Raw genomic sequence first — 57671 nt, 5'->3', positions numbered from 1 at the left:
ATGGGGTGCGCAAATTATCAGGTGATAGAGGGAATCCTTCCTTATTTAGACCAGTATCTATTGGATATAAAGCACATGAATCCCGCAAAGCATAAGGAGTTTACAGGACGTTCGAATGAATTGATGTTAGAAAATGCGATGCGGATCGCACAATCGGGAATGACAGAATTAAGTATCCGGGTTCCAGTGATTCCAGGCTTTAACGATACACCGCAGGAGATCCGGGATATCGCAGAGTATACAAGGAAGCTTGGAAATGTAAAGAGGCTGCATCTTCTGCCGTACCACAGGCTGGGACAGGATAAATATGAAGGGCTTAAAAGGCCGTATCTCATGGGAGATGTAGAGCCGCCAGCCAATGAAAAGATGGAGATGCTGCTGGAAATTGCTTCCCAGGCATCACAAGTAGAATGTCAGATAGGAGGTTAAGAGAGATGAATCATGAGCAGATGCCGGACAGAATCGTTCAGGAACTGGTTCCCGGCAAAGAGATTACCATTGCCCATTTGATTGCAAGCCCTGACATCATACTATATGAGAAGCTGGGATTGGATCCGAGAGTGGAACACAGCAAGTCTGCTATCGGTATTCTGACCATAAGCCCGGCAGAGACTGCAATCATAGCAGCCGACATTGCGACCAAGGCGGCAGGAATCGAGCTGGGATTTGTGGACCGTTTCAGCGGGACACTGATCGTGACAGGTACGATTTCTGAGGTGGAGGCGTCGATCCGAGCGGTTCTGGATTACGTGAAGGATAAGATGGGCTTCTCCGTATGTGAAATCACAAGGACTTAAAGGCAATGAAGAAAATTGTACTGATGGGCCGGAGCGAATGTGGAAAAACTACATTGACTCAGGCGTTAAAAGGTGAAAAAATCCAGTATCACAAAACCCAATATGTGAATAACTTCGATGTTATCATAGATACCCCGGGCGAATATGCCCAGACAAAGCATCTTGGATATGCGCTTGCGCTGTACTCCTATGAAGCTGATGTGGTAGGACTCTTATTATCCGCCACGGAACCCTACTCATTATATCCCCCGTGCTGTACGTCCATGTGCAACCGTGAGGTAATCGGAATTGTGACTAAGATCCATGATGAAAAGGCAGATGTAGAACGGGCAGAGCGGTGGTTAAGGCTTACCGGATGTAAGAAAATATTCTATGTGGATTCCAAAAATTATGAAGGAATTCCAGAAATTCTGGAGTATTTAAAAGAGGATGGAGACGTCCTTCCATGGGAATTAGAAGAAAAAGGATAAAAAGCACAGCTATTTATTTATGCAAGCTCAGTATGGTAATATTTGTAGAATCTGTGCTTAGTGAGCACGTTCCCACACATAGATACTGCAAATATTGTTGCATGGCTGAATAGTTGTCAAAAAACAACAAAACCAACACAGAAATAAGTTGACTGATGTGGGGTTATGTGGTAATATCGAGTTAGAAACAACATAAAACAAAAACAAGTTTTGTTTTAAGAATCCAAGGAGGAAAAAAGGATGCAAAACGAATACGAAATCAAAAAAGAAATGTGTGAAATCGGTAAGAGAGTATACAACCGTGGAATGGTTGCTGCCAATGATGGTAACTTCTCTGTAAAACTGAATGACAACGAATTCTTATGCACACCAACAGGCGTAAGCAAAGGATTTATGACACCAGAATATATCTGTAAAGTAGATGCAGAAGGTAATGTACTTCAGGCTAACAAAGGATTCAGACCATCTTCCGAGATCAAGATGCACATGCGTGTATATAAAGAAAGACCGGACGTTAATGCAGTAGTACATGCTCACCCACTGTACGCTACAACATTTGCAATCTGTGGTATTCCTCTGACACAGCCGATCATGCCGGAAGCTGTTATCGCACTTGGATGTGTTCCAATCGCTAAATATGGTACACCATCTACAATGGAGATTCCGGACGCTGTATCTGAGCACTTACAGTATTTTGATGCAGTACTTCTTGAGAACCACGGAGCACTTGCTTACTCAGACTCTCTGTTGAACGCTTACCATAAGATGGAATCCGTAGAATTCTACGCACGTCTTCTGTATCAGTCAAAGATGCTTGGCGAGCCACAGGAATTCAACAAAGAACAGATGGACAAGCTGTACGAGATTAGAAGAAAAATGGGACTTTCAGGAAAGCATCCTGCAAACGTATGCCCAAATGCAAAAGCTGGTAAGCCAAGCTGCCACAGCTGTGGTGGAGCATGCAGCCAGAGCGCACCGGAAGCTACAGCAGACGCTGACTTAGTTGCATCCATCACAAAGAAGGTCATGGATCAGTTAGGACTGTAATCTATAATAGGGGACTGCTATGAATGAACAGGATATTACCAATGCTGTGAAAGCAGTATTGGATCAGATGAAAGAAAGCGGCGGACATCACCATCATGCACCAGGACATGTCTGTACATGCAAGAAGCATAAGATGACTTTAAAGACTGCGAATGCTCTCATTGAAAAGGTGAAGGCAAAAGCGGCAGAGATGGGTGTCAATGCAGTCATTGCCGTATCCGACAAGGCTGGGCGTCCAGTCGCGGTTCAGTGCATGGATGATGCCTACATAGCAAGTTTTGATATTGCAATCAACAAGACATTTACTTCAGCGAGCCTCAAGATGTCCACAGATGAGCTCGGTCGTTTGAGCCAGCCGGGACAGCCTTTATACGGGATTCAATTCACGAATGAGGGCAAGATCGTAATATTTGGCGGTGGAGAACCGTTGGAAGCAGATGGAAAAATAGTCGGAGCCTTGGGAGTCAGCGGCGGCACAGCCGAACAGGATACTGCAATCGCGGCTTATGGCAAAGATGCTTTCAAAAAAATGATAGAAGCCCCGGAGTTTTAAATAAGAAGACTTTGGGTGCCGATAGAAACAAGGAGGTATTAGCGTGTCTGTAAATGAACAGATGGTCCAGGACATTGTTTCCGAAGTCATGGCAAAGATGCAGATCGCTTCCGAAGTAACAGGAAGCCACGGTGTATTTGCTGACATGAACGAAGCAATTGAAGCGTCAAAAAAAGCGCAGAAGATTGTAGGCAAGATGTCCATGGACGCAAGAGAAAAGATAATTTCAAATATCAGGAAGAAGACAATAGAGAATGCAGAGATCCTTGCACGCATGGGCGTGGAGGAGACAGGCATGGGAAATGTCGGACACAAGATCTTAAAGCACCAGTTAGTTGCTGAGAAGACACCGGGAACGGAAGATATCACAACAACAGCCTGGTCAGGAGACAGAGGACTGACTCTTATCGAGATGGGACCATTCGGAGTAATCGGAGCGATCACACCTTGTACGAACCCAAGCGAGACTGTTCTCTGCAACACGATCGGAATGCTGGCAGGCGGCAATACAGTTGTATTCAACCCACATCCGGCAGCAATCAAGACATCGATCTATGCAATCAATATGATCAATGAGGCTTCTATTGAAGTGGGCGGACCTGATAACATCGCCTGCACAGTTGAGAAGCCGACGCTGGAATCCAGTAACATTATGATGAAGCATAAAGATATCCATCTGATTGCAGCAACAGGCGGACCGGGAGTCGTTACCGCAGTCCTGTCATCAGGCAAGAGAGGAATCGGAGCTGGAGCAGGCAACCCGCCGGCACTGGTAGACGAGACAGCAGATATCCGCAAGGCAGCAGAAGACATTGTGAATGGCTGTACTTTCGACAACAACCTTCCATGTATTGCCGAGAAAGAAATCGTAGCTGTGGATTCTATCGTTGACGAGTTGATGCACTACATGGTTTCTGAGCAGGGATGCTACCTGGCTTCCAAGGAAGAGCAGGACGCATTGACAGCCGTTGTTTTAAAGGACGGAAGACTGAACAGGAAATGTGTCGGCAGAGATGCAAAGACACTTCTGGGAATGATCGGTGTTACAGTACCGGACAACATCAGATGTATCACATTTGAAGGCCCGAAGGAACACCCGCTGATTGCCACAGAGCTGATGATGCCGATTTTAGGTGTTGTAAGAGCAAAAGATTTTGACGATGCGATAGAGCAGGCTGTATGGCTGGAGCACGGCAACAGACATTCTGCACATATCCATTCTAAGAACGTTGACAACATCACAAAATATGCAAAAGCGATCGACACAGCAATTCTTGTAAAGAACGGTCCATCCTATGCAGCAATCGGATTCGGAGGCGAAGGCTTCTGTACATTTACGATTGCGAGCCGTACAGGAGAAGGACTTACAAGTGCAAGCTCATTTACAAAGAGAAGACGCTGCGTAATGACAGACAGTCTGTGCATTCGCTAAAACAGGAGGAAATAAAATGGAAATGAATTCTGCAAATGTAGAAGCAGTCGTTAAACAGGTACTGGAAAGTATGCTGGATAAGAAGATTGCTCCTGCTGCAAATACACAAGCACCGGCAGGTGAGATTCCGAAGACAGCTCACGTTGCTATGCTGACAGCTTTGGAACATTATGACATCAAGGAATATCCGATGCCGGAAGTCGGCGACGGAGACATCCTTGTTAAAGTAGAAGGATGTGGAGTCTGCGGAACAGACGCTCACGAATTCAAGAGAGATCCATTCGGACTTATCCCAGTTGTTCTTGGACACGAGGGAACTGGTGAGATCGTAAAGATGGGCAAGAATGTAAAGCTTGACAGTGCAGGAAAAGAATTAAAGGTCGGAGACAAGGTTGTTACATGTATGATCTTTAAGGATGACCCGGACATCACAATGTACGATCTGAACAAACAGAACGTAGGCGGAGCTGATGTATACGGACTGCTTCCTGATGATGACATCCACTTGAATGGATGGTTCTCAGATTACATCCTGATTCGTGAAGGTTCTACAGTATTTAATGTAAGTGACCTTGACCTGAAATCCAGAATCCTGATCGAGCCTTGCGCAGTTCTGATCCACGCTGTAGAGAGAGCTAAGACAACAGGAATCTTAAGATTCAATAGTAGAGTCGTTGTACAGGGATGTGGACCGATCGGACTGATTTGTATCGCTGTTCTGCGTACCATGGGAATTGAGAACATCGTCGCTGTAGATGGAGAGCAGAAGAGACTTGACTTTGCGAAGAGAATGGGAGCAGAGAAATCTGTGAACTTCAAGGATTTCAAGGGAATCGAAGCTCTGGCAGATGGAGTAAAGGCTGCATTCGATGGACATCCGGCAGACTTTGCATTCCAGTGTACAGGTTCTCCTGTTGCACATGCTAACATCTACAAGTTCATCCGTAACGGCGGTGGACTTTGTGAGTTAGGATTCTTCATCAATGGTGGAGATGCAACGATCAACCCACACTTTGATCTGTGCTCTAAGGAAATCACATTAGTTGGTTCCTGGGTATATACATTAAGAGATTATGCTACAACATTTGATTTCTTAAAGAGAGCAAAAGCAATCGGTCTTCCGATGGATGACCTCATTACACATGAGTTCCCACTGGAGCAGATCAACGAGGCGCATCAGACGAACCTGAAGATGGAAGGCTTAAAGATCGCGATTGTCAATAAATAACAAGACGGGGCTGTATAAGCCCGGAGGAACACTGATATGGGAGAAGCAGTAGGCATGTTAGAGGTTTTTGGACTTGCGACTGCATTCGCGGCGGCAGATGCCGGATGCAAGGCAGGCAATGTAAGGCTTGAGACCTTTGATAAAAATAAACCGGCAAATGCAGACGAATTACCTGTACCTCTGATCGTTATGGTGAAGTTCCGCGGAAGTGTATCTGATGTGAAAGCCGCATTGGAGGCCGCAAAAGCGAGAGCAGAGCAGCTTGCAGGTGTTGTGAACGAATACGAGATCGCAAGACCGACAGAGGATACAGAAAAGATGTTAAAATTATCTGGTTTAGATAAAGGAAAACCCAATAAAATTTATGTAGAAGAAGTTTAGGAGGAATATAAAATGGCACAGCAGGCATTAGGAATGGTAGAAACAAGAGGACTTACAGCAGCAATCGAGGCAGCAGACGCAATGACAAAGGCAGCTGAGGTAACATTAGTAGGAACAGAGAAAATTGGTTCTGGACTTGTAACAGTTATGGTTCGTGGAGATGTTGGAGCTGTTAAGGCAGCAGTTGAGACAGGAGCTGACGCAGCAGGAAGACTTGGCGAGTTAGTAGCTACACACGTAATCCCAAGACCACACAACGATGTAGAGAAGATTCTTCCTACAGTATAGGAACTGCACATATCGCGTTCACGATAAAAGAGAACGGATTGAAGAAGTAAAGGAGCAGTCTCATGGGACAGGCATATGGATTTTTTGAAGTTCCAAGTGTGACGGGAGCAGTTGTTGCGATTGATATCATGTGTAAGACGGCAGATGTGGAACTCGTTACCTGGGAGAAGAAGTTAGGTGGAAGACTCGTAACAATCATTATCCGCGGAGACGTATCTGCTGTAACCGGCGCCATCGAAACTGCTGCAGCGAACGGGATCAAGAAACCAGTAGCGCATGTTGTGATTGCGAATCCTCATGAGGAGATCATAAAACTGATCAATAACAGCGCGAACAGGGTAAGTTAGGAGGCAGTCAGATGGCAGAAGAGAAGAAACCAACAGACGGCGAACAAACTGCTGGTTCCAAGGAAACAGCAGGAGCAGCAAAAAAGAGCACTGCCAGGTCAACAAAGGCTGCGAAAAGTACAGCGAATAAGACAACCGGCACTGCAAAAGCTGCATCCACCAAGAAAACGACTACAGCTAAGGCGCCGGCCAAGACCCTTCAGAGGGTAAAACAGACGGCGCAGCAGGCGGAACAAGTAGAAGAAATTCAATTAAAGGAGGAAAAAAGAATGTCACAGGAAGCATTAGGAATGGTTGAAACAAGAGGTTTAGTAGCATCAATCGAAGCAGCAGATACAATGCTCAAAGCAGCTAATGTTGTATTAGTAGGAACAGAGAAGATCGGTTCCGGACTTGTAACAGTTATGGTTCGTGGAGACGTCGGAGCAGTGAAATCTGCAGTTGAGTCTGGTGCAGAAGCAGCAGGAAGACTTGGCGAATTAGTAGCTACACACGTAATTCCAAGACCACACAATGATGTAGAAAAGATTCTTCCTACAATTAAATAATTAGTTCTGGTTAGTGTGCCGCTTTAGTCAGAGGATATCTGCACTGGCGGCACACTATAAGCTAAATGAGGAGAATTGATATGGACAATAGTAATGTAGCATTAATTACCAAAATGGTATTAGAAGCTGTAGAGAAACAGAAAGCATCTGATGATACCGGATATATGGTTCCGATTGGGGTGTCTGCAAGGCATATCCATCTGACACAGGAGCATGTAGAGGCTTTATTTGGTCCGGGATATCAGTTAACTAAGAAAAAAGAGCTTATGGGCGGGCAGTTTGCTTCCAACGAGCTGGTCACCATCGTAGGTCTAAAGCTTAGGGCAATAGAGAATGTCAGAATCTTAGGACCTGTCAGAAGCAAATCACAGGTGGAGATTTCTGCAACAGATGCAATCCGTCTTGGTGTGAAGGCTCCAATCAGAGAGTCCGGCAATGTTGCCGGTTCTGCAGCAATCGCGGTTGTAGGGCCAAAGGGCGCGATTTATCTGGATGAAGGATGTATCATCGCAAAGAGACACATCCACATGTCACCGAAGGATGCGATGGCAGCCGGGGTACATGACGGAGATGTTGTTTCCGTAAAGGCAGATAACGAGAGAGGAACTGTTTTCAATCACGTGCAGATTCGTGTAGATGACAGCTTTACCCTTGAGATGCATATTGATACTGATGAGGCCAATGCGGCTAAGATCGCCACAGGTGATACCGTCAGGATCATTAAATAAGAATTACATAAAAAGAAGTGCACTGGCACATTAGTATTTCACCTGTTCACAGGAAAAGTGCTGATGTGTCAGTGTGCACATTACGAATCAAAGTCGCATTAGGAGGATGTTATGCTGATAGGGAAAGTAAAGGGTAGTGTTGTTTCAACACGCAAATGTGAAAATCTGGTCGGCAATAAGTTTATGATTGTAGATGTTTTGGAACATATGCAGACTGGTGCAAAACAACTCATTGCGATTGATAAGATTGGTGCAGGTATAGGTGATTATGTGTTAGTATCACAGGGAAGCGCCGCAAGGATCGGTTCTGGTATGCCGGACGCACCTGTTGATGCAGCAATAGTTGGAATTATTGACGATGGAACAGGACTGGAGTAGTGAAATGATGGAAATGAAAGAATTAAGCAGCATATTGCAGCAGAATGGTATAGTTGGTGCAGGTGGTGCAGGCTTTCCTACTTATGCAAAGTTAGATGAACGTGCAGAGACAATCATCCTGAACTGTGCAGAATGTGAACCACTCTTAAGATTACATAGACAATTACTCGAAAAGTATGCACAGGAAATCGTTGAGACCTTCCATATGATGGGGCAGGTTGTAGGTGCAAAAGAAGTAGTTATTGGTATTAAAAAAGCTTATAAAAAGACAATTGATGCGTTGAATGAGGTAATTGGGGAGTATCCAGAGGTAAGGCTCGGGCTGCTCGACGAGGTCTATCCGGCGGGAGATGAAGTCGTGCTGATCTACGAAGTGACCGGCAAGGTCGTAAGGCCGGGCGGACTCCCGATTGAAAGCGGAGTCGCTGTCTTCAATGTGGAGACTGTATATAATGTATATAGAGCGCTCAATCAGAAGACTCCGGTTGTTGACAAATTGGTGTCTGTAGTTGCAGAAGTGGAACATCCGGTCACAGTCCGTGTCCCGATCGGAACAACGATCGAGGAAGTAGTAAGGCTTGCTGGGGGGACTACAACAAAGGATGCGGTGTACTTCATCGGAGGACCGATGATGGGATTTATCGGAACAGGTTCTCAGCCTGTGACAAAGACGACTAACGCAGTATTGGTACTGCCGGAGGAACATCTTATTATTCAGAAGAAGAGACGTAAGTCATCGATCGACTTGAAACGTGCGGCAGCATGCTGCTGTCAGTGCACGATGTGTACAGATCTATGTCCGAGAAATCGTCTAGGACATCCGATTGAGCCGCATTTATTTATGCGTGCAGCTACCTGTAAAGATATGCAGGAGCCGAATATCTTTATCAATACCATGTTCTGTTCTTCCTGTGGATTGTGCGAGATGTATTCCTGTATGCAGGGATTATCACCGAGATCTTTAATGGCAGAATACAAAGCTGGTCTTCGTGCCAATGGAATCAAGCCGCCGCAGGGTGTAGTTCCTAAGCCGGTAGGAGAAGAGAGAGAATACCGTAAGGTCCCGATGGAACGTCTGATGGCAAGACTGGATCTGACGAAGTATGATAAAGAGGCACCTCTTGATGAGTCAAGAGTTCCAATCAAGAAAGTGAAGATCCTTTTAAGCCAGCATATTGGTGCACCTGCGTCTGCAATCGTGAAACAGGGCGACCAGGTGACAAGAGGACAGATGGTCGCTGAACCAGGAAAGGGCTTAAGTGTGGGCATCCATGCAAGTATAGATGGTACAGTCATCGAAGTAAGTGAGAAATATATTGTAATAGAAACTCAGGAAGGACGTGCAGGCAATGAGTAAGGCAATTGGAATGGTAGAATATAAGACTGTTTCATCAGGTGTAGTAGCAGCAGATGCTATGGTAAAGACTTCTGAAGTGAGTATAATAGAGGCTCAGACAGTATGTCCGGGAAAATATATTGTAATTATTTCAGGAGATTTAAGCGCCGTGAATGCAGCAATCGAGACATCTAAGGAACTGCACGGCAAACACCTGATCAACAGTTTCGTACTCGGCAACCCACATAAATCAATCTTCCCTGCAATCTATGGAGCTACTAAGATTGAAGAGGTATCTGCTCTCGGTATTATGGAGACATATGATGCGACTTCTATCATTGTAGCGGCGGATGAGGCAGCTAAGACTGCGATTGTTGATCTGATCGAGCTGCGTATCGCCAGAGGAATGTGCGGGAAGTCTTACCTGATGCTGACAGGTGATGTGGCGGCTGTGGAAGCAGCAATTGAGAAGGCAAAAGCTGCAGTGGCAGAAGAAGGTATGTATCTCGATTCTTCTGTAATTGCACATCCCGATGCAAAGATTCGGGAAGCGATTTTATAAATTACAGAACGATCTATCGTCGTGGGGCACTGCGGTATGTAGTGAGGGCCAGACGAATAGAGATAAAGGAATCTGTATGATGTAAGTGACCGGGAGGCAGTGTGATGCTGGCAATAGAACGACGGAATGAAATATTAGAAAAACTGCAGGCTGAACGGCGTGTAGTAGTAAGTGAATTAAGCCAGATCTATGAGGTTTCTGAGGAGACGATCCGAAGGGATTTAGAGAAGCTGGTCAATGACGGTTATGCCATTAAAAGCTATGGCGGAGCTGTCATCAATGAGAACGTAAATATTGATTTACCGTTTAACATCAGAAAAAATCACAATGTGATAGGCAAACAGCGTATAGCAGAGCTGATCAGCTCAAGGATAAAGGACGGAGAGAGCGTCATGCTGGACGCAAGCTCCACAGCGGTATATGTTGCCAAGGCATTGAAAGGGAAAAGAAATCTGACATTGATCACGAATTCAGTGGAGATCATCATTGAATTATTTGATGTGCCGGACTGGAGTGTACTTTCAACAGGCGGCGTGTCCAGAGAAGGGTCATTGGCCCTCGTGGGACCGCAGACGGATAAAATGCTCCGTTCATATCACGTGGATAAGACAATCATTTCCTGCAAAGGATTCGATTTAAAGTCCGGTCTTACAGATTCTGATGAACTTCTTGCAAACAATAAGAAGACGATGTTAGATGCAGCGAAGGAAAGAATTCTCGCTGTGGACAGCAGCAAATTCGATAAGACGGCCTTCACAGCAGTAGGAATGCTGGAAGATATTACGACCGTTGTTACTGACGAGAAGCCTCCGGCCAGATGGCTGCAGGCATTAAAAGAGTTAGGGATAGAGTGTATCTATCCGAAGTAGAGGAAGGCACTATGAAAAGCTTTGATATTAAGACAAAAATATATTTCGGTGATCAGGCGCTGGACCGTCTGATCGAGATACCATACCATAAAGTATTGGTCATTACAGACCCATTTATGGCACAGAGTAATATGATCAATCTGATTACAGATCCTCTCAAGAAAGGGAATATCGAGTTTGATATCTTTAAAGATGTCGTGCCGGACCCTCCGATTGAGAAAATCAGTGAAGGAGTCAAGAAGATGCTGGAATATCGGCCAGAGGCGATCATCGCTGTGGGAGGCGGTTCTGCCATTGATTCCTCCAAATCCATCCGCGAATTTGCCCTCCGTGTAGATAACTATGCAGAGGTCGGGCTGATTGCAATACCGACTACGAGCGGGACGGGTTCAGAGGTAACCTCTTTTGCGGTCGTATCTGATCCGAAGGAACAGATGAAGTATCCGCTGGTTTCCAGAAGCTTGACCCCTGATGAGGCAATTCTGGATGCAGAGCTTGTAAAGAGCGTGCCGCCGGCAATCACGGCTGATACCGGTATGGATGTATTTACACATGCTCTGGAAGCTTGTGTAAGTACAAACAGGAATGATTTTTCAACTGCCCTTGCAGAAAAGGCAATTGAGATCTGTGGTGTTTTCCTGCTCCGTGCATATCTGGACGGGAATGATACACATGCGAGACAGAAGATGCACTCTGCATCCTGCCTTGCTGGACTGGCATTTAATTCTGCATCATTGGGAATCAATCACAGTATGGCGCATCAGCTTGGTGCTACTTTCCATGTACCACATGGACGTGCCAATGCAATGCTGCTTCCGCATATCATTGAGTTCAATAGTGATATCAATAAGCACAGCAAGAGCCGTACCGAATATCTCCCTGCTGTAAAGAGATATTCTACAGTTGCACAGATCCTTGGATTGAGCAGCTACAATAAGATCATGACAGTACGTTCCCTTGTTAACTGGGTACAGTTCATGTTAAAAGAGATGGATATCCCACTGTCAATTTCACAGTTAGGTAAGATTGACAAGGAAGATTACTTCAATGCAATCGACCGTATGGCAGATGCAGCTCTGGCGGATGCTTGTACAGCAACGAACCCGCGTGTGCCGAGAAAAGCAGATATTGTTCAGATTTATAAAGATCTGTGGTAAAGTATAGAAAGAAAAGATGTAAAAAAATCAGTCAGAAATTTAGTTACGTATAACAGGGCTTCCTCCCTGTATAGAAAAAGTACGGATTCGGTATGTGGAATATCGAACCCGTACTTTTTTCACCCCTTTTTAATAATAATCCCGGTATTCACTGGGAGTCATATGTACAGAACGTTCAAAAGCCCTCAAGAAAGTGAGGGTAGTCTTAAATCCGACCTGGCTGGCAATAGAGTTGATTGAAAGCTTGGAGTAAGCAAGTAGTTCCTTCGCCTTATTGATTCTGAATTCATTTACATACTGGTGTATCGTTACTCCCATCTGTTTTTTGAATATCTTGCAGAAGTAGTACTTGGAGAAGCCGACCTGGTTCGATATCGTTTCGATGCTCAATTCATCTTTATAGTTCAAAGAGATATACTTTAGTGCAGCATTGATATTATTCTCCTGAGCAGGGGTCATCTCTTTGATGGTGCTGATATTAAATGCGAGATCATATAAGGAAGTAAAAATATTGTGGATCAGCATGGAGGAGTGGATATATTTCCATACATCATTATATGGCTCAGTAGATTCCGTTAATATATAGTAGAGATCCATAAAATGATCCAGTACATTGGCAAACGGATTACACAGAATAATGTTATCATGGGTGCGGACCAGATTGTAGAAACGTTTTGCATGACTTCCCCCGATGATGAAATAATAATATTTCCATTCTTTTGATACCCTGGTAAATGTAAGGGTCGTATTACAGGCTGTCGTGATGACAGAATTGGGCTGTACATAAAAAGTTCTTTTATCTTTTGTGTAGCGTACAGTACCATCCAGAGAGTATAAAAGAAGATATTCGTTATAGTTATTTTTTTCTCCAAGGACAAATTTTCTCTCGCTGCAGTATCCGCATTCTTTTACTGTGAATGGAAAAGAGTCCGACATGGAATTGGGAGAAAAATAATAGGTATTAAACTTTTTAGGAAAATCTCTTTTGGGTGATGGCATACATGTGTCCTCCTCTATTAGTACAATGTAATAAATGAAATGAAAAACAAAAAAAGTTACTGTTTAAATTCACAAATGTTGTTTATAGACAAAATTTGATTTTTTGATGAAAAACCACTAAAAAATTATAACATTAACTAGCAAAAATGACAAATGCTTTAAAATAGCAATTTTAGATAGCGAAAAAACAAATTATGATATTGAATTAAGGGGTAAAGGTATGGATACTAGGTACATAGACAGGAGGTAAGCAGGACAAAAAAAGGAAAGGGGAAAACAAGATGAGCGATTATATCTTGGAACTGAAAGATGTAGTAAAAACTTTCGGTGGTGTTACTGCATTGGATGGTGTACATTTTCAGTTAAAAAAAGGTGAGATACATGCTCTGATGGGTGAGAACGGTGCAGGTAAATCTACCTTCATCAAAGTTATCACAGGAGTGCACCAGCCAGACAGCGGATTAATGTTATTGGAGGGAGAGAAGATTACTCTTCGATCAACAGAAGATTCCGCAAAATTAGGAATTGCTGCTATATATCAGCATGTTACAGCATTTCCAGACCTGTCAGTAACAGAGAACATCTTTATGGGACAGGAGATAAAGAACAAGTTCGGGATATACAATTGGAAACTAATGACAAAACGGGCAAAAGAACTGATTGAGCCATTAAGTAAAAATATTGATGTATCCAAGCCGATGAGCACTCTTTCTGTTGCACAGCAGCAGTTAGTCGAGATTGCCAAGGCGTTATCAAGAGATGCAAGAATTTTGATCATGGATGAGCCTACAGCATCACTTTCCAGAAGAGAATGTGAAGAGCTGTACCAGATTACAGAGCATTTGAGAGATGAGGGCGTTTCCATCATCTTCATCACACATAAATTCGAGGACATGTATCGTCTGGCAACGAGAGTCACGGTATTCCGTGATTCCAAATACATAGGCTGCTGGGATGTTGACAAGATTTCGAATCAGAAGCTGATTGCAGCAATGGTTGGTCGTGAATTAACACAGATGTATCCGCCAAAGAATGCAAAAATTGGAGATGTTGTGCTGAAAGTCAACAATATTTCCAAGGAGGGATACTTCAAGGATGTATCTTTCGATGTACGTAAAGGTGAGATTCTTGCCCTTACGGGTCTGGTCGGAGCCGGACGTACTGAGGTATGTCAGAATATTTTCGGTATCATGACTCCAGATAAGGGAACGATTGAGCTGGAAGGGAAGACAGTCAAGATCAACAGCCCGATCGATGCTTTAAAGTACGGTATCGGACTGCTTCCAGAGGATAGACAGACACAGGGGCTAATCAACGAACTGCCGATTTACCAGAATGTATCATCAGCCGATATGAGCAAGTTCGTAAAAGGGGCGAAGATCGACGTTGCTGCAGAGGAAAAGAAGGCAATCGAGCTCTGCCAGAAGATTCAGCTAAAGGCAAAAGACATCAGTGCACCGCCGTCTTCTTTATCAGGTGGTAATCAGCAGAAGGTCGTTTTTGCAAAGCTTTTGAACTGTGACCTCAAGGTACTGATTCTCGATGAGCCTACCAAGGGTATCGACGTTGGAGCAAAGTATTCTATCTATGAGATCATGAACGAACTGACAGCCAGTGGATACGCAATTATCATGGTTTCTTCGGAAATGCCGGAGGTACTTGGAATGGCTGACAGAATCGTAGTTATGAGAAATGGACGAGTTGCCGGACAGTTTGAGTCAGAGGGAACGACCCAGGAAATGATTCTGGAAGCGTCATTAAAACAAGAAGAAGGGAAGGAGAGTTAAGAATGGGAACAACAGGAAAAAATAAATCACTACTTTCCCGGATGACAGAAAGCAGAAACTTTGGACTGATTCTCGGACTTGTTGTGCTTCTGATCATTGCAGCTATTATCACACCATCAATGTATTCTCTGAATTCTTTGATGAACATGCTTCAGAACAATGCAGTATACGGACTTCTTGCAATTGGTGAGATGATGGTCATCCTGACAGCAGGTATCGATATTTCTATCGGGGCGACTCTGTCACTGACCGGTGTTGTATGCTGCCGCCTGATGGCTGAAAATCCGGGCGTGCCGGCAGTTGCGTGGGTACTTCTTGCTCTGCTGATCGGTGCTCTCTGCGGTGCTTTTAATGGAATTCTGGTTGGATATTTCAAGATGGTGCCTATGATCGCCACACTTGGTACGATGTATGCATTCCGTGGATTTTCCTTCTTATTCAGCGGTGGACAGTGGTGGTTCCCGCATCAGTTCACAGAAGGATATTTAAAATTTGCAACACTCAGGATACTAGGGGTCCCCGCGATCCTATGGATCTTGCTGCTGGTATTTGCACTGGCGATTCTGTTCCTTGGACATACTTCAAGAGGACGTCGTATCTATGCTATTGGTACGAACCGTGAGTCTTCACAGGTCGCAGGTATCAGAGAGGAAAGAGTCGTATTCCTTGCAATGACACTCTGTGGTATGCTCGCAGGACTTGCTGGAATGCTCTACACAGCGAACTATGCAACATGCAGCTACAGTATCGGTGAATCCTACGAGATGACAGCTATCGCAATCTGTATTCTTGGAGGAGTCAGCATCAATGGTGGAAAAGGAAAAGTAGATGGAGTCATCATCGGTTTCCTCATGATGTCAGTCATCACATACTTTATCAGTCTTCTTCCAGGATTGAGTGTATGGTCTGATGCAATCCAGGGAGCAATCATCATTGCAGCGGTTGCACTGAATATTTATATGGAACGCTCTGCTGAAAAGAGAGCACTTAGAGAAAGGGGTGCTTTAATCTAATGAGTGGAGAGAACAATACAACAAAAACAGCACCTGTAAGAGATTTAACTGTAAAACAGGGCTTTAAGTTATCGAAGTTTTTAGTAAGCTGGGAAATGGTACTGGTATACATACTGCTTTTGATCAACATCGTATTGATGATGAAAAAGGCGAACCTTTATTTCTCACCAGGAACCATCCAGGCAATCATCCAGTCAGGTATGGATGTATGCCCGCTCGTACTCGGAATGATATTTATCCTAATGCTCGGTGATATCGATGTATCCGTAGCCTCTACGATGATTTTTGCATCCATGATCACAGGTCTGTGCTGTCAGGCAGGTATGCCGGGAATTGTCGGTGTCATTGCAGGTATCCTTGCCGGCGGACTGTGTGGTGCATTCAACGGATTCTTTGTTGCATATATAGGAATGCCTGCGGTTATTGTAACAATAGCAACGTCCATGCTGTTTAGAGGAATTGTTAAGATTATTCTGGACGTAAACGTATTGAAAGTATTCCCAAGCTTCTATACTGCAATTGCATGGACAAACATTGCGGGAATCCCGCTTTCACTGATTATCTTCCTTCTGATGGGCGCAGGTTTTGTCTTCATCCTTCAGAAGACAAGATTCGGAAGAAGGCTTTACATTATCGGTAATAATGCTACATGTGCACAGTATTCCGGTATTGATGTAAGAAAAACAAAATTATTTGTATTCGTATTAATGGGATTCATGTGCGGAATCGCATCTATCTTCTTCGTAGGACGTATGGGAGGCAGTGTTTCCTCTACCATGGGTACTGGTTATGAGATGACAGCAATCGCTATCTGCGTACTTGGTGGTGTGTCTACGAATGGTGGTAAAGGTAAGGTTTATGGCCCGATCATTGCAACATTGATTATGGCATTCCTTACATATACACTTGGACTTTTGGAAGTAGATGCAAATACAAGAAAGATTGTAACTGGCTTTATCCTGATCATTGCCGTTCTGATTCCAAATGTAAATAGACAACTGATGGCAAACATTAAACTGAAAGTCGTATTCAAGGGAAACAAGAACGTAGAAGCTTTGAATAATAAGACAGCAGAGGAAGTTAAAGTGCTCAAGAACACAATTGCAGAGACAAGAAAAGACAGTACTTTAAACGAAGCTGATAAATCTGCTAAGATCAAGAAATGCGAAGATAAGATCGCATCACTCCAGAAAAAATGTAAGGAGCAGACGGCGGTCTGGCTTGAGGAGCAGAAGGAAGACGAAAGAAAAGCAAAGGCACGTTTTAATACAAAGTAAGAAGTGCAGCGGATTATAGGCAGCCAAAGAGCTGTTTATATAATAAAAACAAGGAGGAAGTAATATGAAAAATTGGAAAAGGCTGTTAGCATTGGGGATGAGCACCATGATGCTTGCATCTTTAGTAGGATGCAGCACAACAAAGTCTGACTCTACAACTGGAGGGGACTCAGGCGACAAGAAAGCAGCAGCAAGCGACGCAGGCAGTGATGACGCATCACTGGAAGGAACACATGTATTTATGTTCAAATCAACAGGTAACTCTTTCGGAGATCTGATGTATCAGGGATTTTCAGAGTACTTGGAAGCAAAGGGCGAGAAGACCGCTTATAAGAGCCCTGCTGAGACAACAGTAGCAGCTCAGGTTCAGATGCTTGATGAGCTTATTACACAGAAGGTTGCTTCTATCACAATCTCCACAAATGGTGATGCTGGTTATGATGAAGTGTTCAAGAAAGCAAAAGAAGCAGGAATCCCGATCGTATCTGTAGACTCCGAAGCAAACCCAGAATATCGTATCTGCCATGTTAACCAGGCTGAGACCGCTGATATCGGATCTTACCTCGTAGAAGCAGCAGTTCTGATCACACTTGGTGTGGATTATCCTGGTGATGGAAAGATGGAAGAAACAGTGAAGACAGAACTTGGAAAATATTCAGGGGATGAAATCAAATTAGGTGTTCTTTCTGCATCTATCGATACACCAGTACAGAACTCATGGATTGCAGCTATGGAAGACGAGCTTTCAAAAGACTTCTATGCTGGAAAAGTAAGTCCGGATCTTGACAAGAAATATGGTAATGATGACTTAACAGAGTCCACAACACAGGCTCAGGCATTTATCGCAGAGAACAAAGTTGACTGTATCATTTCTCCTACAACAGTAGGTATCGCAGCAGCAGGACAGTCTCTGAAATCAGCGAACAGCGAAATTAAACTGACAGGTCTTGGACTTCCATCAGAGATGCAGTCCTTTATGCCGGCTAAAGCTGATGATGATGCATTCGAATCTGTATGCCCATACATGATGCTGTGGGATGTTATCCACTTAGGAGCAGTTTCAGGTGCAGCTACATATGCAGCAGTAAACGATGGATACGATGGAAGCGTTGGATCTAAATTCGATATGGATGCATTCCGTGACTACGAAGCAACTTCATACGAGACATATCAGAGTGGAGATGGCACAGCTGTTCTTGCTGGAACACCTTACATCTTCTACAAAGACAATATGCAGGATTGGATCGACGTTCTGTAAGAGAATGCCCGATTGCAAAATAATCTCATATAGATTATAATCTTATTGAGATCCTATGAATCATAAATAAGGAAGAAAATTCTGGTGGGGATTTTCTTCCTTATTTTGTAACCGGTACAGTGTTCATCGACAGTCATCGGTCATACGCGGTACCGGCAGAACGCAGCAAGAAACAGGAGGAGAAGCATGAGATATTTGATGGGAATTGACAATGGCGGGACCTTTTCCAAAGCCGCAATATTTGATGAGAATGGATGCCAGGTCTCTGTCGCCAGTGTGCCGACGGTAACGATTACTCCCAAGCCTGGATATACGGAGCGGGACATGGAAGAATTGTGGCAGGTAAATGCTCAGGCAGTCCGTCAGGCAATTGAAAAGAGCGGTGTGGACCCGAAAGATATAGCCGGAGTCTCTTATTCGGGACATGGGAAAGGACTGTATCTGGTCGGGAAGGATGGCAGGAGCGCATATAACGGCATTGTTTCCACAGATGCAAGAGCATGGTCCTATGTGAAGAAGTGGAAAGAGGATGGAACGGCAAAAAAGGTCTATCAGAAGACATTTCAGGAGATTCTGGCCTGCCAGCCTGTCAGTCTGCTTGCATGGTTAAAAGACCATTGCCCTGAGGTGATTGAGAATACAAAGTACATTTTTGCAGTCAAAGATTATGTGCGTTATAGAATGACAGGGGAAGCCTACGCAGAATACACGGATTTCTCTGGCGGCAATCTGGTCAATATGACGACCGGGGAATATGACAGAGAGCTTCTTTCCTATATGGGATTGGAAGAGGTCTATGAAAAGCTTCCTCCGCTCAAACATGCTGCGGATATCTGCGGATATATTACAAAAGAAGCAAGTGAGATGACCCTTCTTAAAGAGGGGACCCCAGTTGCGGCCGGTATGTTCGATGTAAATGCCTGCGGCATCGCGTCAGGCTTATCAGACGAAGAGAAGATGTGCATGATTGCGGGAACATGGAGCATCAATGAGTTCATTGCAAAGAAACCAGTCCTGAACGGGACAGTCGCGTTAAATTCCATGTTCTGCATTCCGGGATATTACCTGATTGAGGAGAGCAGCCCGACCTCCGCAGGGAATATGGAATGGTTCATTCGTAATCTGATGAACTATGAGAAGGCAGAGGCGAAGGAAGCTGGCGGTTCTGTCTATGATATAACGAATGAATGGGTGGAATCCATCGAGCCTCAGGATAATGGGATTATTTTCCTGCCATTTTTAAATGGATCGAATGAGGATGCACTAGCCAAAGGAACATTCATCGGGCTGACAGCCTATCATAATAAGAAGCATATGCTCAGAGCCGTTTATGAAGGAATTGTATTCTCACATATAACTCATGTGAAGAAGCTGCTGCGTAACCGTGAGGTTCCGGCGAGTATCCGGCTTTCCGGCGGAGCAGCCAATTCTGATGTCTGGGTACAGATTTTTGCAGATGCTCTGCAGATACCAATCGATGTGATAGAGGACAAGGAGTTGGGAGCACAGGGGGCAGCGATTGCAGCCGGAATCGCAGTTGGAATATACCGCGATTATGAGGATGGCAGCCAGAAGACTGTAAAGATTACGAAGACAGTATTTCCGCGTCCTGAGTATCAGGAGATCTATGAGAAAAAGTATCAGACATACCGCCGTGTGATCGAGGGCTTGAGTGGTGTCTGGGAGTGCTTTGAAAACTAAGGAAACTTAAGGCAGGGAGAGAGAAGATGATGTCAGAAAAATATACACTTGGTCTTTACGAGAAATCAATGCCAGCCGTATTGACTTGGGAGGAGAAGCTCCTGGCAGCAAAGGAAGCGGGCTTTGATTTCGTAGAGATCAGTATTGATGAGACGGATGAGAAGCTGGCAAGACTGGACATGTCAAAGGAGGAACGGTTGGAGCTGGTACGTCTGATGCAGTCAACACAAGTTCCGATCCGCACCATGTGTCTGAGCGGACACCGCAAATATCCACTGGGCAGCAGCGATCCGGCAGTCTGTACAAGGGGAATGGAGATTATGGAGAAGGCTCTGGTGCTCGCTGACGACCTGGGAATCCGTATCATCCAGCTTGCAGGTTACGATGTGTACTATGAGGATTCTACCTTTGAGACGAAGAAACGTTTCCTTAAGAACTTGAAAAAGGCAGCAGAGATGGCAGCACGTCTTGGTATTATGATGGGCTTTGAAACCATGGAAAATGAATTCATGAATACGGTCGAGAAGGCGATGAAATATGTGACACTGGTAGGCTCCCCTTACTTGAATGTGTACCCGGACCTGGGGAACATCACGAATGCGGCAAAGACCTATCAAAATGATGTGCTGGAAGATTTGGAACTTGGAAGAGGGCACCTTGCGGCAATGCATTTAAAAGAGACTGTCCCGGGTAAATTCAGGGAAATTCCATTTGGAACCGGACATGTTGATTTTGAGAGCGGGGCAGCAAAAGCCTGGGAATTGGGGGTTCGTAAATTCGTGACAGAATTTTGGTATACAGGGAATCCGCAATGGAAAGAGGACCTTTTATTTGCAGGCAAGATGTTTCGAGAAATCCTGGATGCATTTTAAAGGGCTGATTTAGAAGAAAGAAATCCTGAAAAAGATATCATTTATAGAAGCAAAGGAGAGTAAGACGATGGTAAGAAAAAGTTTTAAGATGAAATTATATGAGGGAATGGCAGAAGAATATGAGAAGAGACATAATGCGCTCTGGCCGGAGATGAGAGATATGATTCATGAGTACGGCGGATCTAATTATTCTATTTTCCTTGACACAGAGACAAATGTGCTTTACGGATATATTGAGCTGGAAGATGCAGAAAAATGGGACAAGAGTGCTGATACAGAAATCTGCCGTAAATGGTGGGACTTCATGGCTGATATCATGGAGACAAACCCAGATAACAGCCCGGTATCAATCGATTTGAAACCAGTATTTCACTTAGATTAACAGGAATAAGTGAAAATAGCTTGATGAATTGAGATGCAGCAAAAGGTACATAAGAGGTGCATATAATAGAGTCGTAGACAAACAGTAAAAAGTAGAGATGCTATGCGGAAATAGAAACGCATAGCGTCTTTTTTTATTCGTAGTAATTGCACAAAGTTAAGGTTAGAAATATAGCACATTCTACTAAATTTAGTTTTCATAAAAAGTTCCGATTGACATTTTACAGCAGCAGAGTTATTATAAAACCAGAAAAACCGAAACGTTTCGGTTTCAAAATAAGGAGGATTATACATATGCCATTAGTTACATCAGAACAAATGTTATTAGACGCACAGAAGGGCGGCTATGCAGTAGGTGCTTTTAACGTAGAAAATATGGAGATGGTAAAGGCTGTCATTGCGGCTGCAGAGGAACTTCGAGCACCGGTTATGCTCCAGACTACACCTTCTACCGTAAAGTATGGTACATTGGAGACTTACTTTGGAATCGTAGCAGCAGAAGCCAAGAAGGCAACGGTTCCGGTATGCCTGCACTTAGATCACGGCAGCAGTTTTGAACTGGCAGTACAGGCAATCAAAGCAGGATATACATCTGTTATGATCGACGGTTCCCATGAGAGCTTTGAAGATAACATTGCAGTGAGCAAGAAGGTCGTAGATGTGGCTAAGGCATGTGGAATCCCGGTAGAGGCAGAGCTTGGAAAGGTCGGCGGAAAGGAAGATGACTTGGAGGCAGAAGCGGACACGAACACAGATCCGATGGAAGCAAAAGAATTCGTAGAGCGCACAGGTGTTTCTTCTCTTGCGATCGCGATCGGTACTGCACATGGATTTTATGCCGGAACTCCTGTCTTAGATAAGGAGAGAGTTTCCGAGATTAAGAAGGTAGTATCTGTTCCACTTGTACTTCATGGAGCATCCGGATTAAGTGATGACGATGTCAGAGAATGCGTACAGCGCGGTATGTGTAAGGTGAACTTTGCAACGGAGTTAAGGGTCGCTTATACAGACGCAGGCAAGAAGCTTTTAGCAGAGAAGCCAGAGACATTCGATCCGAAGAAACTCGGTGTTGTGGGAATGGAAGCAGTAAAAGAACTGGTCATGGGACGCATGAAGGTATGTGGATGTGACCACAAAGCAGAATAAAATATCCAAGGGGCGAAACAGCTTCCTTGTGGATATTGGAGGCAGAGCATGGCAGCAACAATCAAGGACATTGCGAAGCAGACCGGACTCGGGCTTGCAACGATTTCTTCTTATTTAAATGGCGGAAACGTCAGGGAGAAAAACAGAGTCAAGATTGAGGCGGCAATCGAAGAGCTTCATTTTGAGGTGAACGAGGTTGCCAGGGGCCTTAAGACAAATAAGACGAAAATTATCGGAATCATCATCCCGGAGCTGAACAACATCTTCTGTGCAGAAATCATCACAGAGGTGGAGGACTTACTTCGCAGCCATGGATATGCGACGATGATCTGTGATTGCCGTACAGATGAGAGGCGGGAAGAAGAAGCAGTCGAATTCCTTCTTCACAGGAGAGTAGATGGATTGATCATCATGCCGTCAGGACGCAGCGGAAAGTATCTGGAAAAGTTTACAAAGGCCGGAAAGCCGGTAGTGCTGATTGACCGAAAGCTTAAGGATATCGACTGTGACAGCGTGCTTGTAGATAATGAGGGAGCAGCAGAGGATGCAGTGAACCGTCTTTTAAAGGCAGGACACACTAGAATCGGAATGATTGCAGGACCAAAAGACATCTACACGGCCCAGGAGCGTTACAGTGGGTATTGCAAGGCGCTTGAACAGGCCGGGATACGACCGGATGCAAAACTTGCTGCATGGGGCAATTATACCATAGAAGGTGGTGCCGATGCGATGAAAGAGCTGGTCAGAGAGAATCCTGATATGACGGCCGTCTTTGTATCCAACTATGAAATGACCATGGGAGCGATTATCCAGATCAATGAATTGGGAATTCGTATTCCAGAGGAGCTTTCCTTTATTGGGTTCGATAATGTGGAGTTCGCAAAGGCGAGTATCCCTAAATTAAGTATCGTGACGCAGCCGACAAAGGAGATTGCCCGCAATGTATCGGAATTGATGCTGGGACGTCTGGAGGAGGCAGAAGAGGCGGAACGAAAAGAGTATGAGACAGTGAGGCTTACGACAAGCTTTGTGGAAGGCCGGTCGGTACTTTAACCTCGTCAGGGAAGCAGTGAAGCGGATTTAGAGTATCCGTTTTGAAGGATAGAAGAATCAATTACCGCTGTAAGGGCGGTGTGGAGGTTCATAATGAAGCAGTATTTATTAGGAATAGATATAGGAACAAGCGCATGTAAGATCGCTGTGTTCAACAGAGAGGGAAAAGTGATTGCCACTGCGAACGGCGATTATCCTGTCTACTATCCGAAGCAGGGGTGGGCAGAGCAGAATCCAGAGGAGTGGTGGAGTGCAGTCTGCGGCGCAGTCAAAGAGGTTCTTTCAAAGGGCGGTATTGCCCCGAAGGACATCGCAGGTGTAGGAATCGATGGGCAGAGCTGGTCTGCAATTGCGGTCGACAAGGACGGCCGGGTATTGACAAATACACCGATCTGGATGGATACAAGGGCGGCAGATATCTGTGAAGAACTGAATGAAAGAATTGGATCAGATGAGATTTTCAAACTTTCAGGTAATTCCCTGCAGCCATCTTATACAACGGCGAAGATCATCTGGTATCAGAGAAATATGCCAGAGGTATATGCAGATACATATAAGATCCTCCAGTCCAACAGCTATATTGCATATAAGCTGACTGGGGAGATGACACAGGATCTATCCCAGGGATACGGCCTGCATTGCTTTAATATGCATACCGGTACATGGGATGAAGATATGTGTGAGGCACTTGGGATTCCGATGCATCTCCTCCCGGAGATTCATCCGTGTCACGAAGTGATCGGAACAGTGAATGGAAAAGCAGCAGAGGAGTGCGGACTTGCAATTGGCACCCCTGTCGTAGCCGGAGGACTGGATGCAGCATGCGGCACATTGGGCGCAGGAGTCATCCATCCGGGCGAGACTCAGGAACAGGGCGGTCAGGCAGGAGGCATGAGCATCTGTACAGACCAGTATATTGCGGATGAAAGACTCATTCTGGGCTATCATGTTGTACCGGGACAATGGCTCTTACAGGGCGGTACCACCGGAGGCGGAGGTGTCATGAGATGGTTGGAGCAGCAATTCGGTGATTACGAGAGGGAAGAAGGAAAAAGACAGGGACGAAGCTCCTTAGATCTTTTCAATGAGATGGCAGAAAAGGTGACACCGGGCAGTGATGGTGTGGTATTCCTTCCTTATATGTCTGGAGAGCGCTCTCCGATTTGGGACCCAGATGCAAAAGGGGTCTATTATGGGCTGGATTTCAGTAAGACAAAGGCTCATTTTATCCGGTCATCCATGGAAGGGGTCGCATATGCATTAAAGCACAATCTGGATGTGGCAAAGGAAGCAGGGGCAGAGGTCAGTGTGCTGCGCGCCATGGGAGGCTCCGCTAATTCTCTGCTTTGGACCCAGATCAAATCCGATATCACAGGAAAGCCCATCATTGTGCCATCATCTGACACGGCAACGACTCTGGGAGCTGTGATTCTGGCTGGTGTTGGTGTGGGCATGTATGAAAGCTTTGAGGAAGCAGTCGCACTGACTGTAAAGGAGAAGCGTTCCCATGAACCAAATGTAGAAAATGCAGATGTTTATCAGAAGAATTATGAGGTTTATCTGGAACTTTATCGTAACTTAAAAGAAACAATGAAAAAAACAGGAGGCAGGTAAGATGAAAGCAGCAGTTGTATGTGCAAACGAGGATGTTCAGTATCTCGACTATGAGGAGCCTAAGGCTGGACCGGGCGAAGTCAAAGTAAAGGTGAAGGCTTCCGGAATCTGTGGTTCTGATATCCCGAGAGTGCTCCACAACGGAGTGCACTTCTACCCGATCGTTCTGGGACACGAGTTCTCAGGTGATGTGGTAGAAGTAGGGGAAGGTGTAACAAAGGTAAAAGTAGGAGACCGAGTGTCAGGAGCGCCGCTTCTTCCATGCATGAAATGTGATGACTGCCAGAATGGTAACTTTTCACTCTGCAAGCACTACAGCTTCATCGGCTCCAGACAGCAGGGAAGCAATGCAGATTATGTGGTAGTACCGGAGCAGAATGCGGTTGTCTTCGATAAGAGCATTTCCTATGAGCAGGGAGCCATGTTCGAGCCATCTACAGTTGCACTTCACGGCCTTCTCCAGAATGATTATCAGGGCGGCCAGTATGTGGCGATCCTGGGCGGCGGAACCATCGGTATGTTCACGATGCAGTGGGCAAAAATCTTCGGTTCCAAGAAGGTAGTCGTATTCGATATCAGCGAGGAAAGACTGGAACTTGCCAAACGTCTCGGCGCTGATGAGGTAATTAACACAACAAAAGAGAACTTCATGGAAGAGGCGATGGCAATTACAGACGGCAAAGGCTATGCATATGTCTATGAGACAGCAGGACAGGCACCGACCATGTATATGGCATTCGAACTGGCAGCCAACAAGGCTCATGTATGCTTCATCGGAACCCCTCATGTGGATCTGACATTCACACCAAAGATGTGGGAAAATATGAACCGTAAGGAATTCAAGCTGACAGGCTCCTGGATGTCATACAGCTCTCCGTTCCCAGGAAAAGAGTGGGAACTGACTGCACATTATTTTGCAACAGGACAGTTAAAATTCGATCCGGGCTTCATCTATAAGAAGGTACCGATGAGCCAGGCACAGGAAGCGTTCCAGATGTTTAAGACACCAGGACTTGTCAAAGGAAAAGTTCTGCTGGTAAATGAAGATTAGGAGGCATTTCCATGATTTTAACAGTAACCTTAAATGCAGCAATCGATAAACGGTATGTGGTAGAGGGATTTCAGATCGGAGAAGTGAACCGCGTGAAGGAATGTGCCTACACACCAGGCGGCAAGGGCTTAAATGTATCCAAGCCTGCAGCAATCGCAGGCGCAGAAGTGGTGGCCACTGGATTTGTGGGGGGACACGCAGGTAATTATATAGAAGCTTCTCTGAAACCATTTCATGTGGAGAGTGCATTCTACCACCTGGAAGCAGAGAGCCGTTCCTGTATCAATATCTGGGATGAGGTAAACAAAGTACAAACTGAATTTTTGGAGCCGGGATTTACGGTGACAGAAGAGGACTTTCAGGGATTTATTGAAAAGTTCAAAGGTCTGGTGGAAAAGGCAGATGTAGTAGCGATGTCAGGAAGTGTTCCAAAGGGACTGGATGGAACTGCTTACCAGAGACTTGTAAAGATCGTAAAGGATGCAGGTAAAAAGGTCATTCTGGATACGAGTGGAAAACTGCTCGAAATGGGAATTGAAGCCTGCCCTACTATGATCAAACCGAATATAGATGAGATCCGTATGCTCACAGGAAAAAACTGTGATGATATGAATGATATGATAGAAGCCGCAAAGGAAATTCATAGACGCGGTGTAGAAATCGTAGCAGTTTCCCTTGGCGGGGACGGTTCCTTTGTTGTATGTGACCAGGGAATCTACCAGGCGAAGGTGCCGAAGATCGATGCGGTCAATACGGTCGGATGTGGAGATTCTATGATCGCAGGATTTGCTCTGGGCTTAAGTGAAGGCCTGAGCATTGAGGGAATCCTGCGCAAGGCAAGTGCTATTTCAGCGGCAGCGGCTTTGAGAGAAGAGACTGGATTTTTTGTGAAGGAAGATATGGAAAGAATCTTCCCTGAAATTGAGATCCTGAAATTAAAATAATAAAAAAAGAAAAGGAGATATGAAGATGGGCGAATTTATTAACCCGGCAGATGTGCCAAAAGTAAAACTTTACACAGGAGAAGAAGTGCCATGTGTAGGTATGGGAACCTTCGGTTCTGACAGATTTACAGCAGAGGAGGTATCTAATGCAGTAGCAGGAGCAATCCGCTGTGGATACCGTATGTTCGACTGTGCAGCATGTTATGGAAATGAGGACCAGATCGGTGAAGTCTTCAAGGCTGCATTTGACGAGGGCGTTGTAGAGCGTAAAGAGCTTTACATCATGACAAAGGTATGGAATGATATGCACGAAAGAGTAGAAGAATCCTGTAGAAAGAGCATTGCTGATTTACAGTGCGATTATATCGATCTGTTCTTCATCCACTGGCCTTTCCCGAACTACCATGCACCAGGATGTGATGTAGATTCCCGCAACCCTGATTCCAAACCGTTCAGTGTGGAAGAATTCATGAGTACATACAGACAGTGTGAAGAATTAGTAGAAAAAGGACTGATCCGTCATATCGGTATTTCTAATATGACAATCCCGAAACTGGAGGCTGTCCTGCCATTGATGAAGATCAAACCAGTTGCTTGTGAGATGGAGCTTCATGTATGCTTCCAGCAGCAGGAATTATACGATTATCTTGTGTCAAAAGAGATTCAGCCAATCGGCTTCATGCCTTTAGGATCTCCACAGAGACCGGAGAGAGATATGTGTCCAGAGGATGTAGCTGACTTACAGACACCTGAAATGCAGGAAATCGCAAAAGCACACGGTGTACATCCGGCATTGATCGCACTGAAATGGGCTCATCAGAGAGGTCAGATTCCGATTCCATTCTCAGTACGTGAGCCAGAATACGTAAGCAACCTGAAATGTCTGACAGAAGATCCGCTGACAGACGAAGAGATGGCTAAGATCGCAACACTGGAGAGAAATAACAGACTTGTCAAAGGACAGGTGTTCCTCTGGGAAGGGGCAGAAGACTGGCATGATCTCTGGGATGAAGATGGCGTGATTGTGACACTGTAAGTGGCGCCGTACACGATCCTGAGTGGGACTTCCCCGGGTATGGTAAATATCTTCTTAAATGTCAGGCCACTTGTTAAGAGGCTGTAAAAGAAAAAGAGAGAAAAACTGAGGCACTGACCTCGGTTTTTCTCTTTTTCTTTTACAGCCTTTTAACTCATTCTAAGACATTAGAGAAAACATGTGCCGTACATGGGGAATCCCCGCGCAGTATCACGTACAGCTAGGCGCAGCAGGTCCAAAGGCTGGAGGGTTGGATTGGAGCAGTAATTGTGATATGATATAGAGAAATAATGGCTGCAGAATAAGGTATCAAAATGGCGGGAAAGGTGGGCTGTACCATGCATATTTTATACCAGCGTCTGGCGACTCTGATCAATGGGGAAGATCCCGATACGACGGAGTATCATATTGCCAGTGTAATGACAGAGAATATCGATCATATTGTCGAGTATTCCATCGGAGAGACAGCAAAGCTCTGTAATGTATCCAAATCGACGATTTCTAAATTTGTCAGGAGCCTGGGATTTGAAGATTATACAGATTTCAAGTGGGCGGCAATGGGGGAACAGAAAAAGGAGATATATACCAGGGATGGCAGTACGATCAATATTACGGATTTCATCTGCCAGAATGGCGTGAATACTTATATTGATGTGCTGACAAGGGATATCTGGCATCTGTTTGAGGCTGCTGATTTCAGGAAGATCGATGCTTTGGTGAGGGACATCCATGAATATAAAAGGATTGCGGCGTTTGGAGAAGTATATTCGGAGACGGCAGCTTTGAATCTTCAGTATAAGATGTCGCTCTACAGGAAGTTTGTCTATACGACGATTGACGACATGAAGCAGACACAGTATATCCGGAATGCAGACAAAGATACACTGCTGGTCATTTTTTCCAATACAGGGAGATACATCAGTATGTATACAAGACTGGAGGGCTGCCCCAGGAAAAAGTGTTTTGATGAGACCAAGGCAAAGGTTATCCTCATTACCTCGAACTGGGAAATGGCGGGAGATAAAAGGGTAGATGACTGTCTGTTTCTGGAATATTCGGATAAGGTACAGAACCATCCAATCCTATATCAGCTTTTGATTGAACAGATTGCGCTGAGATATCAGCAGATTTATGGTTTCCCACAGGAGACAATTGAAAAAAATAAATGAGAAGAGAGATTTCTGAGTGAGTTTCCAATATGCGAACTTTTCAGGAATCTCTTTTTTTCCTGCTATAATACCAATATCAACAAAAACAAAGGAGGAGAGGATGAGGATGAGCAGAATGTGGTTCCAAAAGGAAGCAGAAAATTGGAATGAAGCACTTCCGATCGGAAATGGATTTCTGGGCGCTATGGTTTTTGGCGGTACTTCATTGGAAAGAATTCAGATTAATGAAGATTCTGTCTGGTCCGGAGGATTCATGGACAGGATCAATCCGGATGCAAAGCCGAATCTGGACAGGATCAGAAAGCTTTTGGCAGACGGGAATGTCCGGGAAGCAGAAAAGCTGGCAGCCAGGAGTATGTATGCAACGTATCCGCATATGCGGCATTATCAAACCCTGGGTGATGTCTGGATCGAATTTACGGATATGCAGGGTGGACATCGGCTGGAATACACAAAAGAGCATTTTCCGGTCGTGATCACCGAAAAGAAAGAGGTTCAGGAATATCAAAGATTTCTTGACCTGGAGACTGCTGTTGGAGGACTGTCTTACCGATACGGAGACGGCGGGCACAGGAGGGAATATTTTTCGTCCTATCCTGCAGAAACGATTGTTTATCAAATCCAGGCAGAGGGACAAAGCAGGCTGAATTTTGAGGTTTCTGCAACAAGGAAGGATAACCGAAGCGGACGTGGATCTTCATATTGTGACGGGGTCCGCACACTGGAAGGCAGAACGATCAGTCTGCATGGCTGGCAGGGAGGCCGGGATGGAATCGGTTTTGAGATGGCCATCCGTGTGGAGTCCAAGGGCGGCAGTCAATACAGCATGGGCAGCCGTATCATTGTGGAAGGGGCAGAAAAGGCGGTACTCTATATTACTGGAAGGACCACATACCGAAGTGAGGATCCACATGAGTGGTGTATGAAGACCTTGTCGCGTGTATGCGAAAAGGAGACAGAAGAGCTTAAGCAGGAACATATATGTGATTATCAGAAATATTTCCAGACAAGCAGGCTCTTTTTAAAAGCCGGAGAGGAGCAGAATCGTTTTCCGATTCCCGAGCGTTTGAAACGGATGCGGGAGGGCGGTACGGACATTGGTCTTGTGAATATTTACTATGATTTTGCCAGGTATCTTCTGATCAGTTCCAGCAGAGAGCACAGTCTTCCGGCGAATCTGCAGGGGATCTGGAATGAAGAATTTGAACCTGCCTGGGGCTCCAAGTATACGATCAATATTAATATTGAGATGAATTACTGGCTGGCGGAAAAAACGGGACTTTCCAGTCTGCATATGCCACTCCTTGAGCATCTGAGGAACATGCATGAGCATGGGAAAGAAACAGCACAGAAAATGTATGGTGCAAGAGGCTTCTGTTGTCATCATAATACAGACATATGGGGAGATTGTGCACCTCAGGACAATCATACCTCGGCAACCATATGGCCAATGGGCGGAGCATGGCTGTGCCTGCATCTGATCGAGCATTACCAGTATACAAAGGATGAAGCATTCATCCGGGAATATTTTGATATCTTAAGAGACAGTATTTTATTTTTCCTGGATTATATGGTGCAGGATGAAGAAGGTTACTGGATCACCGGACCATCCAGCTCGCCGGAAAATATTTATCTCAATGACAAGGATGAATTTGGCTGTCTATGCATGGGGCCCACAATGGATATCGAGATTCTTCATGAGCTATTCAGCGGTTTTATTCAGATCGCAAAAGAGCTTGATATGGATGAGGAACTTCTAAAAGAAGCAGAAGAACGTCTGAATTCGCTGCCGCCTTTAAAAATCGGCAGGAACGGACAGATTCAGGAATGGCGGACTGATTACGAAGAAATAGACAGAGGGCACCGGCATATTTCTCAGTTATTTGCACTTTATCCCGGCAGTCAGATCAGAGTGGACAAGACACCACAGCTTGCAAAGGCAGCTGCGCGCACTTTGGAGAGAAGGTTAGAATCTGGCGGCGGACATACGGGATGGAGCAAGGCCTGGATTATTTTGTTCTATGCACGTCTTCAGATGGGGGAAGAGTCCTGGCAGAATTTAAGGGAGCTTTTGGAAAATGCCACATTGGATAACCTGTTTGATAATCATCCTCCGTTCCAGATCGATGGGAATTTTGGCGGGGCTGCAGGAATCCTGGAAATGCTGGTTCAGGACTTTAACGATGAGGTCTGTCTGCTGCCTGCACTGTCGGATGAATTGTGTGAAGGAAGAGTGACCGGGATCCATTTAAAGAGTGGATGCATCGTGGACTTTGAATGGGCAGGGAAGAAAATAGAAAATATAAGGCTTCATGGTCTTCAAAATGGTCAGGTTAGGTTTATAGAAAAAGACAGAAAACCTGTGGAAATAAGTTTTCAGGAAAATGAGGATAAAATCATAAAGTTTTAGAGGAAGGGTGGAAAAAAGAATGAAGTACGAAATGATGATCCGTGAAATTATAGAAAAAATTGGCGGAAAAGAAAATATTATCAGCGCTTATCACTGTGCAACAAGGCTGCGTTTCAAACTGAAGGATGAATCGAGGGCCGATGAAGCGGGAATCAAAGGGGTTGAAGGTGTGCTTTCAGTAATCAAGGGCGGCGGACAATTCCAGGTGGTCATTGGACAGCATGTGGGCGATGTATATAAAGAGATGAATACACTATACAATCTGAACGGCGAAAACACAGAATTAAAGGATGCAAAAGAATTTAAAGAAGGGATGAAGGATAAAAAGGTGAGCAGCCGTCTTCTGGATACGATTTCCGGAGTATTTACCCCTGTCTTGGGAATGTTGATGGCGACAGGTGTGATTAAAGGCGTTCTTGCGCTGCTTACAGCAACAGGAATCCTGAATTCAGCCGATGGAACTTATCAGATTCTGAACATTGTGGCAGACAGCTTTTTCAACTTCCTGCCATTATTCCTTGGATATACGGCAATGAAGAAGTTTGGAGGAACACCGTTCCTCGGCGTTGCGATCGGAGCCTCCCTTGTTTATCCGTCCATCGCTGTGATAATGGCCGGAGAACCACTTTTCAATGTATTCAGTGGGACGATTTTTGAATCACCGGTGTATGTCACCTTTTTAGGTATTCCGGTTATACTGATGAATTATGCGGGGTCTGTCATTCCGGTGATCATTATCTGTTATTTTGCGGCAAAGGTAGAAATGTTTTTTGCGAAAAGGGTCAAAGACCTGCTGCGTTCGTTCCTGGTGCCGGCCCTGACTCTGATTATCAGTGTGATCTTAGGGCTGCTTATCATTGGACCTGTAGTAAGCTTTATCAGTAATTTACTGGGGGCGGGAGTTTCTGCGCTGTTTGAATTAAATGCGACCATTGCAGGATTTTTATACGGCGCATTGATTCAGGTATGTGTAATGTTTGGTGTGCATTGGGGATTTGTTGCGATTTCAATCAATAACCTGGCTACACTGGGATTCGATCCGGTTACCATTGCAGGACTTGCATCTGCATTTGGACAGGCGGGCGTTGTATTAGTCATCATGCTGAAAACAAGGAATAAAAAACTGAAATCTACCTGCGGGCCTGCACTGATCTCATCGATGTTCGGAATTACAGAACCTTGTGTATATGGTGTAACCCTGCAGTATAAAAAGTCCTTCCTGCTTGCATGTATTGCCTCCGGGTTCGGCGGTGCGATCATAGGCGCGGCAGGTGTAAAACAGTATATTTATGGTGTAAACGGTGTATTTGGCTGGCTGCAGACGATCAATCCGGCAATCGGTTTTGATGCCACAACCGCTGCGGCAATCATAGCATGCGTAGTCAGCTTCGCAGCGGCGGTGATCCTGATGATGATTTTTGGAAAGGATGTTATTCAGGATACAAATAGATAAATGCAGTAAGAGAGGCTGTGCCTGCTGTTGGAAGCGGGATCAGCAGGAGTTATTTGGAAGAAGAATCCGGGAGAGATCCGGCTTCTTCTTTTTTTTGTATAGAACGATCTTCTTTAGAGGGCAGGTTTTTATTTTGGGTTTTTTATTTTGTTAAGAAAACTTCTTTCCCTATTTTCCAGCTTGTTGTATACTGTTATTATATTCAGAAACATACTACAATTTATAACCGCAGGCAGTGATATCCCTGCCTGCGGTTGTTATATCTTCCACATAGGGGGGATCATAATACATGCCCTGCGGGCGGGGCCGCAGCAGATGCGGGATTAGGAAAATGAATTTGTTTACACGGGAGGAAAGCACAGTGTACAAGGTTTTACTGGTAGATGATGAGATTTTGGTGCGTGAGGCCATCAGCGCTAAGATTGAATGGAACAAGCTTGGATTTGAGCTGGCAAAAGACTGTGAGAACGGGAAGGATGCGATCGAGTTCATGGAAAAGAACCAGGTCGATGTTGTACTTACAGATATCTGTATGCCATACATAGACGGCATGGGACTGAGTAAGTATGTATATGAGAACTTCCCTCAGACCACGATTATTATTTTTAGCGGATATAGTGATTTTGAATATGCAAAACAGGCGATCCAGTATAAGGTCGCAGAGTATATCTTAAAGCCGGTGACGGCAAGGGAGTTGTCAGAGGTTCTGTCCAGGATCAAGGAGAAGCTGGATAGTGAAAGACAGCAGGAGCAGAAGATTGATGAATTGACGAAGGTATATCACAGCTATACGAAGAATGAAGCGCTGATCATCTCAAGGACTCTGTCCCGTCTGGTCAAGGGGACCCAGGAAGTGGAGACAAGTTTAAAGGAATTGGAGGAGTTCGGGATATCTGTGGAGAGCAGTGCCTATCGGGTGGCTGCTGTAGATATTGATGTATATTCTGACCTGTATGAGGTGGAGGATGAACTGAAAAAGGAAAGTGCTCTGATGTCCTTTGTTGTGGAGAATATTTCCAGTGAGATCGTGAATAACCATGGGGCCGGGCTGGCTTACAGGGATTCTGACAACAGGGTGTGCATCCTGTTCCTGACGAATAAACCGAAAGAGTTTACAGAGGAGGCAGTGAAGATCTGCCGGGAGATCAAGCAGACGGTGTATGATACAATGAAGCTGAGCATTTCTATGGGAATCGGGAGATATGTACATTCCCTGGATGAGCTTTACAAGTCCTATGATTCTGCCGCAGAGTTCTTGAAATACCGCTATACAAAAGGCTGTGGAGTCATTTTTGATTGTGAGAAGGAGATCGTGTCGGGCAATCCAATGGAGCTGGAACAGGATTTTAAGGACCTTGCCTCTGCGGTACGTGGGAGTGATAGGAAAGCGTTAATGGATACCATCGACCATATTGAGGGGTGGATGAGAAATGGATATGTAAGCAGGAACAAGTGTGTCGCCTATCTTCACCAGGTCTTGCGTATTATTTATGAGACGGTACAGGAGACAGAAGAGAGCTTTCAGTTAAAGGATTCTGATATTTCTAATATTACGGATGCCAGGAGTCTGCAGAAGGCAGTTGCCCTGATTCGGGATTATGCGTCACGGGGCCTGGAGGCGGCCATGGCAGCCGGGCAGTCCAGTGGAGAGCGCCAGGCGGTGATGGCGGTGGATTATCTCAAAGAAAATTATAGCAATCCAGATTTGAGTCTGAACCACATCTGCGAATATTTGAATATCAGTACAAGCAGGTTCAGCAGTATTTTTAAGGAGACTACCGGTAAGACATTTACTGAAGTCCTGACGAATATCAGGATGGAGAGGGCAAAGCAGCTTCTTAGGCAGACGAGCCTTAAGAATTATGAGATCGCTGAGAAGGTCGGATTCAGTGACCCGCACTATTTCAGTATTGCATTTAAGAAGATGACGGGAAAGACACCAAAGGAGTATGCAAGAGAGAAGTAAGCTATGAAAAGAAAAGAAGAAAACAGGACGATTTTCAGCAGATTCAAAAGTATCCAGAGTACTATGATGGTTTCATTTTCCGTACTGATGGTGATTGCTGTACTTATTTTCCTGTTCATCGCATTGAACTATACGAGTAACTCGATTTATGAGAACTCCGTCAATTATACATCGCAGATCATCAAACAGGTGAATTATGATATTGATTCCTACGTAAAGTATTTGGAGAATATTTCATATATTGTCTCTACGAGCAGTGACGTATCCAATTATCTGTATAATGAGAATCAGACAGAGAAGGAGCGGGAAGAGGAAGAGAAGAGAATCTTGTCCCAGTTCAAGACGATTCTGGACAGCCGCAGCGATATATATAATATTGCCGTTGTGGCAAACAACGGGCGCAGCGTCCTGAATGACGGCCATGATGAGTTCACAGAGTATATCAATATCAAAGAACAGGACTGGTATAATGCTGCACTTACTGCCAAGGACGGGACGGCCATCTCCTCGTCCCATGTCCAGAATTCTATTAAGAGCAGCTATAAATGGGTCATTACTTTGAGCAAGGCTTTGGTCAATTACAATACAGGAAAGCAGGACGGGGTGTTTTTTGTAGACCTGAACTATACGGCGATCAGTGAATTGTGCAGTAATAACAGCATTGGTAATAAGGGGTATATCTTTATTCTGGATGAGGACGGCAATATCATCTATCATCCCAAACAGCAGTTGATGTACAGTGGTCTGATCACGGAAAAAATCGATGAGATCATGGCAGCGGATACGGACTATTTGAATACGGGAGACAAGATCTATACGATTTCAAAGTCTGACAAGACCGGGTGGACGGTAGTAGGTGCTGCCAATACCTCGGAGCTTCTCAAGAATAATAAGCAGGCCCAGATGATGTATCTGCTGGTGGCAGCAGTCCTGCTTTTAGGAGTACTGGTGATTTCTAATATCATTTCCCGTGAAATTACAAGGCCCATCCGCCAGCTTCGGGATTCTATGAGCATGGTCGAGGAAGGTAAATTTGACAAGGCTAATGTAGCGGTCACAGCAGAGAATGAGATCGGAAGCCTCAGTAAATCGTTTAATGTCATGACAGAGCGTATCCACACATTGATGGAACAGAATGTATATGAACAAAAGCAGAAGCGAAAGAATGAAATGAGGGCTCTCCAGGCCCAGATCAATCCGCATTTCCTATATAATACTCTGGACTCCATTATTTGGATGTCAGAGGCAGGACAGAATGAGGACGTCGTACTGATGACATCGGCCCTGGCTAAGCTGCTTCGGCAGAGCATCAGCAATGATAAAGAGCAGGTCACTCTGGCTGAAGAAATTGATTATGTACGCAGTTATCTTACGATTCAGAAGATGCGGTATAAGGACAAGCTGGAGTATTCCATTGAGGTAGCACCGGAGATCAGAAATGTGATGATTATTAAGTTCGCTCTGCAGCCTCTTGTGGAAAATGCGATCTATCATGGCTTGAAATATAAGGAGACCAAGGGGAATCTGAATATCAGAGGGTATGAGCGCGGCAGTAAAGTCTGTATAACGGTTGCAGATGACGGCGTGGGCATGGATAATGAGGCATTAGAGCATATTTTTGACGAGTCAAAAAAGGAGCACAAATCAAATGGTGTAGGAGTGCCAAATGTACAGAAGCGGCTGCAGCTTTATTATGGCTCTGAGTACGGTATCACCTATATCAGCAGGAAGGGGGTAGGGACAGTGGCGACTGTTACAGTGCCGCTGAAGAGCCGGACAGATGAAGAGTAGAACGTTAAGTAAAAAGAGGATGACAGGGATTTTCCTGTTCATTATCATCACCGCAATTCTATTGGTCGTGTATGGGATGTTCGATGCGAAGAATCGGGAGCAGAAGGTATATAAAGTCATTCTGATTCCTAAGACGATCGACAGCACCAACGGGTTCTGGACGTCCCTGATCTCCGGGGCTGAATTGGGGGCAGAAGAGTTCAATATGGAGATAGAGGTATTGGGTGGTAAGTCGGAGGAGGATATCCAGGGACAGATTGCCTGTATTGAGGAGAGCATAGAGAAAAGGCCGGATGTGATCCTAGCAGCACCTTGCAGCTATTCGGAGACGAGTGAGGCTCTGCAGAAGGTGGTTGATAGTGGAATCCGGCTGGTCCTGATTGATTCTGTGATCGACCGGGATATTGCGTCCAGTGTTGTGGCAACGGATAATTCCCGGGGAGGGAAGGAACTTGGGGAGTATGCGAGGTCATTGATTGATAAAGATACACCTATTGGAATCGTGGCCCATGTGAAGGGGTCTTCTACCGCAATCGAACGGGAAAAGGGCATGCGGGAAGGATTGGGACAATATGAATCCCAGGTGAAGGATGTTGTGTTCTGCGATTCTTCTTATGATAAGGCGTATAAAGAAACTTTAGAGATGCTTGCACGCTATCCTGATATCGGAATGATCATGGGCACGAATGAATATGGTGCAGTCGGAGCAGCCCGGGCTGTCAAGGAATCAGGACTGGCAGGTAAGGTCAAGGTCGTCGGATTCGACAGCTCAGTGGAGGAAATCCAGCTTTTAGAGGAAGGCGTTTTCCAGGGCATCATCATTCAAAAGCCATTTAATATGGGGTATCTTGGAATAGAACAGGCCGCCAATATCATGACTGGAAAAAGAGTGGAGAAAAATCTGGACTCTGGATGTAAACTGATCAACCGCAATAACATGTATGAAGAGGAGAACCAAAGGCTTCTCTATCCATTGACAGGACAATAGCAGACAAAAAAAGGTTAAAAAATTACTGGGTGTAATTTTTTAACCTTTTTTAGTAAGATATTCAATTTCAAAAAAAAGTTTCACAGAGTATACTAACAACATAAAAGTTATAGAAAGTTAATAAAATGTTCACTTTTGGTTCATTTAATAACCTCCTTTATCGAATCGACAGACCGGATAAGCCCATTGATAGCAATTGATTTCCGATATAGATGCAAGAGGTTATTATTTTGGGGCTTAACGGGAACAGACAGCACTATATAAAGAAGAACGTAATGTAACAGGAAATATATGAGGGAGAAGGAGGGAAAGAGATGTTTGAAAGAACGAAGGCAGAGAAAGGGTTGGCTGGTGCAGGATAACACTGCATAGCCCGTACCGGCAGTCCTGTGAACTCTGAAAAGGAACCATTTCCCAGGCTTGGAGGCAGCGGATTGGACGGGTACAAAATTTATTACCAAAATCAGTATGGCTGAAGAAGTAGGAGGAAGAAAAGTGGGAAAGATTAAACAAAATCCTTTTGTAAAAAAGGTGGGGTTTAACAGAATCGTGTTATGCTTTGTTTTGATTCTTCTGTATGGTTTCTTCTGCGTTATGACGCAGGGAACTTTCGCAGGAATCGATCGAATTCTAAGTGCCCTCAACTATGCATATTTTCTTGGATTCTTATCATTGGGAGTTACTTTTGTAATTGCAACAGGCGGAATTGATTTCTCTATCGGACCGGTTATGTTCTGCTGTGCTCTTGTTTCAGGATACAGCTTGATTTCATACGGGGTGCCGATGGCGGCGGCAATGGTGATCAGCCTTATCGTAGGACTTGCTTTCGGTATCTTCAACGGATATCTGGTAGCTTACTGGTCAGTACCGTCATTCATTACTTCCATGGCAAGTATGAATATTGCAAAGGGTCTTGCATCCGTATTTACAAAGACACAGTCTGTAAGCTGGCCGCAGTCAGCAGCAGAGGGCGGATGGTACAGAAACCTGGTCAAGATGGGAGATATCCCGACTGGATTGATTATCTTCCTTTTGGTTGCAGTGGTTTGTGCCATTGTTCTGAACAAGACAAAGATGGGACGTTATATCTTATCTCTGGGAAGCAACAAAGAGGCAGTCAGACTTTCCGGTGTTAATGTTAAAAAATGGGAAATGTCAGCATACATCATCTGTGGAGTCCTGGTCGGTATCAGTGCACTGTTCTATGTATCAGCATATACAACAGTTCAGCCTGGTTACGGCGATCAGTACAACAATGAAGCGATTGCAGGATGTGTAATGGGAGGTACTTCCATGGCAGGAGGACTCGCATCTATCAGCGGAACTGTAATCGGTGTGTTTATCATCGCACTGCTTCAGGAAGGAATCCTGGCTCTTGGCTTTACAAAAGACTATCAGCTTATTATTACAGGTATTATTGTTATTGTTGCAGTATTCAGTGATGTTCTTTCAAGACGTAGAAAGAATTAGGAACCGTATAGTAGATAAAGCAATGATACATGGAAATTTGAGAGTGAACAATTTAGATAGAAAGGCAAGGGTAAGAGAATGGGCGAAGTTATATTAACGATGAAAGATATTGATAAATCTTTCCCTGGTGTTCATGCACTGGACCACGTTGATCTGGAAGTCAGAAAAGGTGAAGTCCTTGCATTGATGGGAGAGAATGGTGCCGGAAAGTCTACATTGATGAAGGTGTTGACAGGTATCTATAAAAAAGATTCTGGTACAATTACATATGAAGGTAAAGAAGTAGAATTTACGAATACCAGAGAAGCACAGGATGCAGGTATCGTGATCGTGCATCAGGAGCTGAACATGCTCGGACACCTGACAGTTGCACAGAACATTTTCATTGGAAGAGAATTCAAGAAGGGCATCCGAATCGATGACAAGAAGATGAATGAGGAAGCAAGAAAGCTTTTCCAGAGAATGAACATCGATATTGATCCAAAAGAAACAATGAGTAAATTGACAGTCGGAAAACAGCAGATGTGTGAGATTGCAAAGGCAATTTCCCATGATGCGAAAGTCATCATCTTTGATGAGCCTTCTGCAGCGCTGACAGAGACAGAGATTGAAGAATTATTCAAGATCATCCGTGATTTGAGGGATAGGAATATTGGTATTGTCTATATCTCCCACCGTATGGATGAGATTAAGAAGATCACGGACAGAGTTACAGTCATGAGAGATGGTACATATGTAGGAACTCTGATTACGAAAGATAGTACAAAAGATGATATCATCAACATGATGGTAGGACGTGTTATTTATGAAGATCCTAAGACAGAGAGTATGGTGCCGAAGGATGCTCCGGTAGTATTGAAGGTAGACCACCTGAATGCAGGAAAGATGGTTCAGGATGTCAGCTTCGAACTGCATAAAGGAGAGATTCTTGGTTTTTCAGGACTGATGGGAGCCGGACGTACTGAGACAGCACGTGCACTCTTTGGTGCAGACCCAATCGACAGTGGAGATATCTATATCAATGGAAAGAAAGTAACCATTAACAGTCCACAGGATGCTGTTAACAATGGTATCGGATATCTGTCAGAAGATAGAAAGAGATACGGAATCGTAGTTCAGAAATCTGTTGCGGAGAATACGACAATGGCAACAATGGAGAACTACATGAAGGGCCTCTTCATCGATAAGAAGAAAGAAAAAGAAGTTGCACAGAAATATGTAGATTCCCTTGCAACAAAGACACCGGATGTTGACCAGCTTGTTGTGAACCTGTCAGGTGGTAACCAGCAGAAGGTCGTTATCGCCAAATGGCTGACAAGAGACTGTGATATCCTCATATTCGATGAACCGACAAGAGGTATCGATGTTGGTGCTAAGAGTGAAATTTACAAATTGATGAATCAGTTGGCAGCAGATGGAAAAGCCATTATTATGATATCCTCTGAGATGACGGAAATATTACGTATGAGTGATAGAATTATCGTAATGTGTGAAGGCAAGAAGACAGGTGAGCTGGATATTTCCGAGGCTACGCAGGAAAGTATCATGAATCTGGCTACACGAGAGATTGAGTAGGGAGGAAAATAAAATGGCAGACAATAAGACTAAAGTGGCTGGCAGAAAGGAGTCTACAATTGATAGATTGGGAGGACAGAAGTTCATCGTTCTCCTGGTTGTAATTGCATTGTTTATCTTCTTTTGCATATTCAGTCCTAATTTTAGAAAATATACAACGTTTGTAAGTATTTTGGATTATTCATATTACATTACATTGATGGCTATTGGTGTTGCTTTCCCGCTGATGACAGCAGGAGTTGACCTTTCCATTGGTACTGGACTTGTTTGTTACTCTCTGGTAGGTGGATATCTGATTACGTTCCACGGTTGGCCTACTTGGGCAGGAATGTTGATTAGTGTTCTGTTTGGTGTGGGAATGGGAGTTGTCAATGGGTGTTTGGTCGCATTGATGGATTTACCACCATTCTTAGCAACGCTTTGTACTTGTATGATTACCAGAGGATTAGGTTCTATTATTGTAGGTGGATTTGGTATTTCCTGGCCGGCAGCAGCAGCTCCGGGAGGATGGTTCAGAAGTATCTTTAAGATTCAGATGAATGGTATAAATATACCGATTGGTTTCTTGTGGATTATCCTGATTGTTATTGCGATGACCTTTGTTTTGAACCATACAAAGATTGGACGTTATACATTAGCAATCGGAAGTAATAAAGAAGCTACAAAATTATCAGGCGTTAATGTGAAGTTCTACCACATTTTTGCATATGTGATTTCAGGATTCTTTGCAGGATTAGCAGCGATTTCTTATTCAGCTATTTTCGCTACAGTTCAGCCAGGTACAGGTGCTGGATTCGAGCTGGAGGCAATCGGTGGAGCAATCATCGGCGGCGTATCTATGTCAGGTGGTGCTGGAAGTATCACAGGAACACTGGCAGGTGTATTCGTTATCTGCCTGTTAAAGACAGGACTTCCGTTTATCGGATTGACAGCAAACTGGCAGCAGATCATCACAGGTCTTGTACTGATCGCAGCCGTACTGGTAGATATCTTAAAGAGAAAGAAAGACAGAGCTTAATGATGTGACCCTATTTTAATGATAGTCAGCAGCCAGGGGGATCGGAACAATCCATTCCCGGCTGTTACTATAAAACTATTTTATGTCAGGAGGACAAAAAATTATGAAAAAGAAAGTTTTAGCAGTGTTACTTAGCGGATGCATGGTAGCAGGAATGATCGCTGGATGTGGAAGCAAAGGCGGCGAGGACAAGAAGGCTGACGACTCAGCAGCAAAAACAGAGACAGAAGACAAAGGTGATGAAGCAAAAGGCGGAGACTATCACTTCGAAGTTGTTGTAAAGAGCTTCCAGTCATCATACTGGCAGGCAGCTGTTCAGGGAATCAAACAGGCAGAGGAAGAACTGGGTGTTACAGCTAACACAACAGGACCTAACGCTGAGTCTGATATCGCTGACCAGGTAAACATGCTGAACAATGCTATCAACAAGGCTCCAGACGGAATCGCTCTTGCAGCTTGTGACCAGAACTCAGTTCTTGATTCACTGCAGACAGCACTTGACAAGAAAATCCCAGTAGTATGCTTCGACTCAGGTGTGCCGGATGCTCCAGAAGGATCAGTATATGCAACAGTTGTAACAAACAACGGTGCAGCAGGTGCTATTGCAGCTGATAAGATTTATGAAGCAGTAAAAGACAAAATTGCTAAAGCTGACAAACAGGTAAGAGTTGGTGAAGTTAACCAGGATGCAACATCCGCTAACATTACAGAGCGTGGTCTTGGATTCGTTAACAGATTCATCGAGCTTGCTAAAGCTGATGGAAAGACAGTTGCTGTAACAGGAAATGACTACTATGTTGGTAAAGTAGAAGATAAAGGTGATGCTAAATCAGCTGACATCGTTATCGAAATCGCAGTACCGGCTCAGACAACAGTTGAGTTATGTTCTACAGAAGCAGCTAACATCATGAACAAAGAAGATACAATCGCAATCTTCGGTTCTAACCAGGTTTCTGCAGAGGGTGTTCTGACAGCTAACCAGAACCTGAGCGTATTAGGATCTGACCCAGAGAAGAACATTATCGCTGCTGGATTCGATGCTGGTTCAACAATCAAAGCTGCTGTTAAAGATGGTACATTACTTGGTGCTGTTACACAGTCTCCTCTGATGCAGGGTAAATTATCTATCGAAACACTTACAAAGATCTGCAACGGCGAAGAAGTAAGTGATATCGAAACAGATGGTTACTGGTATGATGCTACAAACATGGAAGATCCTGATATCTCTCCAAACCTGTATGACTAATCATAACAGAACATAAAAATAGTTCATTAAGGAGGAACCGGGAGCGTCCCGGTTCCTTTTTTTTATAAAATCTGATATAATATCTACAACTGGCGCAAGAAGAGATGCTCATAGGGGATATCGTGGTATATGCCTTTGTAGACAGGTCCGCAGTAACCTATGGAATTATGTAGAAGAAAAGACGCAGGAGGAATGTTATGCTTCAGGGAATAGAAACTGTCTTTGACAACAAGGAGAAGATGATTGGACATCTGAAAAAGAAAAGCTATGAGAGTAATACGGCGATGTTTATTGAAAAGAATGGACATTTTTTTCAGGAAATGGCAGATTATGTGGGACAGGCCGAGGACAAAGAGGCGGCTGCCGAAGAAATCGGAGTATGCCTGGCAGAGGCAGTCAAGGCTCATTTTTCTAACAAAAAGGGGATTGTTGAAGCCCGCACCCAGGTGGATCTGAACTTCTTCATGATCTATTACGTTTTTCCGACGGTTCTGGGGCTGGAATCAGAGGACTCTAAAGTAATTGCAGAAGGAATCCGAAAAGTATGGAAGAAAAGTTTTAAAGAGGGAGATATCCATTATACAGATTATGATACTCTGTATGGGGCCTTTAGAGAAAAGATATTTGGTATTTTTTAGGGAATACGGACCGGCGTAATGAAAACGCCGGTTTTTTTGGCCTCTTTTTTAGGCGGTTATTAGATTGTTCTGTCCCTTGAGAATATACAGAAAGGCGAGTATAATAGAACATATATTTAGATTTCCAAATTCTTCAGGGAAAAGAGGAATCGCTATGAAAAAACGGAACAATGGACAGAAAAGAACCATGCAGCTGCGAGTATGGCTCCTGTTGATAGGGAGTCTTATTTTGACAGGCATTATGGTAGCAGTCATGCTTAAGATGTATCAGGGACGCAATGCCCAGATATTCAATTCGCTTATAGAGGAGAATTTGACCTCGATTCATAAGGGACAAGTAGCAGAGATAGATGATTCGATTCAGGAGGTACAGAAGTTAGTAAATGGGATCGCTCAGATATATGAGAGTTTAGATTCATCAGACCTTGAACTGAACAGTCGGTATCAGGAAGCTGTTGAACAACTGGATATTTTAAATGATATAGAATATTATTCTGCTGACATATTGAAAGAAGAACTTTCCAAGGAAGATACGTCCAAGCAGGATAAGAAAGTAATCGAAAGACTTTTGAACGACGAGAGTGTTATTTCTGATGTGTTTTCTTCAAAACAACTTGAGGGAGCTTATGCAATTAGTGTAATGAGACCTGTTAAGAGGGCGGGGGAGATCATAGGTGTAGTCTGTGGTTTTATTAAGGCGGATGAACTGATGAAGATTACGATGCGTCAGGATTATGAATGGACCTCTAATTTTCTGATTACGCAGGATGGAAGTCTGATCATTGACAAAGATGTATATTATGGGGGAGAAGAGAATCTATTTCGGGATCTGGAAGATATGGACATTTCCAAGAATAAGATCGAGGAGGTCCGTGATGGGCTTAAGTCAGGAAAGACATCTCTGGTTACCATCGATAGTCCCCGGGAAGGGCAGTTCTTTATCATGACTACAGGGCTGCGGTATAACGGATGGATTTTATTATCCATGACTCACTCGAATGAAGTGAAGGGGTATTCAGTTTCGATTATGAAAAACACCAGGCTTCTGATTGTTTCACTTCTGGTATTCCTGATTGTGCTGCTCACTGGTGCTGCAGGAATATATGTTCAGCAGAAGGAGCGGCTTTTGAGGAATCAGGCCAGATATGAATTATTGGCACAGTTTTCGGATACCATTTTGTTTGAATATGACTGCTCGGCCAGGTCATTGGCTTTTACACCGAATATTGTGGATCACTTTGATGTCAGGCCGGAAGATATCCGGTATCCCTTTGATGAGGAACAGAAATTCAATCTTCTGCATCCCGACGATGTTGAACGCTTAAGGAATATGTTGAAAAGTATGGTGGAGACTGGAACAGAACAGATGGAGGAGGATGTGCGGTTTCTGAATAAGAGTGGGGATTACCGTTGGATGCACTGCCAGGCACAGCTCTTATTGGACCGGAGAGGACGGGCTGTCATGGTGGTCGGTAAATTTTCGGATGTTCATGATCAGAAAGCGCAGGAACAGCGATTGATTCAAAAGTCCTCCACAGATGCCATGACCGGTGCATGGAACAGGGAGGCGGCTGAGGTACAGATTACAGAGCAGTTAAAGCAGACATCATATGGCTTTTTCTTTATGCTGGATGTGGATGATTTTAAGAGAATCAATGATACTCAGGGGCATTCGGCAGGAGACAGTCTTCTGATTCAATTGGTGAGTGAGATGAAAATGGTATTCCGTCGTGAGGATATTATTGGAAGGCTTGGCGGAGATGAATTTGTTATCTTTATGGCAGATGTAAAAGAGTTATTTGTTGCCTGCAGCAAAGCAGATGCACTTCTGCAGAGATTAGCGAAGCAGAAGGCGGCTTTTACAGTCAGTATTGGTATTGCGGCCTTCCCGTCAGATGGCAGCAGCTACCAGGAGCTATATATAGCCGCAGATTCTGCGATGTATCAGGCCAAACGAGAAGGGAAAGGCAAATATAGTTTTCGAAAGAAGGAACCCGCCAACACAGGGGAAAAGGATATTTTTGTTGGATAAATGTATAGGAAAATTGTGATTGGCGGGAAGAGTTCCTGTTATTTTAAATACTTTTTAGGAGTGGTGCCTTTGTACTTTTTAAAGGTCTTAATAAAGTAACTTAAGTCGTTAAATCCAGAGTTATAGGCAACCTCGGTGATGGATTGGTCTGTTGTCAAAAGCTGATAGCAGGCCCGCTCGATGCGGTAATAATTCAGGTAATCAATGGGAGTGCGGTGCGTCATCTCCTGAAAGAAACGGCAGAAGTATTTGGGGGACATATTGACGCTGCCAGCCATCTCCTCGAGCGTAATCTGTTTGTGATAGGACGACTCCATGAATTCCAGTGCGGTCTTGAGCTGTACAATTCTTTTATGGTTGCGCGGAGGCTGTGCAGGCGCTGGGTTATAGTATTGTCTGGAGAAGACCAGCCCGATCATCTGGTAGAGCGTGCCAAGTACAGTAAGCTGATAGCCCTCCTTTTTTGAGGCGATCGCGTCGAACATGGCCCAGATGGTATGGTGGATATCGTTATAGGATTCAGGATATACATAAGCCGGCTCTACCTCGTGGTCTATGATTTTACGGATCAGTCTTAAGCAGGCATCGTTTTTATTCATGAGCATATTCATGTCAAAGACGATACATTCGTAAGTACAGTCGTGGGGGATGCCGGAATGGACCGAGCCTGCTGGGATAAGGATAGCAGAACCTTCAAGAACCGTGTATTCCTGCTCATCTATGGATAATTGGAAGCTCCCCTTTAAAATCCGTATGATCTCGAACTCTACGTGCCAGTGCAGAGACATGACATACTGGGGATGCATGGGGGTAACATGATGGTATTCGAAGGGGAAGTCGACAGTTCCGCGCTGCCAGCTCTCCCGGTAATTGATATATTGCATAATTCTCCTTTATGTGAATATTGTTATATTTTTTACTATTATAGCACAAGTATATTTTCAGGCACAATGATAAAATGAAATCAATGACGAGGTGAATGATAAGCAGCGTTAAAAGGGCAGCATTCACGATTAGACAGCAAAGTGGATGGATATCCCCTGGCTGATTTTGAAAGGAGGAAGATGTGTGAGTAGTGAAAAGAAACAGGTACTTGCATTTGATTTTGGAGCTTCCAGCGGACGTGCGATTCTGGGAACTCTAGAAGACGGAAAGATACATATGGAAGAGGTCTACCGCTTCTCCAACGATCCCGTGATTATCGGCAAGACCATGTACTGGGACACTCTAAGACAATTTTTCGAGATTAAACAGGGTATTATCAAAGCAAAACAAAAAGGCGGCTTTGACAGTATCGGAATTGATACATGGGGGGTTGATTTCGGACTTCTGGATGAGCACGGAGTTCTGCTCGAGAGTGCTGTACACTATAGAGATGACAGAACTCTTGGAATGCAGGAGGAAGTATTCAAGGCAATCCCGAAGGATGAGTTGTATGACTTGACCGGGAATCAGTTCGAAAATTTCAATACCGTTTTCCAGCTTTATTCATTGGTTCAGAAGAGACCATGGCTTCTGGAGCGCGCTGACAAGCTTCTGCTGACGCCAGATCTGTTCAATTATTTTCTGACAGGTGAGAAGAAAGCAGAATATACGATGTCTACGACGACTCAGTTGATGGATGCAAGGAATAAGGTATGGTCCGATAAGATCATGGATGCACTTCAGATTCCAAAGGAAATATTCCCGGAGATCGTACCAAGCGGTACCGTTGTAGGAATGTTAAGTGATGAAATCTGTGAGGAACTTGGAATCCAGCCTGCGAAGGTCATTGCAGTTGCTAGTCATGACACTCAGAGTGCCGTAGTTGCAGTTCCGACTCAGGAAGAGGATTTTATGTTTATCAGTTGTGGGACATGGAGTTTATTCGGAACCGAATTAAAAGCACCGATCATCGGTGAGAAGTCCCTGGAGTGTAATGTAAGTAATGAAGGTGGTTATGGAAATACGACAACACTTCTTAAGAATATTATCGGTCTTTGGCTCGCACAGGAGAGCAGAAGGCAGTGGATTCGTGAAGGACAGGAATATTCCTTCGGCGAGTTAGAGCAGATGGCGAGAGAGGCAGAGCCGTTCCAGAGCTTTATTGATCCTGATGCACCAGAGTTCGTGCCGGCAGGCAACATCCCGGAGCGCATTAGAGAGTTCTGCAGAAAGACAGGACAGAAGGTCCCGGAGACAATCGGAGAGATTATGTGCTGTATCAATCAGAGCCTTGCGCTTAAGTACAGATACGCATTGGAGCAGATTGAATCCTGTACAGGAAAGCATTATCCGACCATCCATATGATCGGAGGAGGTATCCAGAGTAAGCTTCTCTGTCAGATGACAGCAGGAGCCAACGGACGCAAAGTAATTGCAGGACCTGTAGAAGCCACCGCACTCGGCAACATTGCGGTACAGTTCATGTCACTGGGAGAAATTAGGGACATGAATGAGGCAAGACAGATCATCGCAGATTCAGAAAAAACATATGAGTACATTCCACAGGATGAAGAGAAGTGGAATGCCGCATATGAGAAATTTAAAACCATTATTCAAAATTAAGGAGGAAACAAATCATGGCAAAATCAAGACTTATCGGGGATTATCCAGTAATCGGCATCAGACCTACAATTGATGGACGAAGAGGTGTGCTCAAAGTACGTGAATCTCTGGAAGAGCAGACAATGAACATGGCAAAATCTGCTGCAAAGCTGTTTGAGGAAAACTTAAAGTATACAAACGGTGAGCCGGTGAAGGTCGTAATCGCTGATACAACAATCGGACGTGTTGCAGAAGCTGCTGCATGTGCAGATAAATTCAAAAAAGCAGGCGTTGACATTACTCTGACAGTTACACCATGCTGGTGCTACGGTGCAGAGACCATGGATATGGACCCACAGACAATCAAGGCTGTATGGGGATTCAACGGAACAGAGAGACCAGGAGCTGTTTATCTTGCATCTGTTCTTGCTACACATGCACAGAAAGGTCTTCCTGCATTCGGTATCTACGGACATGATGTTCAGGAAGCAGATGACACATCTATTCCTTGCGATGTAAAAGAAAAGTTATTAAGATTTGGACGTGCCGCAGTTGCAGCAGCAACCATGAGAGGCAAATCCTACTTACAGATCGGTTCTATCTGTATGGGAATCGGCGGATCTATCATTGATCCTGCATTTATCGAGGAATATCTTGGCATGCGTGTAGAGTCTGTTGATGAGGTTGAGATTATCCGCCGTATGACAGAAGGCATCTACGATGAGGAAGAATACAAGAAAGCACTTGCATGGACAAAAGAGAAATGCAAAGAAGGATTTGATAAGAACCCGGAAGAACTGCAGAAATCTCGCGAGCACAAAGATTCTGATTGGGAATTTGTAGTTAAGATGATGTGCATCATCAAAGACCTGATGAACGGAAATCCGAACCTTCCAGATGGAGCAGAGGAAGAAAAGGTTGGACACAACGCTCTCGCTGCTGGATTCCAGGGACAGAGACAGTGGACAGACTTCTATCCGAACTGTGACTTCCCGGAGGCTATGCTGAATACATCATTTGACTGGAACGGAGCAAGAGAGCCATACGTTCTGGCAACAGAGAATGATGTTCTCAACGGACTTGGAATGATGTTCTGTAAGCTGCTTACAAACTCCGCACAGATTTTCGCTGATGTTCGTACATACTGGAGCCCAGAGGCTGTTAAGAGAGCGGCAGGCGGATATGAATTAGAAGGACATGCAAAAGAAGCAGGCGGATTCATCCACCTGATCAATTCAGGAGCAGCCTGCCTGGATGCTTGCGGACAGGCAAAGGATGCAGACGGAAATGCATGTATGAAACCTTGGTATGATGTAACAGAAGAAGATCAGGAAGCAATCATGAATGCAACAACATGGAACTATGCCGACCTGGGATACTTCAGAGGCGGCGGATTCTCATCAAGATTCGTGACACAGGCTGAGATGCCGGTAACCATGATTCGTCTGAACCTTGTTAAGAATTTAGGACCAATGCTCCAGATTGCAGAAGGATGGACAGTGAACCTTCCTGACGAAGTAACAGATGTTCTCTGGAAGAGAACTGACTATACATGGCCATGTACATGGTTCGCACCAAGAGTAACAGGAGAAGGTGCATTCAAGACTGCTTATGATGTGATGAACAACTGGGGAGCTAACCATGGAGCAATCAGCTACGGACACATTGGAGCTGACCTTATTACAATGTGCTCTATCTTAAGAATCCCGGTAGCTATGCACAATGTTCCAGAAGAGAAGATCTTCAGACCGGCATCATGGGGCGCATTCGGACAGGATAAAGAGGGACAGGATTTCAGAGCTTGCCAGGCTTATGGACCAATGTACAAATCCATCAGATAATTACGCTATCCACTAAATTTATAATACCTACCAAAAATGCAGAGAGTGCCTATTCCTATAGGCGCTCTTTGCGTTAGAACATAACAGCAAATTATACGAAAACTTATTGGAGCCCAGGCAGATGCGGCCTGGGGAAAACAGGAGGACAATCAAATGTTAAAAGGAATTCCACAGATATTATCACCAGAGTTATTAAAAGTATTATGCGAAATGGGACACAGTGACCGTCTTGTCATCTCTGACGGAAACTTTCCGGCAGAGTCTATGGGAAAAGATGCAATCGTGATTCGCTGCGACGGCCATGGCGTGCCGGAGATTCTCGATGCGATTCTTCAGGTATTCCCACTGGATACATATGTAGAGAAGCCTGTGAATCTGATGCAGGTCATGGACGGGGATGATGTAGAGACTCCGATTTGGGATACCTATAAAGAAATCATTGCAAAGCATGATGAAAGAGGCGCAGAAGTGGTTGGCAATATCGAGCGTTTTGCATTCTATGAAGAAGCAAAGAAAGTTTATGCAATCATTGCTACAAGCGAGAAGGCACTCTATGCAAATATCATGCTCCAGAAGGGCGTTGTTGTTGAGTAGTAGAAGCCTGTGGATTTATCCGCTTCAAAAGATATAGAGAAAAAACGGGAAAATGAGATTCGTAAGATTCTCTTTTCCCGTTTTTGTGATATACTAGGTATACTATTAAAAGAGATTGATATTGGAGAAGATGCGCGTTATGACAATTACAGAGATTGCTAAGATGGCGGGGGTTTCGGTTTCTGCGGTTTCGAGGTATTTAAATGATGGGTATATCAGTGATGATAAGAGGAAGCGGATCAGGGCTGTGATTGAGAAGACAGGTTATAAACCTTCTAAGCAGGCCCAGATATTACGGACGAAAAAGTCCAAGGTCATCGGGGTAATCCTGCCAAAGATCAGTTCAGAGTCGATTGCCCGGGTGGCAGATGGAATCAGTTCTGTACTTTCGAAAGCGGGATATCAGATGCTGCTTGCGAGTACGGAGAATAATCCAAAGAAGGAGATAGAATATCTGAATCTTTTTCAGAATAATCCGGTGGATGGGATTTTGTTTTCAGCATCTGTTTATGATAAGGCTCATCAGGAGGCACTTAAGCGGATGCAGATACCAGTTGTGGTAATCAGCCAGAGGTTTGAGGGGGCGGCCTGTGTTTATCATGATGATTATGGGGCTGCTAAGGCGATGACACAATTGCTGCTGCACAGCGGGAAGCATCATGTCGGGCATATTGCAGTGACGCAGAAGGATGAGGCGGCTGGAAAGAGTAGAACGCAGGGGTATCAGGATGCAATGAGGGAATATGGAATTCTGGTGGAGGAGAAGATGATCGTAACGGCTGGATTCACGATGGATGCAGGATATGACTGTATGAAAAGGCTGTTGCGGCAGTATCCAGATCTGGATGCGGTATTCTGTGCTACAGATACGCTGGCGGTAGGGGCATTGACCTGCTTAAGAGATAAGAAAAGGCGTGTCCCAGAGGAGATTGCGATTGTTGGTGTGGGTCATAACCGGATGTCCCGTGTGGTGACTCCGAAGCTGACGACAGCTCACCTTTTTTATAAGACAAGTGGTATAGAGGCGGCGAATATGCTATTGGAGATGATTGAGGAGAAGAATAGCGTTGCCAGGCAGATACAGCTAGGGTATGAGGTAGTCGAAGCGGAGAGTGTTTAACCTCATTAAGGCAGCAGGGAATCAATGTGTCCCGTTTCTGTTGTGGATAGAGAAATCGAATTAGGGAAAAGTAAGATAGAAGGGTTTCATAGAATATAGATTCTATGGAAATCCTTCTTTTCTTTTTCTATATGGGTTTTAGCAAGAAATAATTTTGTTGATTATGAACAAAAAAAGGAACGCATTTTTGTTGCTTCTTCCTATTTACAGATGAGATAAAAGTGATAAAATAGAATCATAAAGTGAAAACGATTTCATATGCAAAAACCTTTATTTAAAAAGGATATATGGAATTAAAAGATACTATTAGTGATAACGATATCATGAAGGAGGGCACTATGGATTACAATTCAATTGCCAGACAGATTCTGGAGAATGTAGGAGGAAAAGAGAATCTGATTTCAGCAGCGCATTGTGCGACAAGGCTTCGGTTAGTCATTGCAGATAATGACAAGTGTGACAGTAAAGCGGTAGAGAACATTGACGCAGTGAAGGGTGTGTTCTTTGCATCTGGACAGATGCAGATCATTCTTGGGACTGGGACTGTGAACAAGGTGTATGACGAGTTCATCAAGCTTGCGGGGATATCCGAGGCGAGTAAAGAGGATGTAAAACGGGAGGCTGCTAAGAAGGCTAATCCATTCCAAAGGGTCATCAAGACGATTGGAGACATCTTTGTCCCGATTATTCCGGCCATTGTTGCCAGCGGTTTCTTGATGGGAATCATGGAAGCACTGAATTTCATGGTGAATAATGGTTTCTTAAGCATCAATACAGATGGCTCGATTTATCAGTTCGCAGTATTGTTCAGTAATGTGGCATATGTGTTCCTGCCGATTCTAATTGCATTTAGTGCGGCGAAGGTGTTTGGGGCGAATCCATTCCTGGGAGCAGTCATCGGAATGATTATGATTCATCCAAACCTGCAGAATGCCTGGACTGTTGCTACAGAAGGGGTACAGAAGACGCAGGAAGTATTTTTCGGTCTGTGGAAGATTGACATGGTCGGGTATCAGGGGCATGTAATTCCTGTTATCATTGCTGTCTTTGTCCTGAGCATCATCGAGAAAAAGCTGCATAAGATCGTACCTCCAATGTTCGATCTGTTCGTGACACCGCTGGTCAGCGTTTTTGTAACAGGCTACCTTACCCTGGCAGCCATCGGACCAGTATTCGTATTTGTGGAAAATGGACTTTTAAATGGGATTCAGAAACTGCTAACCCTTCCATTTGGAATCGGCAGCTTCATTATGGGTGGTGCTTATGCAACGACTGTTGTGTCTGGTATCCATCACATGTATACCGTAATTGATATTGGGCAGCTCGCGAAGTATGGTTTGACCTTCTGGCTCCCACTCGCATCTGCCGCCAATGTAGCACAGGGTGGTGCAGCACTGGCCGTTGCAATGAAGAGCAAGAACCAGAAGATGAAATCTGTTGCATTGCCGTCAGCTTTAAGTGCCTGTATGGGAATCACAGAACCTGCAATCTTCGGTGTGAACCTGCGGCTTGTCAGACCATTCATTGCAGCATCCATCGGAGGAGCATGTGGTGCATTATATGCATCTATCGTAAACCTCGGAGCAACAGGAACAGGGGTTACCGGAATTTTTGGTATCCTTCTTCATCTGCACAGCCCGCTTCACTATGTCATTGCAATGGCAATCGCCTTTGGTGTAGCGTTCGTATTGACAGGAGTTTTAGGGTTCAAAGAAGATTCAGATGATAGTGAACCTGCCAGAAATGAAAAGAAAGCAGTGGAAGAGAAAAAGGAAACAAAGAATGTAGAAGCATCAAGTACAGAAGCAGTGAATACAGAACCAGCAAATACAGAAGCGGTTTCAATTGAAAAGGAAGTATCTGGAGAGATTACATTTGTATGCCCGATCCATGGAGAAGTGATTCCATTATCCGAAGTACCGGATGAGACATTTGCATCAGGAGTGCTTGGAGAGGGGATAGGTGTCAGACCGGCAGAAGGAAAAGTATATGCACCATTTGACGGTACAGTAGCTGCTGTATTTGACACAAAGCATGCAATCGGCCTTGAGGCAGCAGAAGGATTTGAGGTGCTGATCCATATTGGAATCGATACAGTCAGTCTGAACGGAGGTCCATTTACGGTACATGTTGAGGCAGGTGATTCTGTAAAAGCGGGACAACTGCTGGCAGAGTTCGATATGGAACAGATTCAGGCAGCAGGACTGGAAATAGTCAGCCCGATCATCATTACGAATCCGGGCGCATATCAGGATATCCAGATTACAAAGAGATAAGAGCTGCTCTGCCACAATAAAGAAAATTTGATTAAAAATGAGGATGAGATTGATGACAGAAGTGAATTGGGATGATAAATGGAGACTGGGATTTCATCTGATGCCGCCTACAGGTTGGCTGAATGATCCTAACGGACTATGCCAGTTTCAAGGGATATATCATGTGTTTTTCCAGTATTCCCCGGATGATCCGAATGGAGGTACGAAGTACTGGGGACATTATACGAGTCAGGATATGCTGAACTGGCAGTATGTCGGAATCGCACTTTCACCCGAGGAAGTTTTTGAAAGCCATGGGGTGTATTCTGGTTCCGCCCTGGTCAAGGATGGAAAAATGAACCTGTACTATACAGGAAATGTAAAACTGGATGGAGATTATGACTATATATATGAAGGCCGCCAGGGAAATACGATTTTGGTCGACAGTGAGGATGGCGTTACATTTGGTAGGAAAAAATGTCTGATGACAAATGCGGATTATCCGTCTCATCTGTCCTGCCATATCAGGGATCCCAAGGTAGTAACCGGAGAAAGCATCGGAATCGAGGACGAAAATTGCTATATGTTTTTGGGAGCGAGGACCAGAGAGGATACAGGAGAGGTACTTTTATACAAGAGTGGTAATCTGACGGATTGGGAGTTGGTCAATATTCTCAAGGATAAAATCCCCTTTGGATATATGTGGGAATGCCCAGATGCTTTTATGCTGGATGGGAAGAAATTCCTGAGCATTTCCCCGCAGGGTGTACAGCAGGATGGAATTAATTATCAGAATGTTTATCAGTCTGGTTACTATGAAGTGACTGGATCATTTGATCATGAGTACCAATTAGAACGGTTTAAAGAGTGGGACAGAGGGTTTGATTTCTATGCCCCTCAGACATTCCAGGATGAAAATGGAAGAAGGATTTTGATTGGATGGATCGGAATGCCGGATGAACCCTCGCAGACCAATCCGACCGTGGCACAGGGGTGGCAGAATGCACTGACTGTTCCCAGAGAGATTTTCCTGAAAGAAGGAAAAGTGATGCAGTATCCAGTGGCAGAGTTAGAAAAGCTGCGTCTGTCCCGGCATACATTCGTATCGGGTTGTACTTCGGAAAGAAGAAAAATGTATGATGCAGAGATAACAGTCGTAAGTGAGGATATTAAAATCGTGATCAGTGAAGGGATTGAGCTTGTGTACGACAAGACCCATGAGATTTTGACACTTTCTTTTGATCAGGAAAAGAATCTTGGATATGGAAGAAATAAGCGCTCTGTACATCTGCAGTCTTGTGAGCAGATTCGAATTTTAGTGGATACCTCCTGCTTGGAGATTTATTTGAATGGCGGGGAAGAAGTGTTCACAACACGCTTTTATACAGAAGACGGAATGAGCGACTTTTGTGTCACTGAAGGGGATGCGAAGGTGACATATTGGGAAATGGAAGGACTGCATATAGATTTGTCCGCTTTATGATGTGAAATCTATCAGATTTCTGCATACTTGCAATTTTGCAGCATATATTGTAAAGTAGTAGGAACGTAGATTTTGGACAAGGGTGGTCAGATGGATTTCAATGTTTTTGATAAAGAAAAATTAAAGGTGTGGCTGGAGATCGTTCTGGCGGTCGTGCTTGTTGCGGCAGTAGGGATTGCAGGGAATAAGGGTGCATTTGACAAAAAGACTGTGAATCCAGATAAAGTGAATGCAGCAGGAAATGAGGCGCTTGAGAAAGCTGCGGATGAAAATGAAGCGGCTCAACAAAAGGCAGACCCTAAAGAAGATAAAAAGGATTCTGGGGATAGGGAACAGATAAAGGAAGAGAGAGAGGGTCAGGCATCCGAGGAAGTAATTGCAGAGGGACAGTATCCCATAATGGGGAAAAGTTCTGTTACCGTTGATCAGATGGTGGAATATTTTAAGACCAGCGGGGAGGCATATCCTTCTGATGCTCTGAGTAAGGGCGGGGCAGACAGTATCGAGACTTTTTGTCAGATGTACTATGATGAGGCTGTGGCCGAAGGTGTCAGGCCGGAAGTTGCTTTTGTACAGACGATGAAAGAGACGGGATGGCTTCAATATGGGGGAGATTCATCTATTGAGCAGTTCAATTTTGCCGGACTTGGGACAACTGGAGGCGGTGTGGCTGGAAATTCCTACCCTGATGTACGTACAGGAATTCGGGCGCAGATTCAGCATTTAAAGGCATATGCAACGGCAGACTCCTTAGAACAGGCCTGCGTAGATGAGCGATACGAATATGTGACAAAGGGATGCGCTCCTTATGTAGAGTGGCTGGGGCAGCAGGAAAATCCAGAAGGATATGGCTGGGCAACGGCGGATAATTATGGATATTCGATTGTAGATATGATATCCAATCTAAAGAAAATGAAATAGAAGAGAAATAAAGAAACGCAATAAAGAAACACCCACCGGGAGGACCTGGTTAACTAATGTCAGTCCATCCCTGGAGGGTGTTTTTCGTTCATGATTATTATTTATCCGAGTGCTGTAGTTCATTGATCAGTTGCTCGATTATGGTCAGGTCTTCTTCCAGGAGGTCTGCAATCTGAGGGATGGTATAGCCCTTTTGCAGTTTTTTCTGAATTAATACCTTTAATCGGTGCTTATCACCGGATTGAAAGCCGTCTTCATATCCTTCTTTCCGAACTGTCTGCATATGTAGTTTCTTATCATAATGTGTCAAGATCATATTCATCACCTCACTGCGGTTCTTTTTTAGAATATCGGCTAAGATGCCTTCCTCAATACATTCATCCACTGCCAAGTTCACAGTATCTTCCAGACGATATTTTCGATCTAGGTAGCCACGAATGCGTGCGACGAAACAGGCATATTCATTCAACTTTTTACAGCGCTGCATTAACTTTTTATTATGGCCCAGATTAATATTCAACATTCGTGCGCGGCACTCAAGTGCAGACTGAAATCCATCAGGAAGCTCATGAAAAGCATCGGAAAGCAGGTACTCCATCTCATCGGGGCATCATCCACTCCGTTATAAAAAATAAGATAGACAGGGGGTGGAAGAGAAACAAGGTTTCTGCCATAAATATCAAGAGGGTTCGTTTCAATATAGGATTTCAGAACATCAGAGAAATAGAAAAGTTCCCGAAGAGGCATGTTAGGATTCAGAGTACTTTGATGCTCATACAGATTCAGGACATTAGCGATAAGAAAGGATAAGGTCGGCTAGGTCGGAGGGATTACTCCCTCTTTCCCGCCTAAGAACTGTACGTGTCACTTTCATGACATACAGCTCAAGCATACTTGTTCTCCGAAAGTCTGATTAGATTCT

52 protein-coding genes (1 of these 52 running past the window's edge) are annotated in these 57671 nt (G+C 44.4%); 49 read left to right on the top strand and 3 right to left on the bottom strand.

Annotated features, from left to right (window positions below; translation table 11 throughout):
• The 17 genes from HGO97_RS04700 to HGO97_RS04620 form a co-directional block, all read left to right on the top strand.
• On the top strand, window positions 1-429 hold the 3' portion of the coding sequence (locus HGO97_RS04700) for a glycyl-radical enzyme activating protein (protein WP_216239933.1). 366 nt of this gene lie to the left of the window's left edge; only the last 429 of its 795 coding nucleotides appear in the window; its start codon lies beyond the left edge, outside the window; it ends in the stop codon at window positions 427-429.
• Between the two features lie 5 nt (window positions 430-434).
• Window positions 435-797 carry a BMC domain-containing protein gene (locus HGO97_RS04695; RefSeq protein ID WP_216239932.1) on the top strand — a complete coding sequence of 121 codons (363 nt, stop codon included), beginning with the start codon at window positions 435-437 and terminating at the stop codon, window positions 795-797.
• Window positions 798-802: 5 nt separating this feature from the next.
• A complete protein-coding gene (locus tag HGO97_RS04690; protein ID WP_216239931.1) occupies window positions 803-1267 on the top strand; it encodes a EutP/PduV family microcompartment system protein in 465 nt (154 codons plus the stop codon).
• A 240-nt stretch (window positions 1268-1507) separates the two neighbouring features.
• Window positions 1508-2314 carry a class II aldolase/adducin family protein gene (locus HGO97_RS04685; RefSeq protein WP_216239930.1) on the top strand — a complete coding sequence of 269 codons (807 nt, stop codon included), beginning with the start codon at window positions 1508-1510 and terminating at the stop codon, window positions 2312-2314.
• A 19-nt stretch (window positions 2315-2333) separates the two neighbouring features.
• Window positions 2334-2867 carry a GlcG/HbpS family heme-binding protein gene (locus tag HGO97_RS04680; RefSeq protein WP_216239928.1) on the top strand — a complete coding sequence of 178 codons (534 nt, stop codon included), beginning with the start codon at window positions 2334-2336 and terminating at the stop codon, window positions 2865-2867.
• Between the two features lie 43 nt (window positions 2868-2910).
• Entirely contained in the window at window positions 2911-4299 is a 1389-nt protein-coding gene (locus HGO97_RS04675) for an aldehyde dehydrogenase family protein (RefSeq protein ID WP_216239926.1), read from the top strand.
• A 16-nt stretch (window positions 4300-4315) separates the two neighbouring features.
• Window positions 4316-5527 carry a zinc-dependent alcohol dehydrogenase gene (locus tag HGO97_RS04670; RefSeq protein WP_168866736.1) on the top strand — a complete coding sequence of 404 codons (1212 nt, stop codon included), beginning with the start codon at window positions 4316-4318 and terminating at the stop codon, window positions 5525-5527.
• A 36-nt stretch (window positions 5528-5563) separates the two neighbouring features.
• Window positions 5564-5908 (top strand): BMC domain-containing protein, encoded by a 345-nt coding sequence (locus HGO97_RS04665; protein ID WP_216239925.1) that lies wholly within the window; start codon window positions 5564-5566, stop codon window positions 5906-5908.
• Window positions 5909-5920: 12 nt separating this feature from the next.
• Window positions 5921-6196: a BMC domain-containing protein gene (locus tag HGO97_RS04660; RefSeq protein WP_024853108.1), complete on the top strand. Its 276-nt coding sequence runs from the start codon at window positions 5921-5923 to the stop codon at window positions 6194-6196.
• A gap of 62 nt (window positions 6197-6258) precedes the next feature.
• Entirely contained in the window at window positions 6259-6543 is a 285-nt protein-coding gene (locus HGO97_RS04655) for a BMC domain-containing protein (RefSeq protein WP_168866767.1), read from the top strand.
• A gap of 269 nt (window positions 6544-6812) precedes the next feature.
• Window positions 6813-7091 carry a BMC domain-containing protein gene (locus HGO97_RS04650; protein WP_168866768.1) on the top strand — a complete coding sequence of 93 codons (279 nt, stop codon included), beginning with the start codon at window positions 6813-6815 and terminating at the stop codon, window positions 7089-7091.
• Window positions 7092-7171: 80 nt separating this feature from the next.
• Window positions 7172-7819 (top strand): phosphate propanoyltransferase, encoded by a 648-nt coding sequence (gene pduL, locus HGO97_RS04645; RefSeq protein WP_216239924.1) that lies wholly within the window; start codon window positions 7172-7174, stop codon window positions 7817-7819.
• Window positions 7820-7930: 111 nt separating this feature from the next.
• Window positions 7931-8197 (top strand): EutN/CcmL family microcompartment protein, encoded by a 267-nt coding sequence (locus HGO97_RS04640; RefSeq protein ID WP_168866828.1) that lies wholly within the window; start codon window positions 7931-7933, stop codon window positions 8195-8197.
• Window positions 8198-8204: 7 nt separating this feature from the next.
• Window positions 8205-9554: an SLBB domain-containing protein gene (locus HGO97_RS04635; protein WP_216240254.1), complete on the top strand. Its 1350-nt coding sequence runs from the start codon at window positions 8205-8207 to the stop codon at window positions 9552-9554.
• On the top strand, window positions 9547-10095 hold the full coding sequence (locus HGO97_RS04630; protein WP_216239923.1) for a BMC domain-containing protein: 549 nt from the start codon (window positions 9547-9549) through the stop codon (window positions 10093-10095). The genes HGO97_RS04635 and HGO97_RS04630 overlap by 8 nt, the downstream gene beginning before the upstream one ends.
• Window positions 10096-10199: 104 nt before the next feature.
• A complete protein-coding gene (locus HGO97_RS04625; RefSeq protein WP_216239922.1) occupies window positions 10200-10964 on the top strand; it encodes a DeoR/GlpR family DNA-binding transcription regulator in 765 nt (254 codons plus the stop codon).
• An 11-nt stretch (window positions 10965-10975) separates the two neighbouring features.
• Window positions 10976-12121 (top strand): 1-propanol dehydrogenase PduQ, encoded by a 1146-nt coding sequence (locus HGO97_RS04620; protein WP_216239921.1) that lies wholly within the window; start codon window positions 10976-10978, stop codon window positions 12119-12121.
• Between the two features lie 129 nt (window positions 12122-12250).
• On the opposite strand, the gene HGO97_RS04615 is transcribed toward HGO97_RS04620, so the two are convergent.
• Entirely contained in the window at window positions 12251-13120 is an 870-nt protein-coding gene (locus HGO97_RS04615; protein WP_216239920.1) for a helix-turn-helix domain-containing protein, read from the bottom strand.
• Between the two features lie 281 nt (window positions 13121-13401).
• On the opposite strand from HGO97_RS04615, the gene HGO97_RS04610 reads away from it, so the two are divergent.
• From HGO97_RS04610 to HGO97_RS04490, 25 genes are all read left to right on the top strand, one after another.
• A complete protein-coding gene (locus tag HGO97_RS04610) occupies window positions 13402-14907 on the top strand; it encodes a sugar ABC transporter ATP-binding protein (protein ID WP_216239919.1) in 1506 nt (501 codons plus the stop codon).
• 2 nt (window positions 14908-14909) lie between these two features.
• Window positions 14910-15920 (top strand): ABC transporter permease, encoded by a 1011-nt coding sequence (locus HGO97_RS04605; RefSeq protein WP_216239917.1) that lies wholly within the window; start codon window positions 14910-14912, stop codon window positions 15918-15920.
• On the top strand, window positions 15920-17197 hold the full coding sequence (locus HGO97_RS04600) for an ABC transporter permease (protein ID WP_216239915.1): 1278 nt from the start codon (window positions 15920-15922) through the stop codon (window positions 17195-17197). The genes HGO97_RS04605 and HGO97_RS04600 overlap by 1 nt, the downstream gene beginning before the upstream one ends.
• A gap of 64 nt (window positions 17198-17261) precedes the next feature.
• The gene (locus HGO97_RS04595) at window positions 17262-18455 is read left to right on the top strand and encodes a substrate-binding domain-containing protein (RefSeq protein ID WP_216239913.1); all 1194 of its coding nucleotides are present in this window, start codon (window positions 17262-17264) and stop codon (window positions 18453-18455) included.
• Between the two features lie 186 nt (window positions 18456-18641).
• A complete protein-coding gene (locus HGO97_RS04590) occupies window positions 18642-20156 on the top strand; it encodes an FGGY-family carbohydrate kinase (RefSeq protein WP_216239911.1) in 1515 nt (504 codons plus the stop codon).
• 29 nt (window positions 20157-20185) lie between these two features.
• Window positions 20186-21028 (top strand): L-ribulose-5-phosphate 3-epimerase, encoded by an 843-nt coding sequence (locus HGO97_RS04585; protein WP_216240253.1) that lies wholly within the window; start codon window positions 20186-20188, stop codon window positions 21026-21028.
• Between the two features lie 67 nt (window positions 21029-21095).
• Window positions 21096-21410 carry an L-rhamnose mutarotase gene (rhaM, locus tag HGO97_RS04580; protein ID WP_216239909.1) on the top strand — a complete coding sequence of 105 codons (315 nt, stop codon included), beginning with the start codon at window positions 21096-21098 and terminating at the stop codon, window positions 21408-21410.
• 293 nt (window positions 21411-21703) lie between these two features.
• Complete coding sequence (locus tag HGO97_RS04575) at window positions 21704-22555, top strand: class II fructose-bisphosphate aldolase (protein WP_216239908.1); 852 nt, start codon at window positions 21704-21706, stop codon at window positions 22553-22555.
• 48 nt (window positions 22556-22603) lie between these two features.
• A complete protein-coding gene (locus HGO97_RS04570) occupies window positions 22604-23608 on the top strand; it encodes a LacI family DNA-binding transcriptional regulator (protein ID WP_216239907.1) in 1005 nt (334 codons plus the stop codon).
• A 93-nt stretch (window positions 23609-23701) separates the two neighbouring features.
• Window positions 23702-25222, top strand: a complete 1521-nt coding sequence (gene xylB / locus HGO97_RS04565; protein WP_216239906.1) for a xylulokinase — start codon at window positions 23702-23704, stop codon at window positions 25220-25222.
• A 1-nt stretch (window position 25223) separates the two neighbouring features.
• The gene (locus HGO97_RS04560) at window positions 25224-26273 is read left to right on the top strand and encodes a galactitol-1-phosphate 5-dehydrogenase (protein ID WP_216239905.1); all 1050 of its coding nucleotides are present in this window, start codon (window positions 25224-25226) and stop codon (window positions 26271-26273) included.
• Between the two features lie 11 nt (window positions 26274-26284).
• Window positions 26285-27217 (top strand): 1-phosphofructokinase, encoded by a 933-nt coding sequence (gene pfkB / locus HGO97_RS04555; RefSeq protein WP_216239904.1) that lies wholly within the window; start codon window positions 26285-26287, stop codon window positions 27215-27217.
• Between the two features lie 25 nt (window positions 27218-27242).
• On the top strand, window positions 27243-28253 hold the full coding sequence (locus HGO97_RS04550; RefSeq protein WP_216239903.1) for an aldo/keto reductase family protein: 1011 nt from the start codon (window positions 27243-27245) through the stop codon (window positions 28251-28253).
• Between the two features lie 314 nt (window positions 28254-28567).
• A complete protein-coding gene (locus HGO97_RS04545) occupies window positions 28568-29422 on the top strand; it encodes a MurR/RpiR family transcriptional regulator (RefSeq protein ID WP_246597309.1) in 855 nt (284 codons plus the stop codon).
• A 106-nt stretch (window positions 29423-29528) separates the two neighbouring features.
• A complete protein-coding gene (locus HGO97_RS04540; RefSeq protein WP_216239902.1) occupies window positions 29529-31832 on the top strand; it encodes a glycoside hydrolase family 95 protein in 2304 nt (767 codons plus the stop codon).
• A gap of 19 nt (window positions 31833-31851) precedes the next feature.
• Window positions 31852-33285: a PTS transporter subunit EIIC gene (locus HGO97_RS04535; protein ID WP_216239901.1), complete on the top strand. Its 1434-nt coding sequence runs from the start codon at window positions 31852-31854 to the stop codon at window positions 33283-33285.
• A gap of 361 nt (window positions 33286-33646) precedes the next feature.
• Complete coding sequence (locus HGO97_RS04530) at window positions 33647-35251, top strand: response regulator (RefSeq protein ID WP_287841324.1); 1605 nt, start codon at window positions 33647-33649, stop codon at window positions 35249-35251.
• A 3-nt stretch (window positions 35252-35254) separates the two neighbouring features.
• Window positions 35255-37042, top strand: coding sequence for a cache domain-containing sensor histidine kinase (locus tag HGO97_RS04525; protein ID WP_216239897.1), 1788 nt, complete (start codon window positions 35255-35257; stop codon window positions 37040-37042).
• Window positions 37032-38030, top strand: coding sequence for a substrate-binding domain-containing protein (locus HGO97_RS04520; protein ID WP_216239895.1), 999 nt, complete (start codon window positions 37032-37034; stop codon window positions 38028-38030). Before HGO97_RS04525 ends, HGO97_RS04520 begins: the two co-directional genes overlap by 11 nt.
• Before the next feature lie 495 nt (window positions 38031-38525).
• The gene (locus HGO97_RS04515; RefSeq protein ID WP_216239893.1) at window positions 38526-39500 is read left to right on the top strand and encodes an ABC transporter permease; all 975 of its coding nucleotides are present in this window, start codon (window positions 38526-38528) and stop codon (window positions 39498-39500) included.
• Window positions 39501-39578: 78 nt separating this feature from the next.
• Window positions 39579-41075: a sugar ABC transporter ATP-binding protein gene (locus HGO97_RS04510; RefSeq protein ID WP_216239891.1), complete on the top strand. Its 1497-nt coding sequence runs from the start codon at window positions 39579-39581 to the stop codon at window positions 41073-41075.
• A gap of 13 nt (window positions 41076-41088) precedes the next feature.
• Complete coding sequence (locus tag HGO97_RS04505; protein ID WP_216239889.1) at window positions 41089-42093, top strand: ABC transporter permease; 1005 nt, start codon at window positions 41089-41091, stop codon at window positions 42091-42093.
• A gap of 103 nt (window positions 42094-42196) precedes the next feature.
• Window positions 42197-43339 carry a substrate-binding domain-containing protein gene (locus tag HGO97_RS04500; protein WP_216239888.1) on the top strand — a complete coding sequence of 381 codons (1143 nt, stop codon included), beginning with the start codon at window positions 42197-42199 and terminating at the stop codon, window positions 43337-43339.
• Window positions 43340-43536: 197 nt separating this feature from the next.
• On the top strand, window positions 43537-43977 hold the full coding sequence (locus HGO97_RS04495; RefSeq protein ID WP_216239886.1) for a hypothetical protein: 441 nt from the start codon (window positions 43537-43539) through the stop codon (window positions 43975-43977).
• Between the two features lie 154 nt (window positions 43978-44131).
• Window positions 44132-46009, top strand: coding sequence for a sensor domain-containing diguanylate cyclase (locus HGO97_RS04490; RefSeq protein ID WP_216239884.1), 1878 nt, complete (start codon window positions 44132-44134; stop codon window positions 46007-46009).
• 38 nt (window positions 46010-46047) lie between these two features.
• On the opposite strand, the gene HGO97_RS04485 is transcribed toward HGO97_RS04490, so the two are convergent.
• On the bottom strand, window positions 46048-46893 hold the full coding sequence (locus tag HGO97_RS04485; protein WP_216239882.1) for a helix-turn-helix transcriptional regulator: 846 nt from the start codon (window positions 46891-46893) through the stop codon (window positions 46048-46050).
• A 184-nt stretch (window positions 46894-47077) separates the two neighbouring features.
• Here HGO97_RS04485 and HGO97_RS04480 point away from each other — a divergent pair, with 184 nt between their 5' ends.
• From HGO97_RS04480 to HGO97_RS04450, 7 genes are all read left to right on the top strand, one after another.
• On the top strand, window positions 47078-48556 hold the full coding sequence (locus HGO97_RS04480) for a rhamnulokinase (RefSeq protein WP_330654176.1): 1479 nt from the start codon (window positions 47078-47080) through the stop codon (window positions 48554-48556).
• Window positions 48557-48570: 14 nt separating this feature from the next.
• Window positions 48571-50376: an L-fucose isomerase gene (locus HGO97_RS04475; RefSeq protein WP_216239880.1), complete on the top strand. Its 1806-nt coding sequence runs from the start codon at window positions 48571-48573 to the stop codon at window positions 50374-50376.
• A 153-nt stretch (window positions 50377-50529) separates the two neighbouring features.
• Window positions 50530-50970 carry an RbsD/FucU family protein gene (locus tag HGO97_RS04470; RefSeq protein WP_216239879.1) on the top strand — a complete coding sequence of 147 codons (441 nt, stop codon included), beginning with the start codon at window positions 50530-50532 and terminating at the stop codon, window positions 50968-50970.
• Between the two features lie 139 nt (window positions 50971-51109).
• Window positions 51110-52090 carry a LacI family DNA-binding transcriptional regulator gene (locus tag HGO97_RS04465; RefSeq protein WP_216239878.1) on the top strand — a complete coding sequence of 327 codons (981 nt, stop codon included), beginning with the start codon at window positions 51110-51112 and terminating at the stop codon, window positions 52088-52090.
• Between the two features lie 338 nt (window positions 52091-52428).
• A complete protein-coding gene (locus HGO97_RS04460; RefSeq protein ID WP_216239877.1) occupies window positions 52429-54366 on the top strand; it encodes a PTS beta-glucoside transporter subunit IIBCA in 1938 nt (645 codons plus the stop codon).
• Between the two features lie 37 nt (window positions 54367-54403).
• Complete coding sequence (locus tag HGO97_RS04455; RefSeq protein ID WP_246597307.1) at window positions 54404-55828, top strand: glycoside hydrolase family 32 protein; 1425 nt, start codon at window positions 54404-54406, stop codon at window positions 55826-55828.
• A gap of 90 nt (window positions 55829-55918) precedes the next feature.
• Window positions 55919-56749, top strand: coding sequence for a glucosaminidase domain-containing protein (locus tag HGO97_RS04450; RefSeq protein ID WP_216239875.1), 831 nt, complete (start codon window positions 55919-55921; stop codon window positions 56747-56749).
• A gap of 97 nt (window positions 56750-56846) precedes the next feature.
• Here HGO97_RS04450 and HGO97_RS04445 read toward each other — a convergent pair whose 3' ends face one another.
• Window positions 56847-57347 (bottom strand): hypothetical protein, encoded by a 501-nt coding sequence (locus HGO97_RS04445; protein ID WP_216239873.1) that lies wholly within the window; start codon window positions 57345-57347, stop codon window positions 56847-56849.
• Window positions 57348-57671: the final 324 nt, after the last annotated feature.

Source organism: Faecalicatena faecalis (assembly GCF_012524165.2).
In the GTDB taxonomy this organism is placed as follows: Bacteria; Bacillota; Clostridia; order Lachnospirales; family Lachnospiraceae; genus Faecalicatena_A; species Faecalicatena_A faecalis.
The sequence above is the reverse complement of the archived record's forward strand: the minus strand, read 5'-3'. Positions and strand labels throughout refer to the sequence as shown.

Excerpts from the sequence above, each read along its gene's own strand:
- HGO97_RS04695 (WP_216239932.1), top strand. The coding sequence starts at position 435 with ATGAATCATGAGCAGATGCCGGACAGAATCGTTCAGGAACTGGTTCCC.
- HGO97_RS04690 (WP_216239931.1), top strand. The coding sequence starts at position 803 with ATGAAGAAAATTGTACTGATGGGCCGGAGCGAATGTGGAAAAACTACA.
- HGO97_RS04685 (WP_216239930.1), top strand. The coding sequence starts at position 1,508 with ATGCAAAACGAATACGAAATCAAAAAAGAAATGTGTGAAATCGGTAAG.
- HGO97_RS04680 (WP_216239928.1), top strand. The coding sequence starts at position 2,334 with ATGAATGAACAGGATATTACCAATGCTGTGAAAGCAGTATTGGATCAG.
- HGO97_RS04670 (WP_168866736.1), top strand. The coding sequence starts at position 4,316 with ATGGAAATGAATTCTGCAAATGTAGAAGCAGTCGTTAAACAGGTACTG.
- HGO97_RS04665 (WP_216239925.1), top strand. The coding sequence starts at position 5,564 with ATGGGAGAAGCAGTAGGCATGTTAGAGGTTTTTGGACTTGCGACTGCA.
- HGO97_RS04660 (WP_024853108.1), top strand. The coding sequence starts at position 5,921 with ATGGCACAGCAGGCATTAGGAATGGTAGAAACAAGAGGACTTACAGCA.
- HGO97_RS04655 (WP_168866767.1), top strand. The coding sequence starts at position 6,259 with ATGGGACAGGCATATGGATTTTTTGAAGTTCCAAGTGTGACGGGAGCA.
- HGO97_RS04650 (WP_168866768.1), top strand. The coding sequence starts at position 6,813 with ATGTCACAGGAAGCATTAGGAATGGTTGAAACAAGAGGTTTAGTAGCA.
- pduL (WP_216239924.1), top strand. The coding sequence starts at position 7,172 with ATGGACAATAGTAATGTAGCATTAATTACCAAAATGGTATTAGAAGCT.
- HGO97_RS04640 (WP_168866828.1), top strand. The coding sequence starts at position 7,931 with ATGCTGATAGGGAAAGTAAAGGGTAGTGTTGTTTCAACACGCAAATGT.
- HGO97_RS04635 (WP_216240254.1), top strand. The coding sequence starts at position 8,205 with ATGGAAATGAAAGAATTAAGCAGCATATTGCAGCAGAATGGTATAGTT.
- HGO97_RS04630 (WP_216239923.1), top strand. The coding sequence starts at position 9,547 with ATGAGTAAGGCAATTGGAATGGTAGAATATAAGACTGTTTCATCAGGT.
- HGO97_RS04625 (WP_216239922.1), top strand. The coding sequence starts at position 10,200 with ATGCTGGCAATAGAACGACGGAATGAAATATTAGAAAAACTGCAGGCT.
- HGO97_RS04620 (WP_216239921.1), top strand. The coding sequence starts at position 10,976 with ATGAAAAGCTTTGATATTAAGACAAAAATATATTTCGGTGATCAGGCG.
- HGO97_RS04615 (WP_216239920.1), bottom strand. The coding sequence starts at position 13,120 with ATGCCATCACCCAAAAGAGATTTTCCTAAAAAGTTTAATACCTATTAT.
- HGO97_RS04610 (WP_216239919.1), top strand. The coding sequence starts at position 13,402 with ATGAGCGATTATATCTTGGAACTGAAAGATGTAGTAAAAACTTTCGGT.
- HGO97_RS04605 (WP_216239917.1), top strand. The coding sequence starts at position 14,910 with ATGGGAACAACAGGAAAAAATAAATCACTACTTTCCCGGATGACAGAA.
- HGO97_RS04600 (WP_216239915.1), top strand. The coding sequence starts at position 15,920 with ATGAGTGGAGAGAACAATACAACAAAAACAGCACCTGTAAGAGATTTA.
- HGO97_RS04595 (WP_216239913.1), top strand. The coding sequence starts at position 17,262 with ATGAAAAATTGGAAAAGGCTGTTAGCATTGGGGATGAGCACCATGATG.
- HGO97_RS04590 (WP_216239911.1), top strand. The coding sequence starts at position 18,642 with ATGAGATATTTGATGGGAATTGACAATGGCGGGACCTTTTCCAAAGCC.
- HGO97_RS04585 (WP_216240253.1), top strand. The coding sequence starts at position 20,186 with ATGTCAGAAAAATATACACTTGGTCTTTACGAGAAATCAATGCCAGCC.
- rhaM (WP_216239909.1), top strand. The coding sequence starts at position 21,096 with ATGGTAAGAAAAAGTTTTAAGATGAAATTATATGAGGGAATGGCAGAA.
- HGO97_RS04575 (WP_216239908.1), top strand. The coding sequence starts at position 21,704 with ATGCCATTAGTTACATCAGAACAAATGTTATTAGACGCACAGAAGGGC.
- HGO97_RS04570 (WP_216239907.1), top strand. The coding sequence starts at position 22,604 with ATGGCAGCAACAATCAAGGACATTGCGAAGCAGACCGGACTCGGGCTT.
- xylB (WP_216239906.1), top strand. The coding sequence starts at position 23,702 with ATGAAGCAGTATTTATTAGGAATAGATATAGGAACAAGCGCATGTAAG.
- HGO97_RS04560 (WP_216239905.1), top strand. The coding sequence starts at position 25,224 with ATGAAAGCAGCAGTTGTATGTGCAAACGAGGATGTTCAGTATCTCGAC.
- pfkB (WP_216239904.1), top strand. The coding sequence starts at position 26,285 with ATGATTTTAACAGTAACCTTAAATGCAGCAATCGATAAACGGTATGTG.
- HGO97_RS04550 (WP_216239903.1), top strand. The coding sequence starts at position 27,243 with ATGGGCGAATTTATTAACCCGGCAGATGTGCCAAAAGTAAAACTTTAC.
- HGO97_RS04545 (WP_246597309.1), top strand. The coding sequence starts at position 28,568 with ATGGCGGGAAAGGTGGGCTGTACCATGCATATTTTATACCAGCGTCTG.
- HGO97_RS04540 (WP_216239902.1), top strand. The coding sequence starts at position 29,529 with ATGAGCAGAATGTGGTTCCAAAAGGAAGCAGAAAATTGGAATGAAGCA.
- HGO97_RS04535 (WP_216239901.1), top strand. The coding sequence starts at position 31,852 with ATGAAGTACGAAATGATGATCCGTGAAATTATAGAAAAAATTGGCGGA.
- HGO97_RS04525 (WP_216239897.1), top strand. The coding sequence starts at position 35,255 with ATGAAAAGAAAAGAAGAAAACAGGACGATTTTCAGCAGATTCAAAAGT.
- HGO97_RS04520 (WP_216239895.1), top strand. The coding sequence starts at position 37,032 with ATGAAGAGTAGAACGTTAAGTAAAAAGAGGATGACAGGGATTTTCCTG.
- HGO97_RS04510 (WP_216239891.1), top strand. The coding sequence starts at position 39,579 with ATGGGCGAAGTTATATTAACGATGAAAGATATTGATAAATCTTTCCCT.
- HGO97_RS04505 (WP_216239889.1), top strand. The coding sequence starts at position 41,089 with ATGGCAGACAATAAGACTAAAGTGGCTGGCAGAAAGGAGTCTACAATT.
- HGO97_RS04500 (WP_216239888.1), top strand. The coding sequence starts at position 42,197 with ATGAAAAAGAAAGTTTTAGCAGTGTTACTTAGCGGATGCATGGTAGCA.
- HGO97_RS04495 (WP_216239886.1), top strand. The coding sequence starts at position 43,537 with ATGCTTCAGGGAATAGAAACTGTCTTTGACAACAAGGAGAAGATGATT.
- HGO97_RS04490 (WP_216239884.1), top strand. The coding sequence starts at position 44,132 with ATGAAAAAACGGAACAATGGACAGAAAAGAACCATGCAGCTGCGAGTA.
- HGO97_RS04485 (WP_216239882.1), bottom strand. The coding sequence starts at position 46,893 with ATGCAATATATCAATTACCGGGAGAGCTGGCAGCGCGGAACTGTCGAC.
- HGO97_RS04475 (WP_216239880.1), top strand. The coding sequence starts at position 48,571 with ATGGCAAAATCAAGACTTATCGGGGATTATCCAGTAATCGGCATCAGA.
- HGO97_RS04470 (WP_216239879.1), top strand. The coding sequence starts at position 50,530 with ATGTTAAAAGGAATTCCACAGATATTATCACCAGAGTTATTAAAAGTA.
- HGO97_RS04465 (WP_216239878.1), top strand. The coding sequence starts at position 51,110 with ATGACAATTACAGAGATTGCTAAGATGGCGGGGGTTTCGGTTTCTGCG.
- HGO97_RS04460 (WP_216239877.1), top strand. The coding sequence starts at position 52,429 with ATGGATTACAATTCAATTGCCAGACAGATTCTGGAGAATGTAGGAGGA.
- HGO97_RS04455 (WP_246597307.1), top strand. The coding sequence starts at position 54,404 with ATGAGGATGAGATTGATGACAGAAGTGAATTGGGATGATAAATGGAGA.
- HGO97_RS04450 (WP_216239875.1), top strand. The coding sequence starts at position 55,919 with ATGGATTTCAATGTTTTTGATAAAGAAAAATTAAAGGTGTGGCTGGAG.
- HGO97_RS04445 (WP_216239873.1), bottom strand. The coding sequence starts at position 57,347 with ATGGAGTACCTGCTTTCCGATGCTTTTCATGAGCTTCCTGATGGATTT.